47 protein-coding genes and 7 pseudogenes (1 of these 54 cut by a window edge) are annotated in these 53,381 nt (G+C 49.9%); 24 read left to right on the forward strand and 30 right to left on the reverse strand.

Annotated features, from left to right (window positions below; translation table 11 throughout):
- The 7 genes from pth to lgt all read right to left on the reverse strand — a co-directional run.
- Positions 1-33, reverse strand: the start of a protein-coding gene (pth, locus tag JCM23214_RS15390; RefSeq protein ID WP_025899715.1) for an aminoacyl-tRNA hydrolase. Its footprint begins 576 nt before the window's first position; only the first 33 of its 609 coding nucleotides appear in the window; the start codon lies at positions 31-33; the stop codon falls past the left edge of the window.
- Between the two features lie 17 nt (positions 34-50).
- Positions 51-698, reverse strand: a complete 648-nt coding sequence (locus JCM23214_RS15395; protein WP_025899716.1) for a 50S ribosomal protein L25/general stress protein Ctc — start codon at positions 696-698, stop codon at positions 51-53.
- Between the two features lie 94 nt (positions 699-792).
- Positions 793-1,728: a ribose-phosphate pyrophosphokinase gene (locus JCM23214_RS15400; RefSeq protein ID WP_025899717.1), complete on the reverse strand. Its 936-nt coding sequence runs from the start codon at positions 1,726-1,728 to the stop codon at positions 793-795.
- A gap of 158 nt (positions 1,729-1,886) precedes the next feature.
- Positions 1,887-2,273 (reverse strand): hypothetical protein, encoded by a 387-nt coding sequence (locus tag JCM23214_RS15405; RefSeq protein WP_025899718.1) that lies wholly within the window; start codon positions 2,271-2,273, stop codon positions 1,887-1,889.
- 568 nt (positions 2,274-2,841) lie between these two features.
- Entirely contained in the window at positions 2,842-3,603 is a 762-nt protein-coding gene (gene pgeF / locus JCM23214_RS15410; protein WP_025899719.1) for a peptidoglycan editing factor PgeF, read from the reverse strand.
- Positions 3,600-4,685: a class I SAM-dependent methyltransferase gene (locus JCM23214_RS15415; RefSeq protein WP_025899720.1), complete on the reverse strand. Its 1,086-nt coding sequence runs from the start codon at positions 4,683-4,685 to the stop codon at positions 3,600-3,602. The genes pgeF and JCM23214_RS15415 overlap by 4 nt, the downstream gene beginning before the upstream one ends.
- On the reverse strand, positions 4,682-5,488 hold the full coding sequence (lgt, locus tag JCM23214_RS15420) for a prolipoprotein diacylglyceryl transferase (RefSeq protein WP_025899721.1): 807 nt from the start codon (positions 5,486-5,488) through the stop codon (positions 4,682-4,684). Before lgt ends, JCM23214_RS15415 begins: the two co-directional genes overlap by 4 nt.
- Positions 5,489-5,626: 138 nt before the next feature.
- Here lgt and JCM23214_RS15425 point away from each other — a divergent pair, with 138 nt between their 5' ends.
- From JCM23214_RS15425 to JCM23214_RS15455, 8 genes are all read left to right on the forward strand, one after another.
- Positions 5,627-5,917, forward strand: a complete 291-nt coding sequence (locus tag JCM23214_RS15425; RefSeq protein ID WP_025899722.1) for an accessory factor UbiK family protein — start codon at positions 5,627-5,629, stop codon at positions 5,915-5,917.
- A gap of 234 nt (positions 5,918-6,151) precedes the next feature.
- Positions 6,152-6,658, forward strand: coding sequence for a type III secretion system chaperone family protein (locus JCM23214_RS15430; protein WP_025899723.1), 507 nt, complete (start codon positions 6,152-6,154; stop codon positions 6,656-6,658).
- A 3-nt stretch (positions 6,659-6,661) separates the two neighbouring features.
- Positions 6,662-7,471, forward strand: coding sequence for a pyrroline-5-carboxylate reductase (gene proC / locus JCM23214_RS15435; protein ID WP_025899724.1), 810 nt, complete (start codon positions 6,662-6,664; stop codon positions 7,469-7,471).
- A 59-nt stretch (positions 7,472-7,530) separates the two neighbouring features.
- The gene (locus tag JCM23214_RS24895) at positions 7,531-7,938 is read left to right on the forward strand and encodes a pyrroline-5-carboxylate reductase family protein (protein WP_199899659.1); all 408 of its coding nucleotides are present in this window, start codon (positions 7,531-7,533) and stop codon (positions 7,936-7,938) included.
- Positions 7,883-8,350, forward strand: a complete 468-nt coding sequence (locus JCM23214_RS24900) for a pyrroline-5-carboxylate reductase (RefSeq protein ID WP_199899660.1) — start codon at positions 7,883-7,885, stop codon at positions 8,348-8,350. The genes JCM23214_RS24895 and JCM23214_RS24900 overlap by 56 nt, the downstream gene beginning before the upstream one ends.
- A gap of 18 nt (positions 8,351-8,368) precedes the next feature.
- Positions 8,369-8,785 carry a hypothetical protein gene (locus tag JCM23214_RS15445; protein WP_025899725.1) on the forward strand — a complete coding sequence of 139 codons (417 nt, stop codon included), beginning with the start codon at positions 8,369-8,371 and terminating at the stop codon, positions 8,783-8,785.
- Between the two features lie 59 nt (positions 8,786-8,844).
- Entirely contained in the window at positions 8,845-9,195 is a 351-nt protein-coding gene (locus tag JCM23214_RS15450) for a tRNA-binding protein (RefSeq protein WP_025899726.1), read from the forward strand.
- Between the two features lie 16 nt (positions 9,196-9,211).
- Positions 9,212-9,556: a hypothetical protein gene (locus JCM23214_RS15455; RefSeq protein ID WP_025899727.1), complete on the forward strand. Its 345-nt coding sequence runs from the start codon at positions 9,212-9,214 to the stop codon at positions 9,554-9,556.
- 14 nt (positions 9,557-9,570) lie between these two features.
- Here the strand turns inward: JCM23214_RS15455 and JCM23214_RS15460 are convergent, their stop codons facing one another.
- The 3 genes and pseudogenes from JCM23214_RS15460 to JCM23214_RS15470 form a co-directional block, all read right to left on the reverse strand.
- Positions 9,571-10,914 (reverse strand): ATP-binding protein, encoded by a 1,344-nt coding sequence (locus JCM23214_RS15460; protein ID WP_025899728.1) that lies wholly within the window; start codon positions 10,912-10,914, stop codon positions 9,571-9,573.
- A gap of 19 nt (positions 10,915-10,933) precedes the next feature.
- Positions 10,934-11,639, reverse strand: a pseudogene (locus JCM23214_RS21295) (response regulator).
- On the reverse strand, positions 11,636-12,130 hold the full coding sequence (locus JCM23214_RS15470; protein ID WP_025899729.1) for a MarR family winged helix-turn-helix transcriptional regulator: 495 nt from the start codon (positions 12,128-12,130) through the stop codon (positions 11,636-11,638). Before JCM23214_RS15470 ends, JCM23214_RS21295 begins: the two are co-directional and overlap by 4 nt.
- Before the next feature lie 105 nt (positions 12,131-12,235).
- Between JCM23214_RS15470 and JCM23214_RS15475 the strand changes: the two genes are divergently transcribed.
- Together JCM23214_RS15475 and JCM23214_RS22800 are read left to right on the forward strand one after the other, a co-directional pair.
- Positions 12,236-13,120 carry a branched-chain amino acid aminotransferase gene (locus JCM23214_RS15475; RefSeq protein ID WP_025899730.1) on the forward strand — a complete coding sequence of 295 codons (885 nt, stop codon included), beginning with the start codon at positions 12,236-12,238 and terminating at the stop codon, positions 13,118-13,120.
- Positions 13,121-13,271: 151 nt separating this feature from the next.
- A complete protein-coding gene (locus JCM23214_RS22800) occupies positions 13,272-14,588 on the forward strand; it encodes an SEL1-like repeat protein (protein WP_025899731.1) in 1,317 nt (438 codons plus the stop codon).
- Positions 14,589-14,600: 12 nt separating this feature from the next.
- Here JCM23214_RS22800 and JCM23214_RS15490 read toward each other — a convergent pair whose 3' ends face one another.
- From JCM23214_RS15490 to JCM23214_RS15530, 9 genes are all read right to left on the reverse strand, one after another.
- Entirely contained in the window at positions 14,601-15,053 is a 453-nt protein-coding gene (locus JCM23214_RS15490; RefSeq protein ID WP_025899732.1) for a molybdenum cofactor biosynthesis protein MoaE, read from the reverse strand.
- 1 nt (position 15,054) lies between these two features.
- Positions 15,055-15,306, reverse strand: a complete 252-nt coding sequence (gene moaD, locus JCM23214_RS15495; RefSeq protein ID WP_025899733.1) for a molybdopterin converting factor subunit 1 — start codon at positions 15,304-15,306, stop codon at positions 15,055-15,057.
- Positions 15,303-17,072 (reverse strand): bifunctional molybdopterin-guanine dinucleotide biosynthesis adaptor protein MobB/molybdopterin molybdotransferase MoeA, encoded by a 1,770-nt coding sequence (locus tag JCM23214_RS15500; protein ID WP_025899734.1) that lies wholly within the window; start codon positions 17,070-17,072, stop codon positions 15,303-15,305. The genes moaD and JCM23214_RS15500 overlap by 4 nt, the downstream gene beginning before the upstream one ends.
- A gap of 1 nt (position 17,073) precedes the next feature.
- Positions 17,074-17,640, reverse strand: coding sequence for a CDP-diacylglycerol--glycerol-3-phosphate 3-phosphatidyltransferase (pgsA, locus tag JCM23214_RS15505; protein ID WP_025899735.1), 567 nt, complete (start codon positions 17,638-17,640; stop codon positions 17,074-17,076).
- An 81-nt stretch (positions 17,641-17,721) separates the two neighbouring features.
- Positions 17,722-19,614: an excinuclease ABC subunit UvrC gene (gene uvrC / locus JCM23214_RS21305; protein ID WP_037493723.1), complete on the reverse strand. Its 1,893-nt coding sequence runs from the start codon at positions 19,612-19,614 to the stop codon at positions 17,722-17,724.
- 400 nt (positions 19,615-20,014) lie between these two features.
- Positions 20,015-20,428 (reverse strand): dihydroneopterin aldolase, encoded by a 414-nt coding sequence (folB, locus tag JCM23214_RS15515; RefSeq protein WP_025899736.1) that lies wholly within the window; start codon positions 20,426-20,428, stop codon positions 20,015-20,017.
- A gap of 2 nt (positions 20,429-20,430) precedes the next feature.
- Positions 20,431-21,183: an SDR family oxidoreductase gene (locus tag JCM23214_RS15520; RefSeq protein WP_025899737.1), complete on the reverse strand. Its 753-nt coding sequence runs from the start codon at positions 21,181-21,183 to the stop codon at positions 20,431-20,433.
- A 53-nt stretch (positions 21,184-21,236) separates the two neighbouring features.
- The gene (locus JCM23214_RS15525; protein WP_025899738.1) at positions 21,237-22,211 is read right to left on the reverse strand and encodes a calcium/sodium antiporter; all 975 of its coding nucleotides are present in this window, start codon (positions 22,209-22,211) and stop codon (positions 21,237-21,239) included.
- A gap of 168 nt (positions 22,212-22,379) precedes the next feature.
- The gene (locus JCM23214_RS15530) at positions 22,380-23,330 is read right to left on the reverse strand and encodes a TraB/GumN family protein (RefSeq protein WP_025899739.1); all 951 of its coding nucleotides are present in this window, start codon (positions 23,328-23,330) and stop codon (positions 22,380-22,382) included.
- Positions 23,331-23,388: 58 nt separating this feature from the next.
- Between JCM23214_RS15530 and modA the strand changes: the two genes are divergently transcribed.
- Positions 23,389-24,204, forward strand: a complete 816-nt coding sequence (modA, locus tag JCM23214_RS15535; protein WP_159104378.1) for a molybdate ABC transporter substrate-binding protein — start codon at positions 23,389-23,391, stop codon at positions 24,202-24,204.
- A gap of 3 nt (positions 24,205-24,207) precedes the next feature.
- On the opposite strand, the pseudogene uvrB reads toward modA, so the two are convergent.
- Together uvrB and JCM23214_RS15545 are read right to left on the reverse strand one after the other, a co-directional pair.
- Positions 24,208-26,363 (reverse strand): annotated as a pseudogene (uvrB, locus tag JCM23214_RS21310) (excinuclease ABC subunit UvrB).
- Positions 26,364-26,530: 167 nt separating this feature from the next.
- Complete coding sequence (locus tag JCM23214_RS15545) at positions 26,531-26,758, reverse strand: DUF1127 domain-containing protein (protein WP_025899741.1); 228 nt, start codon at positions 26,756-26,758, stop codon at positions 26,531-26,533.
- 150 nt (positions 26,759-26,908) lie between these two features.
- Here JCM23214_RS15545 and JCM23214_RS21315 point away from each other — a divergent pair.
- From JCM23214_RS21315 to msrP, 4 genes and pseudogenes are all read left to right on the forward strand, one after another.
- Positions 26,909-27,822, forward strand: a pseudogene (locus JCM23214_RS21315) (transcriptional regulator GcvA).
- A gap of 150 nt (positions 27,823-27,972) precedes the next feature.
- Positions 27,973-29,175 (forward strand): pyridoxal phosphate-dependent aminotransferase, encoded by a 1,203-nt coding sequence (locus tag JCM23214_RS15560; protein WP_025899742.1) that lies wholly within the window; start codon positions 27,973-27,975, stop codon positions 29,173-29,175.
- Between the two features lie 203 nt (positions 29,176-29,378).
- The gene (locus JCM23214_RS15565) at positions 29,379-31,406 is read left to right on the forward strand and encodes an elongation factor G (RefSeq protein ID WP_025899743.1); all 2,028 of its coding nucleotides are present in this window, start codon (positions 29,379-29,381) and stop codon (positions 31,404-31,406) included.
- 96 nt (positions 31,407-31,502) lie between these two features.
- Complete coding sequence (gene msrP / locus JCM23214_RS15570; protein WP_025899744.1) at positions 31,503-32,474, forward strand: protein-methionine-sulfoxide reductase catalytic subunit MsrP; 972 nt, start codon at positions 31,503-31,505, stop codon at positions 32,472-32,474.
- A 789-nt stretch (positions 32,475-33,263) separates the two neighbouring features.
- On the opposite strand, the gene JCM23214_RS15580 is transcribed toward msrP, so the two are convergent.
- From JCM23214_RS15580 to JCM23214_RS21320, 3 genes are all read right to left on the reverse strand, one after another.
- Positions 33,264-34,154, reverse strand: a complete 891-nt coding sequence (locus tag JCM23214_RS15580; protein ID WP_025899745.1) for a LysR family transcriptional regulator — start codon at positions 34,152-34,154, stop codon at positions 33,264-33,266.
- A 137-nt stretch (positions 34,155-34,291) separates the two neighbouring features.
- Positions 34,292-35,236 carry a thioredoxin-disulfide reductase gene (gene trxB, locus JCM23214_RS15585; protein ID WP_025899746.1) on the reverse strand — a complete coding sequence of 315 codons (945 nt, stop codon included), beginning with the start codon at positions 35,234-35,236 and terminating at the stop codon, positions 34,292-34,294.
- Positions 35,237-35,359: 123 nt separating this feature from the next.
- Positions 35,360-36,256: a mitochondrial fission ELM1 family protein gene (locus JCM23214_RS21320; RefSeq protein WP_148301916.1), complete on the reverse strand. Its 897-nt coding sequence runs from the start codon at positions 36,254-36,256 to the stop codon at positions 35,360-35,362.
- Between the two features lie 225 nt (positions 36,257-36,481).
- On the opposite strand from JCM23214_RS21320, the gene JCM23214_RS15595 reads away from it, so the two are divergent.
- From JCM23214_RS15595 to JCM23214_RS15605, 3 genes are all read left to right on the forward strand, one after another.
- Positions 36,482-36,979, forward strand: coding sequence for an Lrp/AsnC family transcriptional regulator (locus JCM23214_RS15595; RefSeq protein ID WP_025899747.1), 498 nt, complete (start codon positions 36,482-36,484; stop codon positions 36,977-36,979).
- A 53-nt stretch (positions 36,980-37,032) separates the two neighbouring features.
- Entirely contained in the window at positions 37,033-38,652 is a 1,620-nt protein-coding gene (locus JCM23214_RS15600) for an acyl-CoA synthetase (protein WP_025899748.1), read from the forward strand.
- A gap of 84 nt (positions 38,653-38,736) precedes the next feature.
- On the forward strand, positions 38,737-39,006 hold the full coding sequence (locus JCM23214_RS15605; protein WP_025899749.1) for a hypothetical protein: 270 nt from the start codon (positions 38,737-38,739) through the stop codon (positions 39,004-39,006).
- A gap of 16 nt (positions 39,007-39,022) precedes the next feature.
- Here JCM23214_RS15605 and JCM23214_RS15610 read toward each other — a convergent pair whose 3' ends face one another.
- From JCM23214_RS15610 to JCM23214_RS15620, 3 genes and pseudogenes are all read right to left on the reverse strand, one after another.
- Positions 39,023-39,811, reverse strand: coding sequence for an alpha/beta fold hydrolase (locus JCM23214_RS15610; protein WP_025899750.1), 789 nt, complete (start codon positions 39,809-39,811; stop codon positions 39,023-39,025).
- An 11-nt stretch (positions 39,812-39,822) separates the two neighbouring features.
- Positions 39,823-41,137: pseudogene (locus tag JCM23214_RS21325) on the reverse strand (O-acetylhomoserine aminocarboxypropyltransferase).
- Between the two features lie 519 nt (positions 41,138-41,656).
- On the reverse strand, positions 41,657-41,839 hold the full coding sequence (locus JCM23214_RS15620; protein WP_025899751.1) for a DUF1192 domain-containing protein: 183 nt from the start codon (positions 41,837-41,839) through the stop codon (positions 41,657-41,659).
- 144 nt (positions 41,840-41,983) lie between these two features.
- On the opposite strand from JCM23214_RS15620, the pseudogene JCM23214_RS26835 reads away from it, so the two are divergent.
- The 4 genes and pseudogenes from JCM23214_RS26835 (at position 41,984) to JCM23214_RS15640 (ending at position 46,851) form a co-directional block, all read left to right on the forward strand.
- A pseudogene (locus JCM23214_RS26835) lies at positions 41,984-42,962 on the forward strand (NAD(P)H-quinone oxidoreductase).
- 103 nt (positions 42,963-43,065) lie between these two features.
- Positions 43,066-43,830 (forward strand): DUF1013 domain-containing protein, encoded by a 765-nt coding sequence (locus JCM23214_RS21335; protein WP_025899752.1) that lies wholly within the window; start codon positions 43,066-43,068, stop codon positions 43,828-43,830.
- 145 nt (positions 43,831-43,975) lie between these two features.
- Positions 43,976-45,877 (forward strand): propionyl-CoA synthetase, encoded by a 1,902-nt coding sequence (locus JCM23214_RS15635; RefSeq protein WP_025899753.1) that lies wholly within the window; start codon positions 43,976-43,978, stop codon positions 45,875-45,877.
- A gap of 272 nt (positions 45,878-46,149) precedes the next feature.
- Positions 46,150-46,851 (forward strand): hypothetical protein, encoded by a 702-nt coding sequence (locus JCM23214_RS15640; RefSeq protein ID WP_025899754.1) that lies wholly within the window; start codon positions 46,150-46,152, stop codon positions 46,849-46,851.
- A gap of 92 nt (positions 46,852-46,943) precedes the next feature.
- On the opposite strand, the gene greA is transcribed toward JCM23214_RS15640, so the two are convergent.
- The 3 genes and pseudogenes from greA to carA form a co-directional block, all read right to left on the reverse strand.
- Positions 46,944-47,417, reverse strand: coding sequence for a transcription elongation factor GreA (gene greA, locus JCM23214_RS15645; RefSeq protein ID WP_025899755.1), 474 nt, complete (start codon positions 47,415-47,417; stop codon positions 46,944-46,946).
- 88 nt (positions 47,418-47,505) lie between these two features.
- Positions 47,506-50,732, reverse strand: a pseudogene (carB, locus tag JCM23214_RS21340) (carbamoyl-phosphate synthase large subunit).
- On the reverse strand, positions 50,725-51,900 hold the full coding sequence (gene carA / locus JCM23214_RS15655) for a glutamine-hydrolyzing carbamoyl-phosphate synthase small subunit (RefSeq protein ID WP_025899756.1): 1,176 nt from the start codon (positions 51,898-51,900) through the stop codon (positions 50,725-50,727). The pseudogene carB and the gene carA overlap by 8 nt, the downstream one beginning before the upstream one ends.
- A gap of 214 nt (positions 51,901-52,114) precedes the next feature.
- Here carA and JCM23214_RS15660 point away from each other — a divergent pair, with 214 nt between their 5' ends.
- Positions 52,115-52,573, forward strand: coding sequence for a GatB/YqeY domain-containing protein (locus tag JCM23214_RS15660; RefSeq protein WP_025899757.1), 459 nt, complete (start codon positions 52,115-52,117; stop codon positions 52,571-52,573).
- Between the two features lie 55 nt (positions 52,574-52,628).
- Positions 52,629-53,381, forward strand: a pseudogene (gene dnaG, locus JCM23214_RS21345) (DNA primase); the annotation flags it as partial.

Genomic DNA, 53,381 nt, shown 5'->3' on the forward strand with positions numbered 1-53,381 from the left:
TCCAGGATTGCCAAGCCCAACCAGCAAAATCATTGGACGTTCCTAATCTGTTACTCGCTGTCGTCAGAAGCAGCAGGTGCTTCACCTTCCGCAGCTTCTTCACCTTCGCCTTCTTCACCATCACCAACGCCACCGCTTGGTGCAGCAATTGTCGCAACTGTAAAGTCACGATCGGTAATAGTTGGCTCAACATCATTTGGCAGCGTGAAGTCTGAAATATGGATACTGTCACCAATGTCGAATTTGGCCAGATCAACTTCAATGGCTTCCGGAATATGTGTTGCAGGAACCAGCAGCTCAACTTCATAACGAACAACGTTCAGAACGCCGCCGCGCTTGATACCAGCACATTCGTCTTCGTTGAGGAAGTTCACAGGAACATTAACTGCGATTTTTGATTTCGCAGAAACGCGCAGGAAGTCAACATGCACTGGGCTGTCTTTGACAGGGTGAAGCTGAATATCACGTGGCAGAACCTGATGTTTGTCTTTTCCGACTTCAACGGTGAAGATCTGGGAAAGGAAAGCACCTTTGTTGATGGCTTTGATCAGTTCTTTTGTTTCGATGGAAACAGAAACCGGATCTTTTTTGTCACCATAAATTACCGCAGGGGTGCGGCCTTCACGACGCAATGCACGGGAGGTCCCCTTTCCAACCCGGTCGCGCTTTTCAGCAATCAGTATTGCATTTTCGCTCATTACTTTTCTCCTATTAACGAGCAACACCGGGAACATCCCGGTGTTAGTGATGGCGCTTGCCTCCAGGGGTGCCCGCGCCGACTGACCTGAACGATTAATCGAACAGGCTGGAAACCGAAGTTTCCTGTGAAATTCGTTTCATCGCCTCACCGATTAAGGGGGCAATCGAAATCTGACGCATCTTCTCAGAAACCTTGAATGTTTCCGTTGCCAGAATACTGTCAGTTGCAACCATCTCTTCAAGAGCCGAATCCGCAATTCGGGAAATAGCGCCGCCAGACAACACCCCATGGGTAACATATCCGGCAACGCGCTTTGCACCCTTGTCCATCAGGGCACCTGCCGCATTGCAAAGGGTTCCCGCGCTGTCAACAATGTCGTCAACCAGAATACAGGTCTGACCCTTGACATCACCGATGATATTCATCACCTCGGAAACACCGGCTCTCTCCCGGCGCTTATCAACGATTGCGAGGTTCGCGTCAAGCCTTTTGGCAAATGCACGCGCGCGAACAACACCGCCAACATCAGGCGATACAATGGTAATGTCACCACCACGTCCATAATGCTCTTCTATATCTGGTACGATAACAGGTGCGGAAAACAAATTATCGGTGGGAATATCAAAGAAACCCTGAATTTGCCCTGCATGCAGATCCATCGTCAGAACCCGGTCGGCACCGGCAGTCGTAATCAGATTGGCAACTAGTTTCGCTGAAATCGGAGTTCTGGGTCCGGGTTTACGATCCTGCCGCGCATATCCGTAATAGGGAATAACCGCTGTGATTCGTTTTGCAGATGCTCGGCGCAACGCGTCAATACAAACCAGCAGTTCCATCAAATGGTCGTTTGCCGGATATGATGTCGGCTGAATAACAAAGACATCCTCGCCGCGCACATTCTCGTGGATTTCCACAAAAATTTCATTATCTGAGAAACGTCGAACTGCCGCTTTTGTCAAAGGGAGTTCCAGGTAGTTAGCCACGGCATCTGCAAGAGGCAGATTGCTGTTACCGGATAGGATTTTCATATGAACGGTCCTCTAGCCAAAAGGGCTCAGTTCAGTCAATTTTACACATACTTGTAACGGGATCATGATAACCGCGTGACCAAGCGGTGCGGAACTTACCAAGGCCGTTGCATCCTGTAAACGCTTTAAACACCAAAAAATGCATCCAGCGCCGGGAACTAGCTTCTTTTATGGCGGAAGTAGCTTTCTTCGACCTGACGAAGCAGTTTTAAAATGCCTTGAGCGCCCCCTCGGGCCGCTGCAACAGCTACTGCACCCCATGGTCCATTTAAAGTGCCAGCCCTGATTCTGTTTTTTTGTTCGATCTTGCCGACATATTCGCCATTTTGGCGTTCAAGTTGCCATAAGATTGTGACAACCTGAGTGCCGCCCATTGGTTGGGTGAGGGAAACCTCTCCTTTGAGGATATATCCCGCTTGCCACATCTCCGGCAGCACTTCAATTCCAAGTGCCGCGATTTGGTCCTGCATCGCGGCCGCCAGTGTTTCCGATCCATCACCCGGTGCGCCTTTGACGACTGGAACAAATACGGTCGGTTTTTTCAATGTCTCGAAATTGACACCTGACCCCCCTAAAAGGATGTCAATTTCACTGGCACTGCGGATGGTTGCTTCATCAAGGGATATACCAAAAATGCCCGGACCTTCATGAATTTCTCCAAGTTTTTGCTTGGATACAAGCCCTGTGTCGCGGCCTGCCGGGTCTAAAATACGCCAATTTACGTAGGCGATGTTGTTTTCAAGTATAATATTACTTTCAACGCTGTAGCGGTTTGCGACCGGGTCACCAGTGAAGGCAGCGATCCCAAGATCTTGAAGTTTTTTTGCGACATCTTCCCTGAGTTTCTGTGTCCATTTTCAATGGGAGCAACATAAAGGGAAGCGCGTGGGCCGGGTGCTGACTTGTAACTTACTTTTTGCGTTGGCTGAAAAGGACGCTCTAACGGCTGACAACCCGCGAGCGTGAATGCGCCGAATAAGAAAGCAGCTATGGTCAGTTTATAAAGCACAGGTCGCAAGCAATCCAAGTAAGCAAAGAGCAATGAATATAATCAAATGAGGCATTCTTTCGTACCAAAATCAGTCAGGTTTTTAACGACAAACTCAAAGCGTGTCATCCTTGCAATGCAATTGCTGATATTTGCCGCCCATAGTCATCCTCATTCCGATGGCACATCCGTCGGTAACTGAAAAAATCCTGTTCATTGGCATAGGTGTCGCGGGCAATTAAATCGACCTGCTTTATTCCAAGATCAAGCAATTGATCACGCACCAGAGCTGTCAGATCAAACAGAAAATGCCCCTCTTTGGGTGACGGCCTGAAATACTGCTCGCTGCTCTGATTTTTTTCAAGAAAGGGCGCAGGAAATTCCGGGCCCACCTCGTAGGATTGCTGTTGGATCGCAGGACCAATCGCCGCGCAAATCGAAGTCTTCTTCGCACCTAATTCCAGCATGTTCTCAATGACATTGGCCGCGATATTACTAAGGGTGCCTTTCCAACCTGAATGCGCAGCCCCGATTACTCTATGGTCAGTATCCGCAAAAAGAATGGGAACACAATCTGCGGTCAGAACCCCAAGCGCAATGCCGGGATCACGGGTAACCATTGCATCCGCCTTTTCGCGCAAAAGGACATCAGATTGCTGTGTGATGATTTCAACTCGGTTGCTGTGAATTTGATACAGCGTCTTGAGTTTGTCCGCATTCAGTTTTTCACAGACGATTTTTTTGTTTTTCTGAACATTCTCTGGTAAATCGTCCGAGCCTGCCCCGCAGTTCAGCCCCGCATAGACGCCATTTGAAACGCCACCGCGCCGAGTGAAAAACCCATGTGTGACACATGGATCTTTGAGAATTTCAGACTGGATGATCATTCCGCAAATCCCGCTGGCTGGACAAGGTTTTTTGAATAAAACGCAAATGCTTTAAACAAAGTACCCATTTCATCACTGCTAACCAAGCGCTTTAAATCAGCAGCAATTTTCTGTTTCTGGTTTTCATTGGCGTTTCGCGAAAGGATCATCGCCCGCGCCTCAATTCCAAGCCGCTCCAAAAACCGCCCTTGGGAGGAAAGTGCGCTGGATAGTTCACCGCTTTCTTCAACATACTTGCCGAGTTGGCCAAATCTGACATGGGCTGTCAAATCGTTTGCACCGGGGTTCTGAAGAGGGTCTGTAAAATTGTGATTTCTGACAGCTTGAAAACTGTCGCCAGTATTCGTCTCTTCCGGTCCGTAATCAACGAACAGGGCATATCCACCCTGATTTTCTATTCGCTTCGAAAGCTTTTCTACAATCTCCTGTACGGGGGCACTCCACTCAATGATCGTACCGCTCTCATGTTCTTTTGGCGACGGTAATAGGTTTAGAACTTTCGGCTCCACGGTATCCGCCGTACAAAATTCGAGGGTGTCATCTTTACGAGTGATCCGCCGCTCCTGCCAGCCGCCTTGCATTGAAATGAACTGGCGGATCGGCAGAGCATCCAGAAATTCATTCCCGATGATGATGAGCGGGGAGTTTTTCGGCAATTCATCAACGGTTTTAAGCCAGGTTATGGGATAATCCTTTAACGTCTCTTCCTGCTTTTTGCTGAGTATCTCGCTCTGCTCAATCAGATATATGTCGGCAGCGTCCTGAAATTCCGGCACCAGTTTGGAACTTCTCAGCGCATCCATCATCAATGTCCCGCGTCCCGGGCCAGTCTCACACAGAATGAATTTCTGCGGGCATCCCAACTTGCTCCAGCTATCTACGCACCATAAACCGATCAGTTCGCCAAACATCTGGCTAATCTCTGGTGCGGTTACAAAATCGCCACCGGCACCAAATGGATCAGACTTCTGGTAATAGCCATATTGTGGATGCAGCAGCGACAGCTCCATAAACCGATCAAGGGGGAGGGGGCCCTTCTCATCGATTTCATCACATATGATCTGCAGGAGAGCTGAACTCATTTATTTGCCATCGTCCTTGAAATCAGCCACGCCCCAATGACAATCATCGGCAGGGACAGTAATTGTCCCATCGTTGCACCAGCAAATAAAAACCCAAGATGAGCATCGGGCTCTCTGAAAAACTCAACAAAGCCGCGTGCAAGGGCGTATCCGATTAAGAATACTCCGGTCAGGAATCCCGGTTTTTGTCCAATTTGTGTATTGCGCAGAAACATCATTACAATAAACAGTACGAGTCCCTCGAGCAGGGCTTCATAGATCTGGCTGGGATGGCGGGCCATCGGACCGCCGTTGGGAAAGACCATGGCCCAAGGAACGTCCGTTGGCCGCCCAAAAAGTTCAGCGTTAATGAAATTTGCAATCCGGCCAAAAAACAATCCGATGGGTGCGACCGTTGCCAGCATGTCTGCAAGCTCGAATGTGGGAAGCTTGTGCTTTCGTGCGAACAGCAAGGCGGCAGCGACAACTCCGATAAATCCGCCGTGAAATGACATTCCACCTTGCCAGACCATCAAAATCTGTGCGGGGTTTTCCAGATAAAATTCGGGTTTGTAAAATAGAACATAGCCCAAGCGGCCACCAAAAATAACACCCAGCGTCGCCCAGACAAGAAAGTCATCAACCTGTTCGGGCTGAATTGCAGATTCCTTGCTTCGGGCAAAGCGCACCATAAGGCGCCACCCAATCACCAATCCCGCAATATAGGCAAGTGCATACCAGCGGATGGCAAACGGCCCGATGCTGAAAAGGATCGGGTCAATCTCGGGGAAGGACAGGGCTGAAAAATAGGTAAGTAAATTCATGATGTTCACTTTATAGAGGCTGGCGAAAAATCTGCAACAGGAACAGTCGCTGACACCTCTTCAATGTAAAGACTGGTTTCGCAGTTGCAATCAGTTAACAGCGGGCCCATATTAGGCTCATCAGTAAAGGACATTGAAATGCAGACAAATTCGAAAATATTTGACGATTTTGCCAGACTGGCTTCGGGTGCTTTGGGAACAGCGCAAGGCATGAAAAGTGAGATCGACAATCTTGTTCATCAGCGGATGGAAAAGATCATCGCCAAAATGGATCTTGTGCCGCGTGAAGAATTTGATGCTTTAAAGGCAATGGTAGTGTCATTGTCGGAAACGGTAGAAGCTCAGGCTGCCGAAATTGAAGCACTGAAGAAATCCGGTGCCAGTAAATCGGCTAAGGCGAAAACGAGCCGCTCTTCAGCTAAAAAATAGCACTTATTAAAGCGGCAATTTGATTTTTGCGGCTGAAATGAAATTTATCCACAAGAAATTTCGGTTTTTGTGTGCTTTAGGCTTGCACCTGTTTTATGGGTTCAGTACGCTACATATATGGATGCTTCAGGTGTGATGCACCACATATGGCCCGAAGCAAAATCCTGTGCACTGCAGAAAGCCGCTTCTGGCTTGCACTGCAACTGGCGGGATTTTGAAAGAAGGAGAACCGCCATGACGACACTACTTCTCTCCTCCGAAGAAACGGATGAACGCAATCCTCTTGATCTTGTTGAAACACTGATTGATCGTAATGACTGGTCTTTTGATCGGCAGGGATCAAATGAATTGACCGTTGGTGTTGAAGGTAGCTGGTGTCAGTATCATTTGTGGTTTTCATGGCGATCTGACATTCGCTCCATTCATTTTTCCTGCGCCTATGATGTGAAAATCCCGAACAAGGCATATGATGTCATCTATGAGCTGTTGGCCATGATGAACGAAAGAATGTTTGTCGGGCATTTTGATACCTGGCGTGAAGAAGGGCTTGTCATGTTCCGGCACGCCTTGATATTAAACAAGCACGGTGACCTCGCAGACGAACAGGTTCAAACTCTGGTCGAAACAGGGATGAAGGAGCTGGAGAGATTTTATCCAGCCATTCAGTTCTGCATCTGGGGCGGAAAAACACCGGAAGAAGCGCTGGATGCGGCAATGCTTGAAACAGTAGGTGAAGCCTAGAAAATGACAATTTCAATAATGTTGATCGGCTGCGGCAATATGGGCCGCGCCATGCTTGGTGGCTGGATTGAACAAGGAACTAAGCCCAATGACGTTGTTGTCATTGATCCATCACCGGAAAATCAGGAAAAAGCAGCGAAAATGGGCTGCCGGGCGTTTTCATCCCCGCTTCTGGTGGAAGAGAATTATCAGCCCAATGTCATTCTGTTAGCTGTGAAACCGCAAATCATTGCGGATGTGATAGATAGCTACAAAAAATACACCGATGCGGGTGCGTTGGTGATTTCCATTGCGGCGGGGACGCGGATTAACCGCTTTGAAGACAGTTTTGGCTCTTCGGCCGCTATTATCCGGACCATGCCTAATACGCCAGCGGCAATTCGCAAGGGAATGATGGTTTCGGTTGGAAATGGCAATGTTCAGGAAAAGCACCGTAAAATCTGTGATGATCTGATGCGGGCGATTGGGACAACCGCTTGGGTCGAAGATGAGGGGCTAATGGATGCTGTGACAGGGTTATCCGGATCTGGCCCTGCTTATGTATTCTATATGGTTGAGGCAATGCAAAAAGCGGGTGTGGCAGCGGGACTACCTGAAGATCTGGCGTTGCTTTTGGCCAAAACGACTGTGGCAGGCGCTGGCGCGCTTGCTTTGGATGCGGCAGAGTCTGTTGAGCAATTGCGGGTAAATGTCACCAGTCCCAATGGGACGACTGCAGCCGGTCTCTCGGTCCTTATGGCAGAAGATGGTTTGGCTCCCCTTATGGAAAAAACAGTAGCCGCTGCAACTAAAAGATCAAAAGAACTCGGTTAAATCTATTTAAAATTGAAAATCTAATACCATATACACCTTTTTATAGTATGAGGTGTGGTATGAAGTTCTCTGTTTTATTGGTTGGTTGCGGCAATATGGGCCGCGCAATGCTGAACGGTTGGCTGACAAAAGGGCTCAAAGGCGCTTCCGTCTGTGTGGTCAATCGCAGACTGGACGGTTTTGACGAATTTCGCGATCAAGGTTGCCGTTTCTTTCAGGCCAGTCACGAACTGCCCCGGGAATTCCGCCCCGATGCGGTTATTCTTGCAGTTAAACCCCAAATGATTGTGCCGGTCGCGCGCGATTATTCGGGATTTGTTAAGGGAGGGTCATCCTTTCTTTCAGTCGCTGCAGGGACCAAACTTTCTGTACTTGAAGGCGCGCTTGGAGGATGCGGCAGTTATTCGGGCGATGCCCAATACGCCTGCCGCAATTGGGCGCGGGGTAACCGTATCGGTTCCCAATAAAAACGTAACTCCAGCACAGCGGGAAATGAGTGAAAAACTTCTCTCGGCCATTGGTAGTACTGCCTGGGTTGAGGATGAAGATCAGATGGATGCGGTTACGGGGGTATCCGGCTCCGGTCCTGCATATGTTTTTTATATGATCGAGGCGCTTACCGAAGCAGGCGTTAAAAACGGATTACCTCGTGAATTGGCCAATCAGCTTGCCCGCGAAACGGTTGCCGGTGCAGGTGAACTTGCGCGCGTTCAGGACACTCCGGTTCGTCAATTGCGTGAAAATGTAACTAGCCCTCATGGAACAACTGCAGCCGGGCTTGAAAAGCTGATGAATCCTGATCATGGGTTGGAACCGCTTATGGAAGCAACGGTGAAAGCCGCGGCTGATCGCTCCCGAGAGCTCGCTAAAAACGCGTAATTTCAGGAGGAGGAATTCATGATTTCAAAATCTGAAGAAGCGGCCCCTACCAAAATGGGAAAACTGATTGTGCCTGATGTATCCGTCTTAAAAGCAGATCAGTTGGCAAATATGCAGCAGATGATCAAAGCGACCCAATCTGCCGCAGGCACAATGGATGCTGTCATCGCAGCACAACGCAAGTTATTTGAAAGTTTGCAACAGCAGCTAGTTTCACCACTAGCTGCGGATCCGGCGACGGCGGCATCTGCCGATAATTTCTCTGAAAATCTGACAAAATTGTCTGAGAATATGCAAAAAGCCATTGGCCAGTTCTCAAAATCTTCTGAAGCAACTGTTGAGGGGACGACAGATGCCGTGGTTGAAATGAACAAGGCGTTTGAACAGTCTTTGAAGAAAGTGGAACAGACGGCCATCAAATTTTCAGGTGGTTAGCCGGTTAAGGATGGAATAGGGTGCAGTAAAACAGATCAGATACGGGTAAAGGGCAGCTTATGGCCAGTGACATTCCTCAAATTGAATTTGACGATTTTCTCAAAGTCGATATTCGCGTTGGTAAAATTGTCGAGGTTGAAGATTTTCCACAGGCTCGAAAGCCAGCTTACAAGCTGAAAATTGATTTTGGGCCAGAAATTGGGGTCAAAAAAAGTTCTGCTCAGATTACAGCTCTCTATTCAAAAGACGATCTATTGGCGCGGCGGGTGGCAGCCGTTGTGAATTTTCCGCCCCGCCAGATTGGCCCGTTCATGTCAGAAGTTCTTGTTCTTGGCTTTAGTGATGAAAATGGCGCTATTTCCCTGATCCGTCCTGATCACGATGTCCCTCTTGGCAATCGTCTTCACTAAGGAGATCACTTAAACCATGGCTGAAAGCGAAGACCAATCAGCTATTATGACACCACCCGATTTTACGGATCTGTTTGAAAAACAGACCGCAGCATTAGCCGACGCCGCCAAGGCATCCAATGCCTGTTTTGAGGCTATTCGCTCCCAGGATAAAATTCTTGAGACCCTGAGTTCTGCTTACAGCGCCGAAATCGAACAGGTTTTTACAATCGCAAAAGCCGTTAAAAACCCGCCGATGGCAATTGCCTCGGTGCCGGTGGTCTTGACGCTTGCAAACACTACCTTTGCCAAAGCCTTTACCTCGCTAGCTGAACTGACAGCTTTGTTTGAAAAAGCAGTGGCAGAGATTGATTTGCCTTAAAGAACCCAACTTAATTACAGCGGAAGGCTGACCTGAACACGAAGCCCGCCAAGCGGACTTGTCGCAAGAATAATCTGCCCCCCATGGCCGTGAACAACATCTCGGGCAATGGTCATGCCAAGACCGCTGCCACCTGTCTCGGTATTGCGGGACGTATCCAGTCGATGAAAGGGGCGAAATACATCCGCTCGTTTGTCTTCGGGAATTCCGGGTCCATCATCATCAATCAGGATAAACGCCTGATCATCCTCTATGACAAGTTGCACTTCAATTTTTTGGGCATGGCGGCGGGCATTTTCAATCAGATTGGTCAGGCATCTTTTCATGCCGTTGGGCCGCAGGTGAGCGAGCACATCCTCAGCGGCAGTGAGCGTGATATCCGCACCTTGGCGGGCGGCATTATCGCAAACTTCCTGCACGATTTCCTTCAGATTTACAGGGGCCACACTCTCCGCTTCCTGCCCCTTGGCAAAGGCAAGATACCCCTCCACCATATTTTTCATGTCCTCGACATCGCCGATCAGATTGCGATTGGCATCATTGTCTTCCATCATGGCAAGCTGCAGCTTCATTCGGGTAAGCGGTGTTCGCAAATCGTGGCTCACACCGGCCAGCATTTCTGTGCGCTGTTTGATTTGCCGTAATATCCGGTGTTTCATTTCATGAAATGCGATTGAGGCCAGCCTGATTTCCTGTGCACCGGATGGTTTGAAATCCGCGACCTGCTGGCCCTTACCAAATTGCTCAGCTGCGTTGGCAAGCTGTCGGATCGGCCTCATTTGATTGCGTAGGAAAATGACAGCAATTGCAAGCAATGTGATCGAAATACCAATCATCCAGAGCACAAAGATATAGGTGGTGTTGGAAAACAGGCGTTTGTCTCTCACGGTAACGTTAAGCACCTTGTCGGCGAGCTGCACCCGAATGATCACAATTTCCAGATTGTTATTGGTGGTAATGGTGAAATCACGCCCCGGCAGGCTGGAGCGAAGCTCCCGCGCCATGTGGCGTTCCAGAAATCCGAAATCATCATCATCGTGATCAGCCGAATAGGGGGTAATATACCCATCCTCAAAGGTGACGGTTAGCCGCATTTGTGAGCGGGCGATGTTCAGGATACTCGCTTGGGCTTCCTCGCCCGGAAAGCGGTCGGTCAGGGAGATGACGCTGGCTATTTCCCCGGATACCCCTTGTGCGAGCCGTCGCGCTACGTTATTCCAGTGTCGTTCGTAGAAAATATAGGTCGCCAGAATCTGCAGCAACACTGTTGGCAGCACGACAATCAGCAGGGATCGCCCGAACAACGTCCGGGGCATAATTTTTTTTAACAGGCCCACATAGGGTGCGTTTAATTTCATGCACCTAACCTATCACAGTTTAATCTGCCCAAAGCACATATCCTTCACCGCGAACTGTCTGAAGATATCGTGGCATTTTTGGGTCATCCTCGATTTTTCGGCGAAGCGGGTAATTTGGACGTCAACCGCTCGTCCTTGCGCGCCGCTATGGGCTGACAGTTCGTCTCTTGAAATGGAAACTCCGGGCGAAGCGCCAATGATTTTAGCAGTATCTGTTCACTGGATGTCAAATTGATCACTTCCCCGTCCTTGGAGAGAATACCCCGAGGAATATTGAAAGTGAACGCGCCAAAGGAAATTTCCGAGTGGCTGGCTTCGTGGGATCTGCGCAAAATAGCTGATACCCGCAGTAACAGCTCTCTGGGCTCGAACGGTTTGGTCAGGTAATCATCAACGCCAGCTTCCAGTCCGTCTATGCGGTCATCCGTCTCTGCCATTGCGGTCAACATCAAGATCGCCACATTTCTGTTAGGGCCCGCTGTATTCCGCAAGGATGCCGCGAAGCTCAAGCCGTCCTCACCGGGCATCATCCGATCCAGAACAATCAGGTCAAAGGAAAGGCCCGCCATCTTGCGCCGTGCATCTTCTGCGCTATTGGCAATCGTCGCCCTGTATTCGTTATCGGTCAGGTATTTCTTCAGCAGGGACGCAAGACGGCTATCGTCGTCCACAACCAGAATATGAGGGGCGTTGTCGTGCATGCTCTGCGAAACTCTTCCTGTTATTTTTTCATGATCCGGCTCAGGGCCTTGTCCCTATCAGCTTCATTTATGAGCCCTTCAAGAACCTTTCGGTATCCCGCGACGGCCTCACCGCCTGCTTCGCGAAATGCTTTCGCAACCTGTTGCTGTTGCACATGACTGATTTTCCGCTCGAGCACTTTCCCTTCATCCGTCAGATATAACAACCTTTGACGGCGGTCCGATACACCAGCTTTCTGCTCGACAAACCCTCGTTCCACCAAGGCATTCAGCACTCGGCTCAGGCTCTGTTTGGTGATGCGCAGGATCTCCAGAAGCTCAGAGACTGTAATTCCGGGATTGCGTCCCACAAAGTGGATAACCCGGTGATGGGCGCGACCAAAATTATAGTCTTTAAGAATCTGATCAGGCCCATCTGTGAAGTCGCGATAGGCAAAAAACAGCAGTTCAATTGATTGTCTCAACTCTTCTTCGCGAAGGAAGAGCGGGTTTGTTCCAGATTTTACGTCAGCCATGTTGACTTAATTTTCTCATAATGTTACCAATTGAAAGCATGAAACGTAATTTTCATACTTATAACCTGTAAATAAACGACACATTATAACCCAAGGTTCAGAATAATGGATACAACCTCATTTGCCGAACGCGATGGCTATATCTGGTTTAACGGAGAATTGACCAATTGGCGAGAGGCCAAAGTGCATGTTCTCACTCATGGACTGCATTATGCCAGTAGTGTCTTCGAAGGGGAACGGGTATATGACGGAGAAATTTTCAAGCTCACGGAACATACTGAACGCCTGATCAAATCAGCACAAATTCTGGGCTTTGATCTGGGAATGAGCGTGGCCCAAATCAATCAGGCCTGTATTGATACCATCAAAGCCAACAATATTGTCGATGGATATGTTCGTCCTGTTGCGTGGCGGGGTTCTGAAATGATGGGTGTGTCTGCGCAACAAAATAAAATAAATGTGGCTGTAGCCGCTTGGGTCTGGCCAAGTTATTTCGATCCGGAAGCCCGAATGAAAGGCATTCGATTGAAGCTATCGGACTGGAAACGTCCGTCACCTGAAACCATCCCGACCCAGTCCAAGGCTGCGGGTCTGTATATGATCTGTACACTGAGCAAGCATCAGGCGGAAGCAGAAGGCTATGATGACGCCGTTATGCTGGATTATCGGGGCCGGATCGCTGAAGCAACGGGTGCAAATATTTTCTTCACCAAAGAAGGAGTTTTGCATACACCGACACCTGATTGCTTTTTGGACGGTATTACCAGAAGAACAGTGATTGATTTGGCGAAATCCCGCGGTATCGAAGTTGTCGAGCGGGCAATTCAGCCGGAAGAAATGGCGGAATTTGAAGAATGTTTTCTGACAGGAACCGCAGCGGAAGTAACGCCGGTTCAATGCATTAACGACTACCAGTTTACTCCGGGCTCCATCTGCGAAACTCTGATCAGGGACTATGATGCGCTCGTTAGGCGAAAACAGGCTGCCTGATTTCCAAAGCGTCTTTGATTGCAGCCGCCTGATTTTTGAGGCGGCTGTTCTTGTTTTTGCCCTTTTTATTTTGATAATAGGCGGCATAAAGGGTATTCATGAAGCCGGTGAACATCAGCGCATGTAAAGTTTGAATTGAACAGGTACCAAAATGAAGCGTTTGGGATTAATAGTTGCATTTTTTCTCTTCGGAACAACCCTGTCCCATGGGTCCTTTCAGGATGGCCTGAACGCATATAATGAAGGAAACTTTGGCAAAGCTGTCACCATTTGGGAAGAACAGGCCAGCCGGGGTGATGTCAATTCGCAGTATAATCTTGGTCTGTTTTATGAGCGCGGTGTAGAAGGCTACCCTAAGGATCTTGCGGTCGCTTATGCGTGGTATCGGCTTGCGGCCGCCCAGAATGCGGCGCCTGCCATACAGGCAGTCAGCCGTCTGGAACCACTGCTGACCGCTGGACAGATTGAGGATGGAAATAAACTGGCAATTTCCATTTTAGGGCGCTGGTATCGTGAGAATGTTGGCCTGAAAGAAGATGATTACAAGAAAATCGTTGAGGAGAGGGCCCGCCTTGAAAAAGCAAAAATTGAAGCTGAAAAGCGCGCGGCTGAACAGCGACGCAAACAGCAACAGGCACTGATTGCTCAGCGCGATGCAGATGCGAAGCTGGCAGAGCGGTTGGAAGAAGAAAGCAGAGCCGCAGCCATTCGTGCTGCACGTGAACAGGCCGAAGAAGCCAAACGTCAAGCCTATCTTGCGCAAAAGCAGCGCGAAGAAGAGGAAAGACTAGCTCGTCTTCGGGCCGAACGGGAAGAGGAAATCGAACGTCAGGCGGCTCTTAAACGACTGCAGGAACTCAAAGCGAAACAACAGGGCACTGTGAGCGAACCGGTTGTGCTTTCAACGCCGCAAAAACCGGTAATCGCACCGCAAGCTCCTGCCGCGAATACGGCTGTTGCCACAAAGCCCTCACAACCTGTCAGTTCACAGCCCGCCAGTTCACAAGCTGTGCAGCCACAGAACTCACTGCAATCAACAGATACGCCGCAAAAACCGGCCAGCTCCGGTGAACAGACTGCAAGTCGTGCAAATGACCAGCTGTCTAACTCGAAACCGGTTGCACAGGAGCAAACGGTTGCATCCAAGCCTGCAACTCCGAACCCGGTCAAAGCGCAGCCAAAAACGACCTTGCCTGTGATTAACAATGGAATGGATCAGCAGATCGTTTCAAATATTCTGGAAGCTTCAAAAAGCGTCGATCTCTCAACACCGCAAGCGGTTGCAGAAATCAGTGCTGAAAATACCAATATTGAAGCGTTGAAATGGTCGTTGATTTCAGCTGCACGCGGCAAGGCAAGTGCTGTCAGGATGAATGAAATTCTAAAACGCAGCCTGTCGCCCGCTCAAGTTGCAGAAGCGAACCGGCGGGCCGCTGAATGGATACTCAAGCGCCAGAAACGCGGCTGATGGCGTAACCGCTCAGTCTTTCCATTTATTTGCAGCGTCCAGATCACTCTGACGCTCTTTCACCCAATTACGCTCACCCTGAGCAGTCTCTTCCAGCTTCCAAAACGGGGCTTTGGTTTTAAGCCAGTCCATCAGGAAGGCGGCCGCTTCAAATGCGTCCTGGCGATGTGCTGAGGCGGTGACGACCAGCACAATGGGTTCTCCCAATTCCATTGTTCCAAATCGGTGTATAATTCGGCAATCTGTCAGTTTCCAGCGGCTACGGGCTTCCTGTTCAATTTTCTCCAGCTGTTTTTCAGTCATGCCGGGGTAATGTTCAAGTGTCAGCGATTTGACAGGTGAGCCATCGTTGAAGTCGCGCACATATCCAGTAAAAGAGACAACAGCGCCAATATCTGTAGACTGTCCAGCCACATCTGCTATGACCGCGCCGCTATCAAAAATCTCCTGCTGGACAATAACCATCTTACCCTCCTGTCACTGGTGGGAAAAAAGCGACTTCCTTTGCATCCTTCAGTGCTGCATCACCCTTCACATATTCCTGATCAAGGGCAACGCGAATGACATTTCTGTCCGCCAGCGCGGATGAATAGGGTTCTCCGCGGCTTATCAGAAATTCCAGCAACTGATCGACCGTTGTGACCTCTTTTGGAAGATCGACTGTGTCCTCTGCCATACCGATTTGTGCCCGCAGCCAGGCAAAATAAAGAATTTTCATGGGTAAAACTCTGAAAAGGGGATAAATTTTACAGGCTCGCCAACTGATACTTCTGTGGTCTGTTCATCCAGTTCAATCAGTCCATTTGCCCAGGTTAGAGATTCAATAAGTCCAGACCCTTCCGATCTGAATTTTTCCACCCGAAGGTCACCAGTTGCCGTATGGCTGTAGCGCCCCCGTAGCCATTCTTTTCGGCCGGATTTCTTTTTCATTTCAAAAGCCGACGGTATCAAATAATAGGGAATGGACACCTCTTCTTGGGAGCCAGCCAAACGTTTCGCCAGTGGCAGCGCAAACTGTAGCGCACAAACAAGGGCAGCAACGGGATTGCCCGGCAGCCCCATGAAAGGGACGTCCTTGATCATGCCTAGGGCAAGTGGCCGTCCCGGTTTAATCGCTATGCGCCAAAAATCAATATGCCCCAATTCTTCGATAACGGCTTTTACGTGATCCTCATCCCCAAGTGAAACACCGCCGGAGCTGATCACAAAATCACAACTGCTCGCTGCCACTTCCACCGCTCTTTGAATGTTTTCTTTGCTGTCAGGAAGGATCCCAAAATCCTGAACGTCCCATCCATGTTTTTCAAAACAGGATCGCAGCATGTAACGATTGGCATCGTAAATTTTACCGCTTTGATGGGTTTCACCGGGCTCGAGCAATTCATCACCCGTTGAAAGTATGGCAATTCGGAGAGGCCTGAATACGTTCACACGGCCCGCGCCAACGCTGGCTAGTCTTGCAATATGTGGGGGGTGAAGTGTGGTGCCGGCCCTAACCGCAATTTCTCCTTGGCGGATATCTTCCGCGGCACATCGACGATTGCTACCCGGGCGGAGCGAGGCGTTAATTACGACTTCATCACCCTTAACGGTGCAATCTTCAATCATCGCGACTGTATCGCAGCCCTCCGGGATCAGGGCACCGGTAAAAATTCTGACGCATTCTCCGCGATGAACAGTCCTGTCAAAGGGCTGACCCGCAGCACTTCTGCCAACGATCTGCAAGGCTCTGTTCGGCGGTTCGTTTAAATCTTGCGCAGCAAATGCAAACCCGTCCACAGCTGAGTTATCGGCTGGGGGAAGGGAGATATTCGAATATATGTCCTGTGATGTAATGCGCCCCGTCGCAGCGCTGATAGCAACCGTCTCAGTCTCCGTGAATGCAGTGGCATTTTGCAGGATACGCTTTCGGGCTTCTTCGGTGCTGATCATATCTTCTGGGGCGCGAAAGCAATCATTGCTGATCTTTGTGGGTGCGCTTTTGCCCTGCGCTGGGAATAAATGTGCCTCGATAAAATCCGCGACGTCATCAATCGCATCAATATCAATGAGCGGCAAACGCGTATCCAGATCTTTCTGGTTGGTTATAACGCCAATTACTGTCTCATCTGTCATAAACAGGGGTGTCGCACCCTCAAGCCCTCGCCAGACTTCAAGCTTCGGGAAATCTTCGCTTTTAAATCCTTCAACCAGAAGAATATCAACGGGCGAGAACCGCCTGCAAAGCTCGTCAAAACTGGCTTCGTCTTCCGCTGTATTTTCATGCATGTGGGCCCACCGGTGGCGGGAGGATACAAGCACTTCTTTTGCACCGGCCTGACGATGGCGAAAACTGTCTTTTCCGGGTTTGTCAATATCGAAACGATGATGAGCGTGTTTGAGTGTGGAAACTGAATATCCCCGTTCAATCAATTTCGGGATAAGCGATACAAGCAAAGTTGTTTTGCCGCTCCCGCTCCATCCTGAAATTCCAAGGATTTTCATTTTACTCGTCAGCCTCTTTCATCATGTGCCGAAGGCCAAGGCGTAAATAGTCATAACCCGTCCACATGGTCAATAGACCAGCTATCCACAACAAAACACTGCCAACCAACAGGGCATCAAAGTCACCTTGCACTGCCGGGCCGCCCAGTAAAAAGCATAATGCCAGAATTTGCGCAGCGGTTTTCCATTTGGCTAGTCGGCTGACGGGCATACCAACACGCAATTCCGCCAGATATTCCCGAAGCCCGGAAACCATAATTTCACGGCACAGAATAATGACAGCCGGAATTAACAGCCAGTCGGTGATCCGATCGACGCCAACCAGAAACAGGATTGCCGCAGCAACCAGAAGCTTGTCTGCGACCGGATCCAGAAACCGACCCAAATTCGAAGTCTGTTTGTTTCTGCGGGCAAGATATCCATCGAAAAAATCGGTGATGCCTGCTGCTATAAACAGGGCGAGGGGAACCCAGCTCGACCAGTCACCGGGCAGGTAGAATGAGGCAAGCAAAAGCGGAATAACCGCTATTCTTGAAAGTGTTAATAAATTTGGCAAACGAAATAACATGCCCAGATTCCCGGTTATTGGTCAGAATGACCCACCTAGTATAGGGGGGGTAAGTAGTGAGTAAAAGGCGTCATAGCATGTTTATTCGTGAAAAAAGTCGAAAATCTGCTGTGCCAGCTTTTTTGAGACACCCTCTACTTGTTCGAGATCTGCAAGCGCTGCATCCTGTACCCCCTTCGCGGACCCAAAATGATTAAGCAGAGCCTTTTTCCGCTTGCCGCCAATTCCGGGAATTTCATCTAGTGGGGATTTACCAATCGCGCTGGATCGTTTCGCCCGGTGGCTTGTGATGGCGTAGTGATGAACCTCATCGCGCAGGCGTTGCAGGAAATAGAGTGTTGGATCGTTTTCAGGCAACGAAAAGGGTGCCTTTCCGGGCATGAAAAATCGCTCGCGTCCGGCGTTACGATCCGGTCCTTTGGCAATGCCAACCAGCGTAACATCCTTGATTTCAAGCTCCTTGAACACATCAATTGCGGCGCTCAACTGACCTTGCCCGCCGTCAATGAGGACCAGATCTGGCCATTGTTCACGCGAACCTGATCCTTCACCGATTTTGTCAGGGTCTTCTTTTTTCAATCGTGTAAAGCGCCGGCTCAGGACTTCACGCATCATCCCGTAATCGTCACCCGGCGCCAGCTCCGTGTTTTTGATGTTAAACTTGCGATAGCTTTTCTTCTCAAACCCTTCGGGCCCCGCAACAATGAGCGCGCCTACCTGATGGGCACCCTGAATATGGCTGTTGTCATAAACTTCAATCCGGTTAGGGGCTGCAGGCATCTCGAAAACCCTGCCCACTGCATCCAGAAGTTTGCGCTGTGAAGCATTTTCCGCCAGTTTCCGCTCCAACGCTCCGCGGGCGTTTATACGCGCATGTTCCAGCATCTCAGCTTTGGGGCCACGCCGGGGAGTTGATATTTCTATCTTTTTTCCGGCAGACACAGTCAGGGCTTCACACAATAGCTCGACTTCGCTCGGCGTGTGGCTGACCCATATATTTTTAGGGGCGGGGTGCTTGTCGTAAAACTGACCAATGAAGGCGCTGATTACGTCTTCGGGCCCTTCTTCTTTCGTATGCGATGGGTAATGAGCACGATTTCCAAGATTCTGGCCGGATCGGATAAAGAAAACCTGAACGCAGGTCTGCCCACCTTCCTGATGCGCGGCAATCACATCCGCTTCGTCAATATTTGGCAGGTTGATGGTTTGCTTGGACTGAATATGTGCCATCGCTTTCAAACGATCACGCAAAACAGCTGCCAGTTCGAAATCAAGCGTATCGCTTGCCTGTTGCATTCGATCTGCCAGTTTCTGCTGAATAGCGTGGCTTTTTCCGGACAGAAATGCGCGCGCTTCATCCACAATCGATTGATAATCCTCAGGCGTTATCCGATCGACACAGGGCGCTGAACATCTCTTTATCTGATATTGAAGACACGGTCGGGTGCGCGTCTCGAAGTCGGAATCACTGCACGAGCGCAGGGGAAAAAGCCGTTGGAAGGTTGCCAGTGTTTCATTAACTGCCCCGGCCGATGCAAAGGGGCCGAAATATTCCCCTTTCTTGTTTCGGCTGCCCCGATGTTTCGTAATTTGGGGCCAGTCATGGTCGCTGGTGATGAGGATATAGGGAAAGGATTTATCGTCCCGCAGGATAATATTATAGCGCGGCTTCAGCTTCTTGATCAGATTGGCTTCCAGAAGCAGCGCCTCAACCTCTGTATGGGTGGATACAAACTCCATGGAATGTGTCAGCGATACCATGCGCATGATCCGGGTCGATTGACCGGTCATTTTGGTATAGCTGCTCACCCGGTTTTTAAGATTTTTTGCCTTGCCTACATATAGCACCTGATCATTCTGATCGATCATCCGGTACACCCCCGGGCTGGCAGGTAGCGTCTTCAGAAACGTCTGAATAACGCGTGAGCCGCGTTCAAAGGGTGATACGTGATTTTCGGGTGCTGATTCTGTCATAAGATTCGCGATTCACAGGGGTAGTTTGGGACGAGGGTTGAAAGGGTATCCTCAACAATATGTTCTAAGGTCTTTATAAAAAAGCAACATTAGGGTTTGTTGGGGAGATGTTATTTGGCTTTTTACAGTTTTTTGACACTATCCACCGAAGCTGTGGATAACTTTGTGTGTAACTGTAGCACATGTCCCTGCATCCTACATAAACCCTGACCTTCTCCCTTCGTGCCTATTTTTTGTGCAATTAAATAAGTTATTGATTTTAATGATAAATTTAAATGTCAAGAACCTCAACTGAAGAAAGTAACAAATTTTTTACCTAATTTAGACAAGTATTCGGTCATTTCCGGCTGCTGTGCACAACTATAGCTTTGTAAAATAAAAAAAATCAATTTTTCCGTTGCTATCGTCTGTTTCTTGTGATTACGACGCCCACACTGCCCGCATCCGCCAAAGCCTGCAATTTTTCGACCTTTACCCGTACACGAACAGTTCGTTGATTCTTCAGGCAGATATCGGCGACCTTTTCAGCAAGGGTTTCAACGAGGTTGATATGTTCTTCTTTTACGAGTTTTTTGATCGCTTTCGCGATTGTCTCGTAGCAAACCACATTATGATAATCATCATTGATGGGCCCGATATGGTCTCGAACCGTTAATACTATATTTAGTCGAACCGGCTGTTCTTTCAGTTTTTCATGCTCATAGACACCAATGAGCATATTGACCAGCAGATCATTGATAAAAACTTCATGTGTTGTCGCATCAGTTTCCGCCAGAGGGAGTGATGTAATTTTATGTGGTTCACTGGTACTCATGGTCATTCTTCCTCTGTCATGATGCAGGAGGGTAAATGCTGTCCTCCATCCATCGAAATAAACTCTCCCGTTATTGAAGGAGAGGACATTAAAAATTCAGCCCCTTTTGCAATATCTTCTGCGCTGGCGCCACGTTTGAGAGGCACTTGCGCCACTTGCCGTGCAAATTGGGAAGCGCTTTGCCGTTTGCTGGCAAGAGTAGGGCCCGGTCCTATCGCGTTGACGCGAATTCTCGGGGCCAGTTCCATGGCTGTGGTTTGCGTCAGGGTCCATAATGCCGCTTTGCTCAGCGTATAACTTGTAAAGCCAGGGCGCAGGTTATGGACCCGTTGATCGATGATATTCACGATTGAAACATCATTCATTTCATAGTCGAGATCCTGCGCCGCCATTGCCTGAGTGAGCAAAACAGGCGCAAGCAGATTGATATGCATATGAGCATCGAAGGAACTTTCCGAAAAGCTCTTCAAATCTTCTCTCTCAAACAGGGAGGCATTATTGATTAAACCTGTGACAGACCCGAAAGCCTCCGTTGCCTCCTGAAAAAGCTGGCGTGTCTGCTGTGCATTGGCAAGGTCCGCGCGAAACATTTGCGCTTTCACCCCAAGCTCATGCAACTGTGCCAGCACCTCCTCAGCCTCACTTGCCGAGTTGTGATAATGCAGGGCAATATTCCAGCCTGCTTTTGCAAGCACAAGGGAAAGTGCGCGGCCAATTCGTTTGGCACCGCCAGTGATCAGGACAGTCTTTGCCATAGGTCTATTGTGCCCGCTCCGTTAATAACCACAACTTCGAAAACGAAGTCTCTTTATATCATAGCGACAGAATGAACGCCCGACAGCCCAAAAAATTGCGCGGTAACATATGCCAGATAGGCGACGATCATCAGCGCGCCGATGGGACGGCTGATTGGTTTTTTGAGGAAAAAGATCAGGATCAGAGCGGCAGAGGCTGCCAGCATCAGGAACAGGTCAAAATGAAGTATCTGCTCGGGGGCGGACATGGGTTTGATCATGGCGGTCACACCAATGATGCCGGTGATGTTAAAAAGGTTGGAGCCCAGCACATTGCCAATTGCAACGTCGCCATGTTTGCGAAGTGCCGCAATAATGGAAGTTGCCAGCTCTGGCAGGGAGGTGCCAAGCGCAACCAGTGTCAGGCCGATGACCTCCTGAGACACGCCGGCGGTAACGGCAATGTCAACGGCGCCATGCACCAACAGGCGGGAGCCACCGATCAGCCCGGCAAGACCCAGAAGAATAAAACCCATGCTGACCCTAATACTTTTGGGCATGTTTTCTTCATATTCTTCAAGCGCCTCATTCGCCGCTTCCTCGCCGCCTCGTTTGGCCCGGCGATAGGCAAGGTAAATCACAACTGCCAGTGTAAGTGAGAGAACAAATCCCTGCCAGAAAGCAATCTGCCCGGTCCAGGCGAGGGCGGTAAACAATAAGGAGCCGCCTATTACGATCAGGCAATCGCGCAGGGCTGAATGATTGTCACAGGTAAGGGGGTAAATCAGCGCTGGTGCTCCCAGCACCAGTAGAATATTGGCGATATTGCTTCCCACAACATTACCAATAGCAATTCCTGATGCACCATCCAGAGCGGCTTGAACGCAGACGACCAGCTCGGGAGCGGACGTACCAAATGCGACGATGGTAAATCCAATAATGAGCTTTGAAATATTGAACTGTTCAGCAAGGGCAACGGAACCCCTGACCAGTAATTCGCCACATACAAGTAAAATCACTAAACCTGCGGCAACCTGAAGATACATCATGCCGTTTTACTACCTTGATCCTTCATTCAGACTCTCGTTAATACCTGACTATGCCGCGATGGGTTTGTTGTATATAGACACCCCGCGGGGGCAGTAAAAGGGTAAAATCCGAATTTCAGGGAATTAGTAGCTAATTTGCAACATCATCTTCAGTCAGGACGACATTTCCTAAAATCTCTTGCGAAGGGAATATCCCTGCTTTTTGAGTAAATTGAGGACGCCTTCCTCTCCGGGCAGGTGCAGCGCACCCACGGCAATGAAAGCAGCCCCCTGTTCGATCCGGCTCTGAATTTTTGAAACCATTGCATGATTTCTGTCAATCAGCAGCTTGTCTGTAATGAACTCCCGGATTTCAGGGCTCGCATCTTTTAAATCTTTGTTCATTCGGCAGAAAAAATGGTTGATGTCACCGCGAATATAGTGCCGCGTGAGTGTTTCAAGCTCGTCTTCCAGATCTGCAAAACCCTCTAGTGCACTGTCCAGCAGCTCCAGTTGCGCCGCTTTACTCAGGCCGTCAAAGAGCCCAAGCTGATCCGATGCTTTCTCGAGGGCGAAAATCTGTTTGCCTTCGGCTTTTGCGATTTTCTCAAGCTCCCTGTCCAGTAGTGTTAGTTGGCCGGAATTTTGCGAGGAATTCGCGGGTGGCTGAGAGATAACAGAGGCAATCGCCCAGATTTTGAGCTGTAAAAGATTTTCAAGCGGAATTTGATACGCGGGCGCTATTTCTTTTAATTGTGCTAGTCGCCTCTCCCCCAGATGCTGCCGCATATTCTCTCCATGCGGGGCCATCATCAGGCGTCTGCTGGTCCGCATATTTTCTTCGGAAAGTGTCGTCTCCATCATGAAAAATTGCGACTTGTTAAGCGCCTGCATAACGACGCCGGGTAGATACAGAATACGCCGGTCCCGTGAATGCATGGTTCCAAAGACGAAACTTTTGGGGCCATCCCCTTTGCGAATTTCCCAAAGTTTCCCTTTGCCGTAAAGCTGGGACGCACAAGGAGTTATTTGACCAGGTGCTGCTTTTGCATCTGGTAACGAAGTGAAAACCCACAGGCAGGTCATCACAAAGGCGACTTTGGCCAAATGTGCCAGCGGATTAATCTGCATGCTTTTCATAACTCTACACCCGTGTATGCTTTCACCGTCAGAGTATCACTCATAAATGAGTCAATTTATGGACGTAAGGACAATTGCAATAACTCACTCAATCCACAAGCTATTCTGCACTCTGGTCGTTGCTTTTCTGTTGGGGACGATTGCGTTGAAAAGCTGTGACGCGCGCGAAAAGGGTCGCGTTCTGGTGTTTGCCGCAGCAAGTACATTTGCCCCTTTGCAGGCAATCGCATCACATTTTGAAGACGAAACAGGAATTCGTGTGGATATCTCGTTTGCGGGCAGTTCAACACTGGCTCGGCAAATAGAGGCGGGGGCACCTGCGGATCTGTTTCTGTCAGCCAATCGATTATGGGTCGATCATCTGATTGATAAAAGTTTGATCAGGCAGGAGCATTCCGTTGAATTACTGTCAAACGCACTGGTCTTGATCGCTCCTAAGGGGATGAAATTCTCATCTCTACCCATCAGGATTGCTGATTTGCCGACACTGTTGGATGTTGGCAGATTGGCCATTGGTGATCCAGCGCATGTGCCTGTTGGCATTTATGCGCGTCAATCGCTCGCGTATTTTGGTGTGTGGCAACAGCTCGCTCATCGTCTTGCCCTGCAAGGAAATGTGAAAACGGTTGTGCGTCTGGTTGAGCGCGGTGAAGCTCCCTTTGGGATTGTCTATCAGACGGACGCGTTGAATAATCCTGATGTTAAGATCGTCGCCGAGTTCCCACCCGAAACACATTCCAAAATTACATATATGCTGGCAAGTGTCTCGGGCCGTCGCTCGGATAAATCAGTTGTGGCCTTCGCGAGTTACCTGCAATCCGAAAACAGCATGAAGATTTTCAAAAATTTCGGATTTTTGCCGTTGGGCCGTTAGGTCTTATTTGCGAGGGCGGCGACCACCTACTGATTTTCCACTACTGATACGTCCGGCTGTTGAACGGCCAAGGGGTTGACCCTTTCCCGCATCTCCAATTCCTAAATCCCTATCTTGAAGTTTTTTGATCTCATCACGAAGTCTTGCCGCTTCTTCAAACTCAAGGTCAGCGGCGGCTTCCTGCATTTTCTTCTCAAGCGCTTCGATATGGCTTTCAGATTATTGCCGATTAAATTGTTGGCATCTTCCAGATTCAGATCAACATCATGGTGGTCCTGCTCATAGACACTTTCCATGATATCATCGATATGTTTGCGAACAGATGCTGGCGTGATGCCATGCTCTTTGTTATAGGCCTGTTGTTTTTCACGGCGGCGTTTTGTCTCGCTCAGCGCCCGTTCCATGCTGCCGGTTATCTTGTCGGCATACAGAATAACCCGGCCGTCCACATTTCGTGCGGCCCGACCAATGGTCTGGATGAGAGACGTCTCGGACCGTAAAAAGCCTTCTTTGTCTGCGTCCAGAATAGCGACAAGCGCACATTCGGGAATGTCCAGTCCCTCTCGAAGCAGGTTGATCCCAACAAGCACATCAAAGGTTCCAAGGCGCAAATCACGAATAATTTCAATGCGTTCAAGGGTGTCGATATCTGAATGCAGATACCTGACTTTGATCCCGTTTTCATGAAAATATTCCGTAAGATCTTCGGCCATTTTTTTGGTCAGGGTCGTAACCAGCACGCGCTGATTTTTGGCTGCGCAAATCTTGCACTCCGCCATCAGGTCATCAACCTGCGTCTCCACCGGTCTGATGATGCATTCCGGATCAATAAGACCCGTTGGACGAATGACCTGCTCTGAAAAACTGCCACCAGTTCGTTCCAGCTCCCACTGGCCCGGTGTGGCTGAGACGAACAGGGTTTGCGGTCGCATTAAATCCCATTCTTCAAATTTCAGTGGCCTGTTATCCTTGCAAGAGGGAAGCCTGAAACCGAAATCAGACAATGTTGATTTGCGGCTGGCGTCTCCTTTATACATGGCGCCGATCTGGCTGACCGTTACATGACTTTCATCAACAATCAGCATTGCGTTGTCAGGTAGATATTCAAACAGGGTTGGCGGTGGCTCACCCGGATTTCGGCCCGACAGATAGCGTGAATAATTTTCAATCCCTGCGCAGGCGCCTGTCGCTTCCATCATTTCCAAATCGAAAGTGGTTCTCTGCTCTAGCCTTTGCGCTTCCAGCAATTTGTTCTGACTTTCAAATTCAGCGAGCCTCTGTTTCAGCTCCTGCTTTATTTTTTGCTGGGCCTGCCTCAAGGTCGGTTTGGGCGTCACATAATGACTGTTGGCGTAGATGCGTACTTCGTTGAGTTTACCGGTTTTCTTGCCCGTAAGCGGGTCAAACTCCGTTATCTCTTCCAGCTCATCACCAAATAGGGAAAATCTCCAGGCCTGATCTTCCAGATGGGCGGGAAAAACTTCGATCGTGTCGCCCCGTGCCCGGAAGGTACCGCGCGTAAAGCTGGCATCATTGCGTCTATATTGTATCTCGACCAGATCCTGCAGCAGTTTTTGCCGGTCAATCCGTTGCCCTTTTTTCAGGGTCATTGTCATTTCACTATAGGTTTCAACGGACCCGATACCGTAAATGCAGGAGACAGATGCCACAATGATAACGTCATCCCGCTCCAGCAGCGCCCGTGTTGCTGAATGTCGCAGGCGGTCAATCTGTTCGTTTACCGAGGCGTCTTTTTCAATATAGGTATCCGTGCGCGGCACATATGCTTCGGGCTGATAATAATCATAGTATGACACAAAATATTCGACCGCATTGTTCGGGAAAAACCCTTTCATTTCCCCGTATAGCTGAGCGGCAAGTGTTTTGTTATGGGCGAGGATGATTGTCGGGCGTTGCATGCGTTCAATGACTTTTGCCATCGTAAATGTCTTGCCCGAACCAGTTACACCAAGCAGAACCTGATCCTTGTCACCTGCTATGATGCCATTGCACAGCTCTTCAATGGCTTGTGGCTGGTCACCGGCGGGTTCAAATTCTGAAACAACCTCGAAAGGGATGCCGCCCTCGGATTTTTCAGGCCGCTCCGGGCGGTGTGGGATGAAATTTTCCAATGTTTCGCTTTTGTTCTCTGCTTTCATGTGCCATATATAGGCTGAAATGGGTCAATTGCCAACCCATAATATAACAGATGGCGACGAAGGATCGCAGTGCGGAATATCACCGATGGGGCGGTGGGATAAGGTGCCATCTGAAGAACCAGCGGACAGGAAGGTTTTTAAGCTTCAGATGGCTTGGGAAACTGAAATTATGACTGCCAGAAAGGCTTTTTGATTTCGCTCTGCACAAAACGGTGATCAATTCCCATATCGTTTAGGTTTTCTTGATCTAATTGTGCAAGATTATGGCGCATGTTGGCACGCTCCTGCCATGTCAGGATTGTGTTTGTGATGGCTGTCACAAAACCCGCCTTCGGAGAAGCCGGTGTTACGGGTGAGCATTCAGTGTGCTTTGCATTCAATGTGTTTAAGGACATTGTCTTCTCCTTTCTGGGGGTCTAACGGTTGGCGAATTGTAAAAATTCGGTGTGAACTTTTGATGATGATGTTCTCGCAAATTAAATGCTTGATGACAAACGATAGTTTCTAATGTTATGGTTTAGAAAAACTAATCTGAAATAGAGCCTATGAAATTACCACCCCTGAACGCCTTGCGTGCTTTCGAAGCCGCTGCCCGACATTTAAGTTTTTCAAGAGCGGCGGACGAACTCTCTGTAACTCCGGCTGCGGTCAGTCATCAGATCAAGGGACTGGAAGACTGGCTCGCTGTACCGCTGTTTCGCAGGCTGAACCGCGCCGTCATGCTAACGGATGAAGGCCAATCCTATCTTGTGGGCATTCGTGAAGGGCTGGAGCTATAGGTGACGCCACCGAAAAAATCCTGTTGCAGGGAACGTCGGGGTCTCTGACCGTCAGTACATTACCTTCTTTTGCGGCCAGATGGCTGTTGCCGCGGCTTAGCAGTTTTCAACAACGCCATCCCGATATCAACGTGCGGATTTCTGCAACGGACATCATTACTGATTTTCATCGGGAAAGCGTGGATGCTGTTATTCGGTACGGGTCAGGAAATTATCCCGACCTGCATTCTGAATTATTGTTGCAGGAAGATCATCTCTTTCCCGTTTGTAGCCCGGTGCTACTGGAAGGCCCGCATCCTTTGACACGCCCCTCCGATCTTGCTCATCACACGCTTCTTCATGATGACTTGCGGGTGGATTGGGAAACCTGGCTGGCAGCTGCCGATGTGAAAGGCATCGATTCCAAGAAAGGCCTCAGCTTTAATGACTCTTCCATGGTTTTGAGTGCGGCCATGGCGGGGCAAGGGGTGGCTTTGGGGCGGAGTACGCTCGCGGCGGAGGATTTGAAGGCAGGCCGGTTGGTGAAACCATTTGATATCGAGCTGAAGGCGGGAAGTGCCTATTATTTTGTCTGCCCCAAAGAATTTATCAACCGGCCGCAAATCATGGCATTTCGGGATTGGCTGTTTGAAGAGGCGGAAAACGATCCGGGGCGTTTTATGTATGTCCCCGAAAGTTGAATTTTTGCATCCTGCGTGGCAAAGCTGCATGAAATCACCGGCAAAATCCGTTTTCACTGGCTTTAAGGTTGAAACCCTGTTTCAGGAAGCGTAGCTTGGCGGCTGCAACAGAGTTGCTGTTATTAACTTGCTTTATCGAAAGAAGAGGTCATGTCTATTATTGCGGAAAGTTTGGGCCGTATTAAACCCTCACCAACAATTGCTGTTACAACAAAAGCTGCAGAACTGCGGAGCGCTGGCCGGGACGTTATTGGTCTGGGCGCAGGCGAACCTGATTTCGACACGCCGGACAACATTAAAACGGCGGCAAAAACGGCAATCGATGAAGGCAAGACCAAATACACCCCCGTTGATGGAATTCCTGAACTCAAGCAGGCCATCTGTGAAAAATTCAAACGGGAAAATGGGCTGTCCTATGAACCTTCACAGGTTACGGTCGGCTCCGGCGGTAAGCAGATCATCTATAATGCTATGGTCGCAACGCTAAATCCTGGCGATGAAGTGATCATTCCGACACCTTACTGGGTATCCTACCCCGATATGGTGCTGCTCGGTGGTGGGGAGCCTGTATTCGTTCCAACGACTGCCCAGAACGGTTTCAAGATGCAGGCCGCTGATCTGGAAGCAGCCATTACACCCAAAACGAAATGGCTGATTTTCAACTCACCGTCAAACCCCTCCGGCGCAGGCTATACCCACGACGAGCTGAAGGCCCTGACAGATGTATTGGTCAAGTATCCCAACGTCTGGATTCTCACCGACGATATGTATGAGCATCTGGTTTATGATGACTTCAAGTTTGTCACTCCGGCCGAGGTGGAACCTGCTCTTTATGATCGCACCCTGACAATGAACGGGGTCTCCAAGGCTTATTCTATGACCGGGTGGCGTATTGGCTATGCCGCGGGACCGCAAGAGCTGATCAAGGCGATGGCGAAAGTTCAGTCACAGAGCACTTCCAATCCTTGCTCCATCAGCCAGTATGCGTCCGTAGAAGCATTGAACGGTCCGCAGGATTTTCTGGCAACACGGGCCAAGGCCTTTGAAGAACGCCGCAATATGGTTGTTGAAATGCTCAATGCTGCAGAGGGAATTTTCTGCCCTATGCCAGAGGGAGCTTTTTACGTTTATCCTTCCGTTGAAGGCTGCATTGGCAAGAAAACGCCAGCAGGCAAGGTTATTGAAAATGACCTGGACTTCGTGAGCGAGCTTTTGGAAGCGGAAGGTGTCGCCGTTGTTCATGGGGAGGCATTTGGTCTGTCACCGTATTTTCGGGCATCCTACGCCACCTCAACCGAGGCACTTAAAGAAGCCTGTACCCGTATTCAGAAATTCTGTGCCAGCCTTAGCTGATACAGTATTTTCAATGTTGAAAAAGCGGCCGGTGATTCGGCCGCTTTTTTTTATGGCCCGGCAAATAGCAGCATCCTCCCATTAAGGCGCAGTTCAAAATGGCGGAAAACTCGCGAGTGTGGGTTCCTCTCTCCATCTTTTTCTTGCCTACTGCCGCGATCGAGACAAACATTAGATAAGTCTAACAAACTGGGAGGTGCGGTATGACCATGGAAAAACCGACGGGACCCCGAACTGTGGCTCTGGTTGGTCCTTACTCAAGTGGCAAGACAACCCTGCTGGAATCGATGCTGCATATCTGCGGGGAAATTAGCCGAAAAGGTAAAGTCGATGACGGCAGCACGATCGGCGACAGTGCGGATGAAGCACGACAGAGAAAAATGAGCGTTGAGGTAAACTCCGCTCATTTTTCATTTATGGGGGATGATTTTTATATTCTCGATTGTCCCGGGTCCGTTGAATTTATGCAGGAAAGTCGCAATGTACTCAGCGCGGTAGATGCGGCGGTTCTCGTTTGTGAGCCGGATCCTGACAGGAATGTAACGTTGCTGCCAATCCTCAAGCTGCTCGAAGAAAATGACACGCCGACCTTTATATTTGTCAATAAGGTGGACCGGGCAAAAGGGAGCGTGCACACCCTCTTTCAATCATTGGAGGAAGTTTCAAACAGGGATCTTGTTCTGCGCCAGATGCCCATTGTCAATGACGGAACAGTCACCGGTTATGTGGATCTCGCGTCAGAGCGGGCTTATGTCTACAAGGATGGACAGGCTTCTAAAATTATCGATATGCCGCCGGAAGTGGCCGAGATGGAAGGCACCTCGCGCTTTACCATGCTAGAGACGTTGGCCGATTATGACGATCACCTGATGGAGGAGCTGCTCGAGGATATTGAACCCCAGCATGAAGAAATCTACGAGCTGTTGCAGCAGGATTTGCAAAAAGGGTTTCTGGTTCCGATTTTTCTGGGGGCCGCAGACAGTGATCATGGCGTTCGCCGCTTACTAAAAGCGCTACGTCATGAGGTTCCCTCAAATGAGAAAACGGCCGAACGCGCTGCGATTGAGATCGGTGAGGACAGGACAATCGCGCAAGTGCTCAAAACCTATATCTCCGCGCAAGGGGGGAAATTATCGCTGGTGCGTATCTGGTCGGGTACCATCTCGGATGGCGATGCCTTTGAAGCGGGCCGTGTTTCTGGGCTTGTCCGTTTACAGGGCGCACAGCAGGAAAAGCTGGATCGGGCAAGCGCGGGTGAGGTTGTTGCATTGGGTCGTATGGAAGCCCTTCGCACCGGCGATTTTCTGACGAGTGACGGTGTGGAGCCTATCGCCTCCCGCTTGAGTGTGTTCGAACCGGTTTTTGATTTTTCTTTGTTTGCCGAACGTCGTGAAGATGATGTGAAGCTTTCAGCTGCATTGGCAAAATTGAACGAAGAGGACCCCTCTTTGATCGCCGAGCATCGTCAGGAAACACAGGAGCTTCTATTGCGGGGACAGGGGGAAATTCACTTAAGCGTCGCGCTGGAACGGTTAAAGTCCAAATATGGCCTCTCCGTCACACATTCCGAGCCAAAAGTTGCCTTCAAGGAAGCCATACGCAAGGGAACTGTCCATCATGCCCGCTTTAAAAAGCAAAGCGGTGGGCATGGACAGTTTGGGGATGTCAAAATTGAAATCAAACCATTGCCCCGCGGTGAGGGGTTTCAGTTCAGTGAAACCGTTGTGGGCGGATCCGTGCCCAAGCAGTTTATCCCCGCGGTGGAAAATGGAGTGAAAGACTATCTGGGGGCAGGCCCGCTGGGCTTTCCGGTGGTGGACATCTCTGTCACTTTGCTCGATGGTCAGCATCATTCGGTTGATAGCTCGGAAAACGCGTTTCGTTCCGCAGCCCGCATTGCCATGAGTGAAGGGATGCCCAATTGCTCACCTGTTCTGCTGGAGCCGGTTTGCAAAGTGGAAATTGCGATGCCAGCGACTTTCACGTCAAAAGTAAACGGCATTGTCAGCAGTCGGAGGGGTCAAATACTGGGTTTTGATGCGCGCGAAGGATGGCATGGATGGGAAGTGTTGAGCGCCATGATGCCAGAGCAGGAGCTGCGGGGCTTGATAATTGATCTGCGTTCGGCAACTCAGGGCGTGGGAACGTTTCGTGCGGAATTTGATCACTTGCAGGAACTGACCGGCGCCCTCGCTGAACGGATTGTGGAGCAGGCGGGGTCCGGGCATTAGCAGGAGCACTAGCAGGATCCCTCACGGACTGTTGATTTGAATTTGTGAACTGACCGCTCAATCCTTTCGTAACACAAGTTTGAAAGGGTTGCCGGTATGCTTATTAAAATCAGGAAGAGTTGGGAATTATCAGAAAACGCCGTTTTGGATGAGGGTAAGTATCTGAACCGGCGTCAAATTCTGAAAGGGCTGGGGATCGGTGGATTAATCGCGGCCTCTCCGTCAATACTGTCAAATTCAGTTGCGGCAACATCTGATGATCCCAGCGCTCATCTGTATCCTGTTGCCCGCAATACAGCCTATGAAGGCGGGCGACCGCTCACCCCTGAAAAAATCGCCACTACCTACAATAATTTCTACGAGTTCGGCTCACATAAAGAAATTTCAAAAGCAGCACAGGCGTTGAAAATTCGCCCCTGGAGTGTCCTCATCGATGGGGAGGTTGAGCAGGAACAGCAGATTGATATCGATGATCTTTTATCTCGAATGCCGTTGGAAGAAAGAATTTACCGCCACCGCTGTGTGGAGGCATGGTCAATGGTGGTGCCCTATAGCGGCTTTGCGCTCAAAGAATTGGTCAAGCTGGCAAAGCCTACCTCCAAAGCAAGATATCTGATCATGCAGACTTTTGAGGATAAAGAGGTGGCAACTGGTCAGCGTCAGTTCTGGTATCCTTGGCCCTATACTGAAGGGCTGTCCATGGAAGAAGCGGCGCATGATCTCGCGTTTATCGCAACAGGTCTTTATGGCAAGCCTATTCCCAAACAAAATGGGGCGCCTCTGCGTCTGGCTGTTCCATGGAAATATGGTTTCAAACATGCCAAATCACTCGTTCGCTTTACCTTCAGTGAAAAGCGTCCCGTCAGCTTTTGGCAGAAGCTGAATGAGAATGAATACGGGTTTTGGGCAAATGTGAACCCGGAAGTCCGTCATCCGCGCTGGTCTCAGGCGACGGAACGTGATCTGGCCACTAACGAGAGAATTCCAACGCAATTCTACAATGGCTATGCAGAAGAGGTCGCGGGTCTGTATACGGAAATTGGTAAGAAAGAGCCCCTGTTCAAATAAAAAAAAGGCCAGCCTCATCGGAGGCTGGCAAGTCTAACAGGGAGGCCTGCCGTCTAGCGGCAGTGACTGACACACTTGGGAGAAACTGTCAGCCAACATGCAAACTTTCGATTGCAAGTCAGGCAAGTAAATCGCCTGCATCACATATGTGGGAATCGGTCCCTTATATGAGTAGTCCCAAAAACGCATAGCTGCCATGAGCGTGCGTCATGGCAAAAAAAGACCAGCCTCTGGGAAGAGGCTGGCAAGTCTAACAGGGAGGTATATCATCAAGAGATGATATATGCTGCTTGCAACTGGGAGGAAAGCAAGCAGCGGGAATATCGATAAAGGGGGGTCGATATTCAGATCAATGCTGCAATGCAGCGTTGATGATTGGAATATAGGCAATTGATGAATTATGTGCCAGTATTTTTTTTGCAGCGCACCCATGCATTTTGTGCATATCTCCCTGACCAGCCATGCGCTTTTAGGAAAAACGCATATTTGCGGCAAAAAGAAAGGCTGACCTGTAAAACAGATCAGCCTTATAACTAACAGGGGATGTTATGATGAATATCATAACGGGTTACTTGCAACTGGGAGGGTATCAAGTAACCATACCATGTTCACGAAACATATGGGAGACTGTCGTGAAACAGGGAGTGCTGCGTCGCAGCAATCGGTGAGCACTTTTTAGAAAAACTGGCGCAGAATGAGAAGTTCAATATTCTCAAAGCGGATATGCACTCAATGCATGGCTGTTTGAAAATTCGATCTGCTGAAAATTAAAAGCCGTTTGCTCTATGCCTAAAAAGTAGACTCAGACACCTTCCGGATCAGAAAATCGCGAAAAATAGTCACCCGTTTCGATTTGCGAAGCTCTTCGGGGTACACATAATACGCATCGAACTCCGGCCCTTCCAGATCAGGCATGATGCGCACCAGACCTTTATGCCCCTGCGTGATGTAATCGGGCAGGCTTCCGATGCCGACACCGCTTTGAATTGCCAGCAGCAGTCCGTAAACGTTATTGACCTTGAATACGGGTTGAATGTCAGGGTTGTAGGAGCGGAGCGTATCCAGGATCCAGTTGACATTGGAAATGTTGGAGGGCGCTTCATCTCCGTAAATCAGGATTTTCCGTTTCGCTAGTTCTTTGAGGCTACCGGGATTGCCATGGCGGTCAATATATTCGGTGGAGGCGTACAGGTGATGGCGGACACTCATCAGTTTTCGCATAATCAGGTCAGGCTGTACCGGCTCACGCAGGCGGATGGCGACGTCTGCCTCCCGCATGGCGAGATCCAGCTCCCGATCAGCCAAAATCAGATTTACCGTGATATCCGGATACAGCTCAATGAATTCCCGTATTCTGGGTGTCAACCAGTTGGAACCAACACCAACAGTTGCCGTTACCTTGATTTCGCCTGTGGGCTTGTCTTTGGTATCCGCAAGCATGGCTTCCGTCATGGCCAGTTTTGCAAAAATTTCATGCGCGGTTCTGTAGAGCAATTCGCCCTGCTCGGTCAGCAAAAGTCCTCTGGCATGTCGGTGAAACAGGGGGAGCTTCAAGCTGTCTTCAAGGGCGCTGATCTGCCGGCTGACAGCGGACTGGCTTAAATGCAGTGTCTCACCGGCATGAGTGAAACTGCCGGCCTCGGCAACGGCGTGAAAAATTCTAAGCTTGTCCCAATCCATCACTGCTCTGTCTCCCCGTAAAGCCAGGATAGGGTTCCCGGGCGATACAGGTAATGTTAGTCGTTGTTTTCAGGAAGAGGGAAACTAATTTTCCATGCGTTCAGAAGTTAGCGCGAACGCGTGGCAAATGAGTAACGTCACTCGTGACCTGCAAGAAAGCGTTCAGCTTCAAGCGCCGCCATACATCCGGTGCCAGCTGCCGTTACCGCCTGACGATATATTTTGTCCTGAACATCTCCGCAGGCGAACACGCCTTCGATGTTTGTTGCCGTGGAATCCGGGGCGGTAACGATGTAACCCTCGTCATCCATATTCAGCTTGCCCTTGAACATCTCGGTATTCGGGCTGTGGCCGATCGCGATAAACACACCATGCACATCAAGCAGGCTCTCTTCGCCTGTTTTGACATTTTTCAGCTTTGCTGCTGTCACTCCTAGCGGGTTTTCGTCTCCAACAATTTCTTCCAGAACCGTATCCCAGATGACATTGATTTTCTCGTTTTTGTGAAGACGGTCCACCAATATCTTTTCAGCGCGGAATTGATCCCGCCGATGAATGATTGTGACTTTGTCCGCATGATTTGTCAGGTATAGCGCTTCTTCAACGGCAGTATTGCCACCGCCCACAACAAGGACTTCCTTGCCGCGATAGAAAAAGCCATCACATGTCGCGCAGGCAGAAACGCCAAAACCCATGAATTTCTCTTCCGACGGTAATCCCAGCCATTTCGCTGCCGCACCTGTTGAGATGATTACCGTTTCAGCAATATATTTTGCTCCGCTATCGGCTGTGGCAACAAAGGGGCGTTTGCTTGTATCCAGATCTACAATCACATCATGATGAATAACCGTGCCAACATTTTTGGCCTGTGCTTCCATCTGCTCCATTAACCAGGGGCCTTGCACAGGATCTGCAAAACCGGGGTAATTTTCTACATCAGTTGTGATGGTCAATTGACCTCCGGGCTGAATGCCGTGAACCATGATCGGGTTAAGAGAGGCCCTTGCTGCGTAAACTGCAGCCGTACATCCGGCGGGTCCGGAACCAATAATAAGTACACTTGTTTCAAACGTCTCGGCCATCTGGCACTCCTTAACCAACGGATTGTTTGCAGCTCATCAGCGGGATTTATTTATTATGGCTTCCATCGCCTTGCAAGGGGCATATATGGACAAATGTAGCGGGTTTAACACAAATATGGTGTGTTAATGACCTATCTTGTCCCAGACAATTTTTGCAATCCGCTCAGTTTCTGACAGTTTTGCGGGACTCCACTCATCAAGGGAGCCGGTAAAGTTCCGGGTGAAATTCAATGTCTTCATTCTTTCGTGAAATCGGTTGAACTTTTTGTTTCCACCGGGAAGGTCGAAAACATAAACCGGTTTGCCAGCGGTTACTGCCTCGCAGACCATATTTACAGAATCGGCGGTTACGATAATGGCGTCCGCCCGATGCAAATAGGCAAAATAGGGATTGTCACCTTCACCTGACCAAAGCTGATGCGGAATAGTCTCAAGCGCGCGCTTGAGGATGCTTATGTTTTCTGCGCCTGTACGGCGAGAGGTTGTCACCAGAAAATGACAGCCTGTCTTTTCATGAAGACTGCCAAGATGCTGGCTCAAATCCGTCATTACCTGAGGGTTTACATCATAACATTTATTGCTGCCACCGACGAGAACCGTTACCACAGGGGAGGCTAGGTTTTGTAGGCTATCACTGAATTTGGCAAATTCCGCCATTAGTTTTTGCGTCGTAATTCGTGTCAGTGATCCTTCGCTGACAATAACGTTTTGGCCACGCAGCCGGTCATGCCAGGGCACAATGACCAAATCAAATCTGTCTGCACGGCAGTTGGGGGTTTGAATATGAATGGTGAAACATTTGTTCTTGCTGGCTTTGCGGATGGCAATGCTTTGTGGAATGGCCTGTCGACCGCAGCTGATCACAATATCGGGCCAGGGGGTATGTAACTGATCGCCACTTTCCCGCAAGCGCTTCAGCGGGGAAATCCACAATTGCGGCGGCAGCCATTTCCAGGGTTTCTTGCTGTGAATGCGCTTGATGGTTGGCTCAAGACCCATGCTTCCGCCAGTCCCAGGCACTGATTTTCCATGCCTGCGCTACCATCAGTTATCACCCAGCAAGTTTTCGCCTGTGTTTCGCTAATTGCTTTCAACCCATTATTTTTACCAGTTTATAGCTCTAGTGCACTATTGCGCCAGAAGGGCAAGGTCAAGTAATTTAATTACAAAAATGCGAATATCTAGGGTTGGATAAATGACATCCTTGTAATATTATTGCGCAAACCAGATAGTTGGAGGCAATGAATGCAACGGGTGAAACTGGACGATATTGATCGGCGAATTCTGCACGATCTTCAGGAAAATGGCCGGATTACGAACGTAGAACTGGCAAAAAATGCAGGTATTTCGGCTCCGCCCTGTCTGCGACGGGTGCGTGCACTGGAAGAATCCGGCTATATTGAAGGCTATCACGCGCAACTTCATGCCGAAAGTTTGGGCTATGGCGTAACAGTATTTGCTTTGGTGGGCTTGCACAGTCAGGCAGAAGCAGATCTCAACGCCTTTGAAGAAAAAGTTCAAAAATGGCCACTGGTGCGCGAATGTTTCATGCTGGCGGGCGAAAATGACTTCATTTTGAAGGTTGTCGCAAAAGACTGGGATGCCTATCAACAGTTTTTGACCCATGAATTGACGGCGGCACCTAACGTGGAACATGTCAAAACATCTCTTGGCATTCGCGTGTCCAAATTCTTGCCGGGTGTCCCGGTTGAGTTGGAAACGTCAGGTGAAACTGTCGGCTGATCAACACGACAGATCAAAATTTTCAGTGATTTTGGCTTTCTATGGGCAAGGCGATGAACATTTATGAAAACGGGCTACCTGCAAACAAGGCAAATTGTGAGCCGCTAACCCCTATTGGTTTTTTGGAAAGATCGGCTGCTGTCTATCCGGAAAAAACCGCAATGATCCATGGGGATTGGCGCTATAATTATCGCGAATTCTACGAACGCGCCAAACGTCTTGCCAGTGCCCTGTCAAAGCGGGGAATTGGAACCGGTGATACGGTTTCTGTGATGGCGCCGAACGTTCCTGCCCTACTGGAAAGTCATTTTGGTGTTCCCATGTGCGGTGCCGTGCTGAATGCGCTGAACACACGTTTGGACGCGGCGACAATTGCTTTCATCCTCGATCATGGAGAGAGCAAGCTGCTCATCACGGACCGTGAATATTCCGATATTGTCCGCGAGGCGCTTGACCTTTGTAAATCCAAACCTGTCGTGATTGATATTGATGATCCGTTGGGCAGTGGTGGTGATCTGTTGGGCGAGATGGATTACGAGCAGTTTCTGCAAAGCGGTGATCCTGATTTTGATTGGAGTGGTCCCGAAGATGAGTGGCAGGCCATTGCACTGAACTATACTTCGGGCACAACAGGTGATCCCAAAGGGGTCGTCTATCATCATCGCGGGGCCTATCTTGCGGCTACGGGCAATACGCTTTCTTGGAATATGTCAAAGCATCCCATTTATTTGTGGACTTTGCCCATGTTCCATTGCAATGGCTGGTGCTTCCCTTGGACCATCACGGCAGTTGGGGGAACTCATGTCTGTTTGCGAAAGGTGGAAGCGGACCTGATATATGATGCGATGGGCCGGTATAATGTCGATCATATGTGTGGCGCGCCCATTGTCCTTTCCATGTTGATCAACGCAACGGATGAAAGCAAAGCCAAGGCAAACAAGGGTATCAAGGTTATGGTGGCTGCAGCGCCTCCGCCTGCTACTGTCCTGGCCGAGATGGACCAGATGGGCTTTGACGTGACCCATGTGTATGGGCTGACTGAATGTTATGGTCCGTCGGTGTTTTGCGACTGGGATTCAGACTGGGACGAAAAATCGGTCGAGGACCGGGCCGCGTTGAAGGCACGTCAAGGCGTGCGCTATCATGCACTTGGTGCGCTCGATGTACTCGATCCGGAAACAATGACACCGGTTCCGCGTGACGGCAACACTATGGGTGAGGTCATGATGCGCGGAAATATGGTCATGAAAGGGTATTTGAAAAACCCTGAAACGACGCGCAAATCTCTTGCCGATGGCTGGTTCCACACCGGAGATCTGGGCGTTATTCATGAAGATGGGTATCTGGAGCTGCGCGATCGATCCAAGGACATTATTATCTCCGGCGGTGAAAATATTTCCACGATTGAAGTGGAAGGTGTTCTCTATAAACATCCGGCTGTTCTGGAAGTGGCGGTTGTTGCGCGTCCGGACGATAAATGGGGAGAGACACCCTGTGCTTTTGTGACCTTGCGCGCTGGAAAAGAAGCAAGCGAAGCTGAATTGATCCAGTTTAGCCGGGATAATATGGCGCATTTCAAATGCCCGAAAACAGTTGTTTTTGATGAACTGCCCAAAACTTCAACAGGTAAGATCCAGAAATTTGTCCTGCGTGAGCGGGCGAAAAACCTGTAAATCCCGATTTTAGCATTATCTTTTTCTTAACCAGAACTGGTGAATGGTAGAACTGAGCTCTATTCACCAGTCTGGGAGAGAAAGATGACCCATTTTTTGGTAACCGAGGAAAACCCTGAGGGTAAAAAGCTTGAAGAGGTTCTGACGATGGTGCGCGCTGACATTATTCAACGGTGCACTCTGATTACCGATGATATTCGACCCGAAGCCCAGGCGGTTCTGGCCAATAATGTCAAGGTGCTGTCCCTGCTGACGGACGCGATTGAACTGGCAAGTGACAGCACACGAATTCTGGATAAAGCCTTCGGCCCCAGTCAGGCCAGCAAGGGCGGTCCGCCGCGCATCGGCAACTGATACGCGGCGACGCGATTTAAAGAAATTCGATCAGCGCTGATCGAACGTCCGCAGCCTTTTCGATCATCTGCATATGACCGCAGTCTTTCAGCATGACGGTCTTCTGCCCATCGATAGCAGCAATGAGCTTTTGCGCCGCGCGGGGCATGGTCATCATGTCTTTATCGCCGAGGATAAACAGCGCTGGTGCCTTCAGATTTTGGGCGGCTTCAAATCCACCGTCATATCCGGCGCAGATGGATAGCCCTTTATAAAGGGTGTCCTTACCGGATTTTTCCACAACCCTGAGCGCATTTCCAATCATCCAAAGTCCGGGAACCTCTGCTGCTCCGCGGTGAGAGGGGCGGGCATGGGACCAGTCGATCATCATCTGATAGGCTGCTGGATCATTTTCACGTGCCTTTTGTAAAAAGGCCTCCCCAACCATCATGGGATAGGCAATGCCGATCATGACAACTGCACTGACGCGGTCTTGATAGCGCCCCGCTGCAGAAAGCGCGGTTAGCGCCCCCATGCTATGTCCAACAAGTGCAGCCTCTTTAAGCTCCATCGCATCCATAAAGGCAATGACACTGTCTGCCAGCTCATCGATGGAAGCGGGGATTTCGCCGCCGCTCTTACCGTGGCCAACAAGATCCAGCGCAAAGACGTTAAAACCGTGATGGGCCATATATCGACTTTGCAGGGCCCAGGCTGTGTGGTCCATGGCCGCACCATGCAGAAACAGGATTGTCGGCTGGCTCGGATCAAATTCTCTGCCGCCAGTTGCCGCAAAAATCTTTGTGTTATTTACTGTCACATACATGCCAAGCTTCCTTATGCCGCAGACTGTTTTTCAGCGACTTTTGCCGCAGCCCTGAGGCCGAGTTTCAAATCCTTGATCAGATCATCAGCATCTTCAATACCCACTGACAGGCGGATCATTCCTTCTGAAATGCCCGCATTCTTGAGGGCTTGCGCATCCATTTGCTGATGTGTTGTCGAGGCAGGGTGAATGACGAGGCTTTTGGCATCGCCCACATTCGCCAGATGAGAGAAAATCTGCAACTGTCCGATAAACGCCTTGCCAGCTTCGCGGCCACCTTTGACAGTGAAACTGAAAATGGACGCAGCCCTTTGGCAGCAGTTCCTTGGCCAGTTCATGATCGGGATGGGTTGGAAGCTCGGGGTAAGATACAGTTTCAACTGCATCATGCGTGTTCAGGAATTCAATAACTTTACGGGCATTGGCGACATGCTTTTCCATGCGCACGGAAAGTGTTTCCACACCCTGTAGAATTTGAAAGGAATTTGTCGGGCTGATGCAGGCGCCGAAATCACGAATACCTTCTGTGCGGGCTCTCATTAAAAAGGCAAGCGGGCCAAATTCTTCCTCATAGCGAATGCCATGATATCCCTCATAAGGTTCTGTCAGAGTTGGGAATTTTCCGCTTTTCTCCCAGTCAAAACGTCCGCCATCAATCAGGGCGCCGCCCATGGCGATCCCATGCCCGCCCAGAAATTTGGTTGCGGAATGCATCACCAGATCTGCACCCAGATCCAATGGCCGGCACAGATATGGCGTTGCAAAAGTATTGTCGATCAACAGCGGAATATCGGCAGCATGTGCGATATCGGCAAGCGCAGGGATGTTGGTCACTTCCAGCCCGGGGTTGCCCAGTGTTTCCGAAATGACGAGCCGCGTATTGTCCTGAATGGCGTCCTTGAACGCGTCAAGGTCTCGTGGATTGACAAAGGTTGTTTCAATACCAAATCGCGGCATTGTATGTTTCAGAAAATTATAGGTTCCCCCATAAACGGATTGACTGCAGACGATATGCGATCCGGCACTCATCAGTGTCACGATCGCCAGATGCATTGCCGCATGACCTGATGCGGTACAGATCGCACCAACACCGCCTTCAAGACTGGCAAGTCTTTCTTCTAAAACGGCCGTTGTCGGGTTGGATAGCCGCGAATAAATATGACCCGTAGTCTCCAGATTAAACAGGGATGCGGCGTGATCGGCATCCTTGAATACATAGGATGTGGTTTGATAAATAGGGACGGCTCGGGCACCCGTGATGGGGTCAACCTCTTGCCCTGCATGAAGGCTCAGCGTATCAAATTTAAGAAAATTGGGGTCAGCCATTACACGTTTCCAGTCGTTATTTGAATTTAGCCAGAAGCTATAACGACAGATGCAAATGGTCCAGTTGTATCTTGAGTGGATAACCTGTTTTTGGGGCTGTAGGGGAGGCTGGAATTAAATGAGGGGGCTGCCGATTAAAGCGCCCCCTTCAATTTTTTTGATACCTCAACCTGTCAGACTTGACCTGTTGCGAAAGATAAAACTCTGAATCCCAAAAAGAGTCAATACGCCCTGTGACAAAAAGTCACAAAAAATAGAAAATATATTTCTTGACTCTAGTAAAACGGGGCAAAAAAAGAGCCGCCATAAAGGCGGCTCAAGTCAACAGGGAGGCGTCAAACAGATTGGATGAGATCCAATCAGCAACCCTGACGCGGGCTGCTAAAACATAATTTAGGTGGATTTTATTAAATTACAATTAACGAATACAAGAAAATTTGCGGATAAGGGGTCAGTTAAACCAGAGTATCCGCAGCTCTCTTACTTGAGGGAAGAAAATTTAATATATTTTCCAATAAGTTAATTCTTGAAGAACTGCTCTGCGCTTGCCTGCGCGGACTGTTTTTTCTTTATAATATTTTCGACATTTTTTATCTCATCGCGCAATTCCGCCACATATTCCTGTAATTCTTCCACGGACATATCGGAAAAAGACCGCCCTTCATGGTGTAAAATCGGGAAATCATCCTCTTCACTTGCCATTCCGTAATTCCTCCATATGTTAAGGGCCTGCGACCTTCTCGGCAGGTATTGTGTAACCTATTCCTGTTCATATAAGAAGGGGGTAGAGAATCAAAAAGTAATAATTCATCCCCGGAGGATCCGATGACAGCAGTGCCCACAACAATGACGGCCATTGAAATCAAGGAATTTGGTGGACCGGACAATCTTGTTCCCGCGACCCGCCCTGTTCCCGAGCCACAAAATGACGAAGTTTTGATCAAGGTTGAGGCCGCTGGTGTGAACCGTCCGGATGTGTTGCAGCGCATGGGGGGGTATGCACCGCCTCCCGGCGCGTCAGATATTCCGGGACTTGAAGTTGCCGGTACCGTTGTCAAAGCGGGCAGCGGAGTTCAGAAATTCAAGGTTGGGGATCGGGTTTGCGCACTGGTCGCCGGTGGTGGATATGCTGAATATTGCGTGGCCCCCTGGGCGCAATGTCTTTCCGTTCCTGATGGATATGACATGATCAAGCCGCTGCCGTGCCAGAGACCTATTTTACCGTTTGGACCAATGTGTTTGACCGCGGTGGCCTTCAGGGCGGGGAAACTTTCCTTGTGCATGGCGGTGCCAGCGGCATTGGAACAACAGCTATTCAGCTCGCCCGGGCACAGGTGCGCGTGTCTTTACCACTGCCTCCACCGATGAAAAATGCCGCCAGATAGAAGAGTTGGGGGCTGAGCGGGCCATCAACTACAAGAGCGAGGATTTCGTTGCTGTCACTCAGGAACTGACTGAGGGGCGGGGCGTTGATCTGATTCTTGATATGGTCGGCGGCGATTATATCCAGCGGAATATTTCGGCTGCCGCTGTTGAAGGGCGGATTGTTTATATCGCCTTTTTGGGTGGCCCCAAAGTCGAGGTCAATTTTGCTCCCATCATGCTCAAGCGTTTGAAACTGACAGGCTCTACGTTGCGGCCTCAGTCAATTCAGGCTAAAGCGGATATTGCAAATAGTCTGGAGGAGAAAGTCTGGCCGTTATTGAACGCCGGGACTGTTTCCCCCATTATCGACAGTGTTTTTCCGCTGGAAAAAGCAAATGAAGCGCATAAGAGGATTGATGATTCCGCACATATTGGTAAAATCATGCTCGAAGTTAGTTGATCTGTAGCGACAGACCCTAGACTTTAGCTAAGATTTCATCCATATATACGGACAAGAATTATGTGGTGTGGCTGTTACGACAGCCACCATTTAAGGAGATATTATGTCATCACCGTTGATGCCAGTAGCAACAGCCGTTTGGCTTATTGACAACACCAGTCTGACTTTCAAGCAGGTTGGTGAATTTTGTGCGATGCACCCGGCGCAGGTTCAGGGCATAGCAGATGGCGAAGTCTCGGTCGGCATTGTGGGACGTGACCCTGTGGCCAATGGTGAATTGACACAGGAAGAAATTGACCGCTGCCAGAATGATCCGAACGCGCGCTTGCAGCTTAGCAATCCTGTGGGTGATGTCCCTCAGCCCCGCCGTCGCGGTGGTCGCTATACACCTGTTTCGCGCCGGGGTGATCGTCCCGATGCCATTGCATGGTTGATTAAATTCCATCCGGAATTGCCAGATTCAAAAATTGGCAAATTGCTGGGGACGACAAAAACCACAATTACCGCTGTGCGTGACAAGACGCATTGGAACAGTCAGAACATCAAGCCTCGTGATCCGGTCAGCCTTGGTATCTGCACGCAGATGGAACTGGATGAGACAGTGAAAGCTTTCTCTCACCTGCGTAATGAAGGTGACACGGATAAGCTTATGGAAGAGGTTGCAGCTTCTGTTGCAGCTGATGCTGCGTCTGTACCGCTGACGGCGTACGAGCGTAAAAAACAGGAAATGCAGCGCGAAGAAACCTATGATCATCGCGCCGAGGCTGAAGCTGTCTTCGGTAAATCTTCCGAAACCGAGGAAGAGCCAGAAGTCTCCAAAACTCAGGCTGTTAAGAATTTTGAAGATTTGTTCAAATCCAAAGACTGATCTGCTGGAATTTAAAGGTTCCTGATACCTGATTGAAAGCCGCTGCAAATCGCAGCGGCTTTTTTGTTTTGGATCATTGAACAGGCTGCAAATTACGGGCATGATGTGCCAAAAATAATCAAGAGTTTTTGGAGGAAGTCCGGGCATGCCAACTTATGAAGAAGATTACGCACGATCACTTTCCGACCCGGAAGGGTTCTGGGGGCAGGCAGCCGAAGAAATCAGCTGGTCGCGAAAATGGGATCGCGTGCTCAATAATGACAACGCTCCCTTTACCAGGTGGTTTGAAGGGGCTGAGCTCAATACCTGCTATAACTGTCTGGATCGTCATGTGGAAAACGGGCGCGCAGATCAATATGCCCTGATTTATGATAGCCCCGTAACCGGGCAGGTGAAAAAATTCACCTACGCCGAACTTACGGAGCTGGTCGCCAGATTTGCAGGTGGACTTGCGAAACTGGGGATATCAAAAGGGGACCGGGTCATTATCTATATGCCTATGGTTCCCGAAGCGGCCATCGCCATGCTGGCCTGTGCGCGTCTGGGGGCTATTCATTCCGTAGTGTTCGGCGGATTCGCTGCCAGTGAACTGGCAACGCGAATTGATGATGCAAAACCGGTTGCCATCATTGCGGGATCCTGCGGGCTGGAGCCGGGCCGGATTGTCGAATATAAGCCTTTGCTCGATAAGGCGATTGAACTTGCAACTCATAAACCCAAGAACTGTGTGATTTTACAACGGGAACAGGCAAAGGCCGCCTTGGTCGGCGGTCGGGACCATGACTGGCAGGAAGTTGCATCCAGTTCCGATCCTGTAGGTTGCGTCAACGTGGCTGCAACAGACCCCTTATATGTTCTTTATACGTCCGGGACTACAGGCGTGCCAAAGGGGGTTGTGCGCGATAACGGCGGACATGCAGTGGCTCTGAAATGGTCCATGAAGCATGTTTATGACGTGGATCCGGGAGATGTGTTCTGGGCGGCCTCTGATGTGGGCTGGGTTGTTGGACATTCCTATATCGTTTATGCCCCTCTGCTTCACGGGGCGACAACCATTCTATTCGAAGGCAAACCTGTTGGAACACCCGATGCCGGTACATTCTGGCGTGTTATTCAGGACCATAATGTATCCGTACTCTTTACCGCTCCCACTGCGTTTCGCGCCATAAAGCAGCAGGATCCTCGCGGTGAGCTTGTTGGCAACTATGATCTCAGTCATTTTAAAACGCTGTTTCTCGCAGGTGAGCGCGCTGATCCGGACACAATTGTCTGGGCGCAGGATACATTGAAAGTTCCTGTACTGGATCACTGGTGGCAGACGGAAACCGGTTGGCCCATGGGGGCAAACTGCGCGGGCTATGGCATAAAACCGGTCAAGCTGGGAAGTCCGACCCACGCCGTTGCTGGCTATGATATTCGAATTATAGACGAAGCTGACGGGGCAACTGAAATGCCCGCCGGCGAAATTGGCTCCATCGCAGTTAAACTTCCCCTGCCGCCGGGTGCATTGCCCACGCTTTGGCAAAATGACGAAGGTTTCCTCAAATCTTACATGTCTGACATTCCCGGTTATTACAAAACTGGTGATGCCGGTTTTATCGACGAAGATGGCTATCTGTTCATCATGGCCAGAACTGATGACATCATTAATGTCGCGGGGCACAGACTGTCCACCGGGGGCATGGAAGAGGTTTTGGCGGGTCATCCAGATGTCGCGGAATGTGCGGTCATTGGCGTCTCTGACAAGCTCAAAGGGCAGTTGCCGGTGGGATTTGTTGTCCTCAATGCTGGGGTTAGCCGCAGCGATGCTGACATATGCAAAGAATTGGTCCAGCTTGTTCGGGAAAAAATCGGCCCTGTCGCCGCATTCAAGGAAGCTGCCGTTGTTAAAAGGCTGCCCAAAACCCGCTCCGGGAAAATTCTCAGGGGCATCATGCGTAAAATTGCAGATAACGAGCCTTACCGTGAACCTGCGACCATAGATGATCCGGCTATTTTGGGCGAAATAACCGAGGCTCTTTCGACGATTGGTTATCCAAAATCCTGATAATTTGCGAATCATCCGCTGCAATTGGCGGGGTTTTGATCCGCAGTGAATTAGATTCGGGCAGGTGGGAAAATATTACCCATCTGTCCGAAATTCTGTAAAAATCAATAAATTAAATGGTTAATTCCCCAAATAATGTTTGCTGTCAAACTACATTAAGTTGACAGGGCATGTCTGAAATTTGCATAAATATTACTAATTAACGAAACGTTAACCTTTTCAAATCGCAAAGGGGGCGCCGACCTGAAATCACATGGGTTGGTGATGAAAATATGAAATTACTTCTCAAATCGCTGTTGGTTGCCGCTGGTGCCGCCGTGCTGTTCGCAGCGCCCGCGTCCGCCGTCACATATAATGCCACAGCTATCTATGCAGATATCGGAACCCGCACCGACGGTGATGACAATCAGGCAGGGCGGGATAATCCTTCCAATGCCCTTGGCGCTTCAGATGGTGATTTTTGGAGCATGGGGCGGGGCGGTATTTCCGTTTTCGCATTTAACCCACCGGGCAGCTTTAACGAAGCAGTTATGACCATCGAGGAAACTTATAACTGTAACAGCGTGAACGGCAGCGGTAACTGCAGCAATTACGCTGAAAATGCTGAACTCTATGTGTATAGCGGTGCAGCAGTTGATTTTACACCTTATGAAGATGGTACTTTCGGTCCCAACAATGAAACTGTCTATGATCTGGATAGCTGGTTTGCAAGCCTGGGCTTAACTATGCTGGATACAATCGGCAACGGTGAAGCAAATGAAAATTTTGGAGGATACTCCTATGACCTTTCGGGGCTTGGCGGATCGTATCTTTATGTAATCCTGCGGGATGCCTCAAACTCACCGGATGGTTTCGATGTCAAAAGCGTCTCCGTTTCTGTTGTTCCTCTGCCACCTGCTGTTGCCCTGTTCGGTGCGGCCCTTGGCATGATGGGGTGGGTTGCTCGTCGCAAACGCAAGGCGTTGGCGGCGTAACGCCCCTGCCTTAACGACAAAAGACAAGAAAAACGGCGCTGATTTTAGTCAGCGCCGTTTTTTGATTCCTAAATTCAGATCGTAGTCGGGATTTAGATATATTTCACATCCAGAACTTCATAGGCTTTCGATCCGCCGGGAGTTGTCACTTCGACACTGTCACCCTGTTCTTTGTTCAGCAACGCGCGTGCAAGCGGCGCTTTGAGAGAGAGCAGACCCTCTTCGATATTGCTTTCGTCTTCACCAACGATCTGATACGTGATTTCTTCATCTGTATCTTCATCGACCAGCAAAACAGTCGCGCCAAATTTAATTTGCTTGCCTGAAATGGCCGATACGTCAATGATTTCACTGCGGCCGAGCTTGTCTTCAAGCTCTGCAATGCGTCCTTCAATTAGGGACTGCTGTTCCTTGGCTGCGTGATATTCAGCGTTCTCCGACAGATCACCATGTTCGCGCGCTGTGGCAATCGCCTGAATAACCTGTGGCCGGGCGTTCCCTTTTAAATTTTTCAGTTCTGCTTCCAGCTTAGCATGACCAGCTGCGGTAATAGGTAGTCTTTCCATCAAAATCTCTCAATGCGTCGTTACGCAATAAATAACCAATGAAGCCCGGAAAATCCGGGCATCATTCTCTCAACAATCTTCTTTCAAGCTAATTAGAATAGGATTGAAGTGGGTTAACTTCAAGGGCTCCTGTCTTAATTTTCTCAATTGCCATTGCAGAAGCGCGTGCACCGGCAATTGTTGTTGAGTATGGCGTCTTCATAACAAGCGCTGTATGGCGGATGTCGTAACTGTCTTTTAGCGCCTGAACACCCTCTGTTGTATTGATGACCATGCAATGTCGCCATTCTTCATCAAATCCACAATATTGGGTCGGCCTTCCATGACTTTGTTGACCTGCTCAACCTTCAAACCCTGCTCCTGCAGGTAGTTGGCTGTGCCAGTGGTGGATACAATTTCAAAGCCAAGCTCCAGCAGTTTTTCCGCCACGTCTTTAACAAGCTCTTTATCCAGATCCTTGACCGAGATAAACACCTTGCCTTCGGTTGGAAGTTTCACGCCAGCAGCCAGCTGTGATTTGAGGAATGCGGACGCAAAATCCTTGTCGATCCCCATTACCTCACCGGTGGAGCGCATTTCTGGCCCCAGAATAACATCCACGCCGGGGAAGCGGTTGAACGGGAAGACAGCCTCTTTCACAGTGACATGTTTAAGTTGCGTGTCTTTGAGATTGAAATCGGTGAGTTTCTCGCCTGCCATGATTCTAGCAGCAATTTTGGCAATCGGATAATCAATACTTTTCGCAACAAAGGGAACCGTACGGCTGGCGCGCGGATTAACCTCCAGAATGTAAACAGTACCATCTTTGACCGCAAACTGGACATTCATAAGGCCGATCACATTGAGCTCAAGAGCCAAAGCCCGTGACTGACGGCGAATTTCTTCGATCACATCCTCCGCCAAAGTATAGGGCGGAAGGGCACAGGCACTGTCACCGGAATGGATGCCCGCTTCTTCAATATGCTCCATGATGCCTGCAACGAAAACATCCTTGCCATCTGACAGGCAGTCAACATCCACTTCGATAGCATTTTGCAGATAGCCGTCCACCAGAACCGGTGTATCGCCTGAAACCTGCACAGCTTCGCGCATGTAGCGGTCCAGTTGATCTTCGCTGCGAACAATTTCCATTGCCCGGCCACCCAACACGTAGGAGGGGCGAACAACAACCGGATACCCGATCCGATTGGCAATTTCGAAGGCTTCTTCAACTGATCTGGCAATTCCGTTTTCAGGCTGGATCAGTTCAAGCTTGTGCAGCAGCTGCTGGAAGCGTTCACGATCTTCTGCCAGGTCAATCGCATCAGGCGAGGTTCCCAGAATTGGAATGCCAGCAGTTTCAAGTCCTGCCGCCAGTTTGAGCGGTGTTTGCCCGCCGAACTGGACGATCACACCATGCAGGGTGCCTTTGCTCTGTTCTTTCTTCAGAACAGCCAGCGTGTCCTCAACGGTCAGCGGCTCAAAATACAGGCGGTCAGATGTGTCATAATCGGTTGAAACCGTTTCCGGGTTGCAGTTGATCATGATGGTTTCATAGCCGGCTTCTTCCATTGCGTAAGCGGCATGCACACAGCAATAGTCAAACTCGATGCCCTGTCCGATACGGTTGGGGCCGCCCCCTAGAATGGCGACTTTTTTGCGCTCTGTAGGCTCGGATTCGCAAACAGGCGTGTCCCATTCATTACCTTCATATGTTGAATACAGGTATGGGGTCTGCGATGTAAATTCACCGGCGCAGGTATCAATCCGCTTATAAACCGGAACAATGCCCAATTCTTCACGCTTTGCCGCTACTTCAGCAGCGCTAAGGCCGGAGAGTTTCGCCAGTCTCTCATCAGAGAAACCCATTTTCTTGAGCGTCAGCAGGCCACCTTTGTTTGTCGGCAGACCTTTTTCACGCACTGCGTTTTCCATCTTCACCAGTGTTTCAATCTGGCGCAGGAACCACGGCTCATATTTGCTGGAGCGGTGAATGTCTTCCAGCGACAGGCCGCGCCGGAAAGCCTCGGCAATATTGAGCAGGCGATTTGGGGTGGCTTTGGTCAGCAGGTTCTGGATTTCCTGCGGATCGTCACTCATTTCCTGTTCATCAAGGCCGCTTAATCCGGTCTCCAGTGACCGCAGGGCTTTTTGCAGGGACTCTGTAAATGTCCGGCCAACAGCCATGGCTTCGCCCACGGATTTCATCGCAGTTCCAAGGGAGGCTTCTGCGCCTGGGAATTTTTCGAATGTAAAACGGGGGATCTTTGTGACCACATAATCGATGGTCGGCTCGAAGGAGGCAGGTGTGACCCCTGTGATGTCATTATCCAGCTCGTCCAGCGTGTAGCCGACAGCCAGTTTGGCCGCGATCTTCGCGATGGGAAAACCGGTCGCTTTGGACGCAAGGGCGCTTGAGCGCGAAACCCTTGGGTTCATTTCAATAATGATCAGGCGTCCATTTTCCGGGTTGACTGCAAACTGCACGTTAGAGCCACCGGTCTCCACACCGATTTCGCGCAACACCGCGATCGATGCATTCCGCATGATCTGGTATTCCTTGTCGGTCAGCGTCAGGGCCGGGGCAACCGTAATGGAGTCGCCGGTATGAACGCCCATTGGGTCCACATTCTCGATGGAGCAGATGATAATGCAGTTGTCCGCCTTGTCGCGCACAACTTCCATTTCATATTCTTTCCAGCCAACGATGCTCTCTTCGATCAGTACTTCTGTCGTGGGGGAGGCATCCAGACCTGATGAGACGATGGTCTCAAACTCTTCCTTGTTATAGGCGATCCCGCCGCCGGTTCCGCCCATGGTGAATGACGGGCGAATGATACAGGGCAGGTGCACATCTTCAAGGGCGTTCCAGGCTTCTTCCATGGAATGGGCAATGCGGCTGATCGGCATATCCAGTCCGATTTTCTGCATCGCGCTTCTGAATTTGTCCCGGTCTTCCGCTTTTTCGATGGCTTCACGATTGGCGCCGATCAGTTGGACATTCAGCCGCTCAAGTGTTCCGCGATCATCCAGTGCCAGTGCCGTGTTGAGCGCTGTTTGTCCGCCCATGGTTGGCAGCAGCGCATCGGGGCGCTCCTTTTCGAGGATTTTTTCAACAACTTCCGGTGTGATCGGTTCCACATAGGTGGCATCCGCAAGGCCCGGATCCGTCATGATCGTAGCCGGGTTGGAATTGACCAGAATGACTCGGTAACCCTCTTCTTTAAGCGCTTTGACCGCCTGCGTTCCCGAATAGTCGAACTCACAGGCCTGACCGATAATGATCGGGCCTGCGCCAATTATCATAATGGACTGGATATCGTCGCGTTTAGGCATGGGCATCCACCAAATCTACAAAGCGTTTGAATAAATAGTAACTGTCTTGCGGGCCGGGGCTGGCTTCCGGGTGATACTGCACCGAGAAAACAGGCTTGTCTTTGAGGGCAATTCCCTCCACCACACCGTCAAACAGGGATTTATGAGTCTCTATAACTCCCTCTGGCAGTGTTTCGCGCTTGACCACAAATCCGTGGTTCTGCGAGGTGATCTCTACCTTGCCGGTCGTCAGATCCTTCACAGGCTGGTTAGCGCCGCGGTGGCCTTGCTGCATTTTCATTGTCTGTGCACCCAAGGCAATCGCCAGCATCTGGTGACCCAGACAGATCCCGAATGTCGGAATGCCGCTATCCACGCATTTGCGAATAACCGGAACGGCATATTCGCCTGTCGCAGCCGGATCACCGGGGCCATTGGCGAGGAAAATACCATCCGGTTTGTGGGACATGATGTCTTCAAAACTGGATGTGGCCGGAACCACCGTGATGGAGCAGCCGTGAGAGGCAAGACAGCGCAAAATGTTTTTCTTCACACCGTAGTCTACTGCCACAATATGCCGCTTGGCCGATTGCAGCTTCCCGTAACCGCTTTCAATGCTCCAGCTGGTCTCGCTCCATTCGTAAGGCTCCTTGCAGGAGACTTCTTTGGCAAGATCCATGCCTTCAAGGCCGGGCCATTCAGCAGCTTTTTTCTTCAGCGCTTCCAGATCAAACTCGCCATTTTCGTTATGGGCAATCACGCCGTTCGGGGCGCCCAGTTCGCGAATAACATGCGTAAGGCGGCGGGTATCAATTCCTGAAATCCCGATCAGATCCCGCTCGATCAACCATTTATTCAGATGATCTGCAGCCCGCCAGTTGGCCGGGTCGGTCACATCCGCGCGCACGATCAGACCATTTGCCGCACTGCCTGAGGTTTCCACATCCTCGTCATTAAATCCGACATTTCCGATATGCGGGAATGTGAATGTAATGAGCTGGCCTGCAAATGAGGGGTCTGTCAGGCTTTCCTGATAACCGGTCATCGAGGTGTTAAAGCAGACTTCACCAGTTGTTTCACCTGTTTTGCCAATTCCAAAGCCGTGAAAAACCGATCCGTCACCAAGCACAAGCACCGCGGTTGCTGTCCGGGCCTCGTGCAAATCTGGAGTATAAAGTGATTTAGACATGCCTTTAGGGACCCCTTGCACTAAGTGCTGGGCCGCAATCCTTCTGCCAATATGAATATTGACGCGGGAACATAGGGTATAGACTGGCACTCGTCAAGTTCTTAGTTGTAAAATTTTTCTTTTAAAATCAATGACTTAGATAAAAAATTTGGTTTGCTTAATTTGCCCTGTTGCGGTACTATGGCCGCTTTCCTTGGCGACAATATAAGTGATTATGCTACGTACCCAATTAAAAGATTCTCTAAAAGATGCAATGAAATCAAAGGATAAGCGTAAAATTTCAACGCTTAGACTTATTCTTGCCACTCTCCATGACCGTGATCTTGCTGCGCGCGAGAAGGGTTCGGATGAAGGAATCAGCGAAGATGAGATTCTTCAGATGTTGACGACCATGGTCCGCCAGCGAAAGGATTCCATCAAGGCCTATGAAGAAGGTGGGCGTGTCGACCTCGCCGCGGCGGAGCAGGAAGAAATTGATGTCATCTCCGAATATCTTCCCAAACAGTTTGACGAAGCGGAGATGAAATCGGCAATCAGGGAGACTATTGCGGATATCGGCGCAGAAGGCCTTAAAGATATGGGTAAAACCATGGGCGCGCTGAAAAGCAAATATGCCGGCCGGATGGATTTTGCAAAAGCGAGCGCGCTTGTGAAGTCCGAGCTGGGGGCTTAAGGTAGATCTCCTTCGCGTGTGGAGCTTTCGGTTTTTGGACGTGTAGGGAACACAGATGGCATTTCCGCCGCAATTTTTGGATGAGATACGAAACCGGGTCAGCCTTGTCGAGTTAATCGGCAGGAAAACCAAACTCGTGCGCAAGGGCCGTGAACATAGCGGCCTGTGTCCCTTCCATAATGAAAAAACGCCGTCCTTCACCGTCAACGAAGAAAAGGGCTTTTATCACTGTTTTGGCTGCGGGGCTCACGGTGATCAGGTCGAATTTGTCAAGCAGACCGAAGGGGTCACTTTTCCCGAAGCGATTGAACGACTGGCGGCACTCGCGGGCATGCAGATGCCGGTTGAGAGACCGGAGGAGCGACAGCGGCAGAATCAGGCCGCCACCTTGCATGAGGTGATGGAAAAGGCCGCTGAGTGGTTCGCAGGGCAGCTGAACTCGCAGGCGGGCAGTCACGCCCGCAGCTATATTCAACAGCGTGAACTGTCAAATCAGGCGGTCAGTCATTTTCGGCTGGGCTATGCACCCAACTCCCGCACGGCCTTGAAAGAAGCCCTGCTGGCCCGGGGGATTTCCGAAGCGCTCATGCTGGAGGCAGGGCTGCTGATAAAGCCCGATGATGGGCGGGACAGCTATGACGCTTTCGCGATCGCCTGATGTTTCCAATAGCGGATCGTCAGGGGCGTGTGATTGCGTTCGGGGGCAGGGCGTTGGGCGATGCACCTGCCAAATATCTGAACTCTCCTGATACGCCTCTTTTTCACAAAGGGCGCGTTCTTTACAATATGGCTGGTGCCAGAAGTCACG

The organism is Sneathiella glossodoripedis JCM 23214 (assembly GCF_000616095.1).
Classification (GTDB): Bacteria; Pseudomonadota; Alphaproteobacteria; order Sneathiellales; family Sneathiellaceae; genus Sneathiella; species Sneathiella glossodoripedis.

Excerpts from the sequence above, each read along its gene's own strand:
- JCM23214_RS15395 (WP_025899716.1), bottom strand. The coding sequence starts at position 698 with ATGAGCGAAAATGCAATACTGATTGCTGAAAAGCGCGACCGGGTTGGA.
- JCM23214_RS15400 (WP_025899717.1), bottom strand. The coding sequence starts at position 1,728 with ATGAAAATCCTATCCGGTAACAGCAATCTGCCTCTTGCAGATGCCGTG.
- pgeF (WP_025899719.1), bottom strand. The coding sequence starts at position 3,603 with ATGATCATCCAGTCTGAAATTCTCAAAGATCCATGTGTCACACATGGG.
- JCM23214_RS15415 (WP_025899720.1), bottom strand. The coding sequence starts at position 4,685 with ATGAGTTCAGCTCTCCTGCAGATCATATGTGATGAAATCGATGAGAAG.
- lgt (WP_025899721.1), bottom strand. The coding sequence starts at position 5,488 with ATGAATTTACTTACCTATTTTTCAGCCCTGTCCTTCCCCGAGATTGAC.
- JCM23214_RS15425 (WP_025899722.1), top strand. The coding sequence starts at position 5,627 with ATGCAGACAAATTCGAAAATATTTGACGATTTTGCCAGACTGGCTTCG.
- JCM23214_RS15430 (WP_025899723.1), top strand. The coding sequence starts at position 6,152 with ATGACGACACTACTTCTCTCCTCCGAAGAAACGGATGAACGCAATCCT.
- proC (WP_025899724.1), top strand. The coding sequence starts at position 6,662 with ATGACAATTTCAATAATGTTGATCGGCTGCGGCAATATGGGCCGCGCC.
- JCM23214_RS24895 (WP_199899659.1), top strand. The coding sequence starts at position 7,531 with ATGAAGTTCTCTGTTTTATTGGTTGGTTGCGGCAATATGGGCCGCGCA.
- JCM23214_RS24900 (WP_199899660.1), top strand. The coding sequence starts at position 7,883 with ATGCCCAATACGCCTGCCGCAATTGGGCGCGGGGTAACCGTATCGGTT.
- JCM23214_RS15445 (WP_025899725.1), top strand. The coding sequence starts at position 8,369 with ATGATTTCAAAATCTGAAGAAGCGGCCCCTACCAAAATGGGAAAACTG.
- JCM23214_RS15450 (WP_025899726.1), top strand. The coding sequence starts at position 8,845 with ATGGCCAGTGACATTCCTCAAATTGAATTTGACGATTTTCTCAAAGTC.
- JCM23214_RS15455 (WP_025899727.1), top strand. The coding sequence starts at position 9,212 with ATGGCTGAAAGCGAAGACCAATCAGCTATTATGACACCACCCGATTTT.
- JCM23214_RS15460 (WP_025899728.1), bottom strand. The coding sequence starts at position 10,914 with ATGAAATTAAACGCACCCTATGTGGGCCTGTTAAAAAAAATTATGCCC.
- JCM23214_RS15470 (WP_025899729.1), bottom strand. The coding sequence starts at position 12,130 with ATGGCTGACGTAAAATCTGGAACAAACCCGCTCTTCCTTCGCGAAGAA.
- JCM23214_RS15475 (WP_025899730.1), top strand. The coding sequence starts at position 12,236 with ATGGATACAACCTCATTTGCCGAACGCGATGGCTATATCTGGTTTAAC.
- JCM23214_RS22800 (WP_025899731.1), top strand. The coding sequence starts at position 13,272 with ATGAAGCGTTTGGGATTAATAGTTGCATTTTTTCTCTTCGGAACAACC.
- JCM23214_RS15490 (WP_025899732.1), bottom strand. The coding sequence starts at position 15,053 with ATGGTTATTGTCCAGCAGGAGATTTTTGATAGCGGCGCGGTCATAGCA.
- moaD (WP_025899733.1), bottom strand. The coding sequence starts at position 15,306 with ATGAAAATTCTTTATTTTGCCTGGCTGCGGGCACAAATCGGTATGGCA.
- JCM23214_RS15500 (WP_025899734.1), bottom strand. The coding sequence starts at position 17,072 with ATGAAAATCCTTGGAATTTCAGGATGGAGCGGGAGCGGCAAAACAACT.
- pgsA (WP_025899735.1), bottom strand. The coding sequence starts at position 17,640 with ATGTTATTTCGTTTGCCAAATTTATTAACACTTTCAAGAATAGCGGTT.
- uvrC (WP_037493723.1), bottom strand. The coding sequence starts at position 19,614 with ATGACAGAATCAGCACCCGAAAATCACGTATCACCCTTTGAACGCGGC.
- folB (WP_025899736.1), bottom strand. The coding sequence starts at position 20,428 with ATGAGTACCAGTGAACCACATAAAATTACATCACTCCCTCTGGCGGAA.
- JCM23214_RS15520 (WP_025899737.1), bottom strand. The coding sequence starts at position 21,183 with ATGGCAAAGACTGTCCTGATCACTGGCGGTGCCAAACGAATTGGCCGC.
- JCM23214_RS15525 (WP_025899738.1), bottom strand. The coding sequence starts at position 22,211 with ATGATGTATCTTCAGGTTGCCGCAGGTTTAGTGATTTTACTTGTATGT.
- JCM23214_RS15530 (WP_025899739.1), bottom strand. The coding sequence starts at position 23,330 with ATGAAAAGCATGCAGATTAATCCGCTGGCACATTTGGCCAAAGTCGCC.
- modA (WP_159104378.1), top strand. The coding sequence starts at position 23,389 with ATGGACGTAAGGACAATTGCAATAACTCACTCAATCCACAAGCTATTC.
- JCM23214_RS15545 (WP_025899741.1), bottom strand. The coding sequence starts at position 26,758 with ATGTCCTTAAACACATTGAATGCAAAGCACACTGAATGCTCACCCGTA.
- JCM23214_RS15560 (WP_025899742.1), top strand. The coding sequence starts at position 27,973 with ATGTCTATTATTGCGGAAAGTTTGGGCCGTATTAAACCCTCACCAACA.
- JCM23214_RS15565 (WP_025899743.1), top strand. The coding sequence starts at position 29,379 with ATGACCATGGAAAAACCGACGGGACCCCGAACTGTGGCTCTGGTTGGT.
- msrP (WP_025899744.1), top strand. The coding sequence starts at position 31,503 with ATGCTTATTAAAATCAGGAAGAGTTGGGAATTATCAGAAAACGCCGTT.
- JCM23214_RS15580 (WP_025899745.1), bottom strand. The coding sequence starts at position 34,154 with ATGGATTGGGACAAGCTTAGAATTTTTCACGCCGTTGCCGAGGCCGGC.
- trxB (WP_025899746.1), bottom strand. The coding sequence starts at position 35,236 with ATGGCCGAGACGTTTGAAACAAGTGTACTTATTATTGGTTCCGGACCC.
- JCM23214_RS15595 (WP_025899747.1), top strand. The coding sequence starts at position 36,482 with ATGCAACGGGTGAAACTGGACGATATTGATCGGCGAATTCTGCACGAT.
- JCM23214_RS15600 (WP_025899748.1), top strand. The coding sequence starts at position 37,033 with ATGAACATTTATGAAAACGGGCTACCTGCAAACAAGGCAAATTGTGAG.
- JCM23214_RS15605 (WP_025899749.1), top strand. The coding sequence starts at position 38,737 with ATGACCCATTTTTTGGTAACCGAGGAAAACCCTGAGGGTAAAAAGCTT.
- JCM23214_RS15610 (WP_025899750.1), bottom strand. The coding sequence starts at position 39,811 with ATGTATGTGACAGTAAATAACACAAAGATTTTTGCGGCAACTGGCGGC.
- JCM23214_RS15620 (WP_025899751.1), bottom strand. The coding sequence starts at position 41,839 with ATGGCAAGTGAAGAGGATGATTTCCCGATTTTACACCATGAAGGGCGG.
- JCM23214_RS21335 (WP_025899752.1), top strand. The coding sequence starts at position 43,066 with ATGTCATCACCGTTGATGCCAGTAGCAACAGCCGTTTGGCTTATTGAC.
- JCM23214_RS15635 (WP_025899753.1), top strand. The coding sequence starts at position 43,976 with ATGCCAACTTATGAAGAAGATTACGCACGATCACTTTCCGACCCGGAA.
- JCM23214_RS15640 (WP_025899754.1), top strand. The coding sequence starts at position 46,150 with ATGAAATTACTTCTCAAATCGCTGTTGGTTGCCGCTGGTGCCGCCGTG.
- greA (WP_025899755.1), bottom strand. The coding sequence starts at position 47,417 with ATGGAAAGACTACCTATTACCGCAGCTGGTCATGCTAAGCTGGAAGCA.
- carA (WP_025899756.1), bottom strand. The coding sequence starts at position 51,900 with ATGTCTAAATCACTTTATACTCCAGATTTGCACGAGGCCCGGACAGCA.
- JCM23214_RS15660 (WP_025899757.1), top strand. The coding sequence starts at position 52,115 with ATGCTACGTACCCAATTAAAAGATTCTCTAAAAGATGCAATGAAATCA.